Source organism: Corynebacterium sp. HS2168-gen11, from assembly GCF_024834075.1.
Taxonomy (GTDB): domain Bacteria; phylum Actinomycetota; class Actinomycetes; order Mycobacteriales; family Mycobacteriaceae; genus Corynebacterium.
The window spans coordinates 57,672-115,342 of sequence record NZ_JANUXR010000005.1 but is presented as its reverse complement, the minus strand read 5'-3'; the positions used below and the strand labels follow the sequence as shown (position 1 = coordinate 115,342).

Here is a 57,671-nt window from a genome sequence, read left to right as displayed (position 1 = left end):
CACCCATGTAATTTCCCATGTAATGTAAAACCCCTCAGGGGTTCGTTCAGTTCGTGAACACCTGAGGGGCGAATGCGCTTGCAACTATTACAAATAGTGCGTATGACATGCAGATATGTAATTGTAATACTTACTTACGCGAAATTGCTGGCAATCGTAGTGCTGCAATCTGCGCTTAGAAACGGAAATTACCCAGCTTGAATGCCGTACCAACGTTGTTGCGCATCAGTCCTACCAACGCTGCCACGATCGCAGCAAGCACGGTCAATACAGACACAACACTTGTAATGATGGTGGTCTGTGAAGAACCTGGCTGTGGAGCAGTGCTGCTGGTAGTTGGGACCGGCTGCTGCTTCGTTGGCTGAGAGGTGGTTGGCTTTGGTGCCGGTTTTTGTGTGGCAGTCGAGGTTGCTGGAGCAGGTTCTTTGCGCGGTGTGGTGGTAGGTTTTGCGCTGCTCGTTTGAGGTGCAGTGGTTTTGCGTGGCGTCGTTTTAGGCGCGGTAGTTTTGCTGCTTGTCTTAGGGGCAGTTGTCTTGCGTGGTGTGGTGGTAGGAGCAGGTTCTTTGCGCGGTGTGGTGGTAGGTTTTGCGCTGCTCGTTTGAGGTGCGGTAGTTTTGCGTGGCGTCGTCTTAGGAGCAGTGGTCTTGCTGCTGGTTGTAGGAGCAACGGTTTGCTTCGCGTTCACCTGGAATCGAACCTCAACGCGCGTCGTCGAACCATCGGCATAGGTGATCAACACAATTCCGGAAGTGCTACCTGCCTGTGACAAATCTGGCTGAGTCTGCCAGCTAAACGTTGCTGTGGTAGGCAACTCGTCGGCATTTGCAATACCAGTGCGAGCTGCTGGAACCTGAGCACCAACAGTGACCGTAGGACTTGCAGCTACTGGATTGTGACGAGTATTTTCCTTTTTCTTATGAGCTTCAGTGAGGAACTCGACAGTGACAGTTTCCTCAGAATTATCCGGATAGTGCACCACTATCACACCAGTGGTGGTTCGATCAGCGCGTGGATCCGGTTGCGTTTGCCAACGGAACGTAGTGCCAGCAGGCAAATCTCTTACATTTTCAATGACTGTATGTGCTGCTGGAATTGGTTCATCGACTACGAGGAAATAATCATTCGCCGGCTTTGGAGTATAGGTGCTGGCTTGGGTCGGGATAGACGCGCGATCAAGTCCAGATCCAAAGGTCTGTGGTGCAACGAAAGTTTCTTCAAGACTATTATCAAAACGTTGCGTCGACACTGCTTGCTGTGGCGGAATCTCGCCGAGCTTGATGGTATCAACTTTTACATTTTGTGCATTATAGAGTGAGATTTGAGTCGTGCTTTGGTGATACGCCAGTTGTGCAAGCACCAAGAATGACACTCCATGCTGCTGCACGGTTGCACCTGAGTTATTTTTTGGACGATCAGGATCGACCGGATCATTTCCGAGCTGGTAATACGCGCGCTGACCAGCGGCAACCGTAGCCGTGTGCTGGAAACTTTCCGAACCACCGCTGATTTCCCAACCATCGGAATCTTCAAGTTTTACTGTCCAGCCATCCAAATCGATAGTGTGATTGGTGGTGTTGAAAACTTCAAGATAGCGCACGTTTACAGGGCTACCAGGGCCAAAACCCGTGCTTGCTTCAGTGATCTGAATTTCAGGTAACGCATCAGTGGCAACTGCCTGGTTCGCACCGACGAGCAATGACGACACTGTTGCAAAAGACAATAGTGTCAACAAACGATTTCGTGACATAATTAGCTTTCTGTTCTTCACTCAACAGGTGTGTTTCAGTATTAAGAAAACACAACAATGACGATGATATATAAGTCGAAATATCACTAGCGAAAATCATTTTAGAACATTTCCGTCTCATACCGCAGCCTGAAGTTTCACGCAGCGATCTCCGAGTAGACTGGCTAGTATGAGCCGGATCAAACAGACTTTCCGCAGCACTAGCTTCTGGATACAACTAATGATTCAAGTTGTTGTTGTACTTGCTTTTGTGACTGCGAGTGAACCAGGCATTTTTTATGAAGACTTCAAAATGCTGCACATGGCTGAATGGCTCAAACCAGTGCACATTGGATTTGCGTGGACTGGCCTTGCAGTAGTGTTTGTGGGCTTAATACTGCAACGCTTTTATCCTTATCAGGGGGTGAGCGTTGTTGCAGGTGGACTGCTTTTGCTCGCATTATCCCCGTGGATGGTTTTGCCACTTGCCTGGATCATTGTTTGTTTTGAAACTTGGTACATTGCCGCGAACTTCTTTAAACATCGCCGCCAGTGGCTTTTGACACTGCTCATCGGCAGTGAGGTCGGCATGATTCTATCCGTCACTTACCCATTCTTCTTCTATGACAGTCAGCGATATGTGCAACTGAAGGAACTCGGAGGTGCCGGATTAATTGTCGGACTGTTTTCCACGGCGTTGACATGGGGATCAATCGCAGTGTTTTGGAAAACTGGCAGCACCACCTTTGAGCAGCGCTATCAAGTCAAAATCCTAGAAGAACGTGCTGCACTCTCAGCTGTGCTGGAACGCAACCGCATTGCACGTGAAATGCATGACATTATCGCCCATTCGCTCACGGTGATTATTGCGCAATCAGATGGCGGTAGGTTTGCAGGTAAAAAAGATCCAGCAAAAGCCCTGGAAGCCTTATCCGTCATTGGCGAAACCGGGCGAAGTGCACTGGCAGAAATGCGTTCGCTGTTAAGTGTGCTGGCAGAACCTGACAAACATGAACGCGACCTAGAAATCAACTCAGGGATCAGTGCTATTGAAGACCTCGTCAAGCAGGTGCGACGCACCGGTGTGAATATCGACTATCGGGTGCTAGGAACTCCTGCGCAGGTGAGCGAAAAGACTGGGCTCAGTGTGTTTCGCATTGTGCAAGAATCGCTGACCAACGCAATGAAACATGCCGCAGGGGCGTCGATAAGCGCAGAAATTGACTGGCGCACCACCGGCGAACTGTCTGTCACCATTAGTAACGCACTCGGCGCGGGAATGGCGAATACGGCGGGAAGCGGGCGCGGTGTGGTCGGGATTCGAGAACGGGCGGAAATTTTGCGTGGGCATGCTGAGATTGGTGCCGACGATATGGGACGATGGAAGGTACATGTGACGCTGCCGCTGGAGGGGAAATGAAAATAGGGCTCGCTGACGATCAGGCGCTGGTACGCGCCGGGTTTGCAATGGTTTTGGACTCGCAAGACGATTTAGAGGTGGTATGGCAAGCCGACGACGGCGAACAGGCCCTGGCGCTTGCGACGCGAGAGCCTGTCGACGTGGTCCTGATGGATATTCAGATGCCACGGATGAATGGAATCGAAGCCACAAAAGCCATTGTCCAGCAGAAACTGCAAACCCCTGAGGGGCAGCCTATTCGGGTGATTGTGCTGACCACTTTCGACACGGATAACTACGTTGTCGCTTCGGTGGAAGCCGGCGCATCAGGGTTTTTGCTGAAAGATAGTTCGCCAGAAGCACTCATCGAATCTGTACGGACCGTTGGAGAAAGTTCAGCGGTCATTAGTCCAAGTGCGACGATGAAACTGTTTCGTCATTTGCGGCAGTCGAAAGCAGAGATGACGCCGGTGAGCGAAGAAGAAGTGCGCGTGGATAAGCAGCAATTGGCAGTGCTGAATCAGGGGTTGTTGGATAATCTCACCGAACGAGAAGCAGAAGTGCTGGCCTGCATGAGCTTTGGATGGTCGAATCAAGAAATTGCGCAGCGGCTGTTTATTTCGCTGCCGACGGTGAAAACGCATGTCGGGCGGATTTTGTCCAAAACTGGTTCTAGGGATCGAGTGCATGCGGCGTTGTTTGCGATACGGGTTGGATTAGTGGATCCGTCTTCCTCAGGGGGTTGAGAAAAGAGATGGTCATACTTGAGGATGATTGTGTGAATCTCCTCCTGTAGAAGGATCAAGTTGGCTGCGAGCATGAACATAATGAAAATCATGATCACAGTTAAGAATTTGAGTAAGCGGTACGGTCAGGCACCGGCAATTACGAATCTTTCATTTGTTGTGCCGGACGGAACTGTTACCGGATTCCTCGGGCCAAATGGCTCAGGTAAATCCACCACCATGCGCTGCATGCTCGGGCTGGATAGCCCAACAACCGGGGAAGTCATCTTTCAGGGGGCCGGCTATTCCGGGACGTTTGCATCACTGAGCAACAAAATGCAGGTGGCAGGTGCACTGCTGGATGCCAACTGGTTCGATCCAAGCATTACCGGCCGGAATCACCTGCGTGCCATCGCCGCAGGAGCTGGTATTTCTACCACTCGCGTTGATGAATGCCTTGAGCTGGTAGGACTTACATCTGCGGCGAATAAGCGAGCAGGAAACTACTCACTCGGTATGAAACAGCGCCTCGGATTAGCTGCAGCACTGCTCGGTGATCCGCAACATCTGATTATGGATGAACCAGTCAATGGTTTGGATCCAGAAGGCGTGATGTGGATGCGCAAGGTTATTCAAGACTTCGCGCAGCAAGGGCGCGCTGTGTTAGTGTCCTCGCACCTGCTGACCGAAATGGAACTGATCGCAGACCGAGTAGTGGTCATTGGTAAAGGTGAGCTCATTGGAGAATACGAGCTCGATGAGTTTTTGAATGATCAAGTGGTGGTGGAAGTCGAAACCGCGCAAGCAGCGCTGTTGCACACTCTTCTTCAGGGGGTAGAAGTGGTTCGCGACGAGGACATGTTGCGGATAGAAGTGCCACGTGAGCTTAGCGACCATGAGATGCGAGTAAAGATCGCCACACTTGCGCAAGAGCATCAGATATTGATTACGAAGATGGCGTCGCAAAGAAAGCATTTGGAACAAAGGTTTATGGAAGCCACCGCTGCAGCGCAGGAATACACCGCGGGAACGAAATAGGAGACAACGATGAGTATTTTCAATGCGACACGAAGCGAAACCATCAAACTGCTGACCGCGCGCGCGACAATTGTGTATGCGATATTGCTGACCGGCAGTATCTATGGGCCAATCACGCTGATCGGAATGTTTCGGGAGAATCCAGATGTGACGCTGACATGGGAGGAAATTGGGTTCGGATTTCCAATTTTTACCATGATTGCGCTGGCATTTATGGGTGCGACGATCACCGGCATGCTTGGTAATCATCTGCACGCGCATGCATATCTGACTCAAGCGAACCGCTGGAGCTGGCTGCTGGGCAGGATCATCGTCAACTACGTGTTCCTGGCAGTGAATATTGTTGTCGGCATTCTCCTGGCGCTGGGAATAGCCATGGGATTCGGAATAAAGTTTGACGACGTTGAACGCGGCGTGGTGTGGCACGTACTGCTCACGATACTGGTGTTTGGCGTGATCACCGCAGGTATTGCAATGCTGACGAAGTCGAGAATTGCGGCCGTGGCGCTGCCAGTAGTGTGGATCGCCCTCATCGAGCAGTTTATTACGCTCGCGGCTTCGCAAGTTTCGGCGCTGGTGCCGCTGTGGTTGATGGCGCCGGGGGCGAGGATTTACCAGCTCACGCAACCTTCTCCTCAGGGGGTAGGTTGGGAGTTTATGACACTGCAACCAACGGCTTTTAACGTGGGCATGATCATTGGGTGGATCGTGGTGTTCGGGGTGGCGGCGTTTGTGATGAATAGTCGCAGAGACGTGCGCTCATAACATCAGGGGGTTGTGGCGCGGGGCGGCGTGGTCTGAGCGCTGAGTGGCGCGGCGGGCTGGGCGTCGTGGGTGCAGGTGAGGGGTAAGAATGATGTGGTATTTCACACAAACCCTGCGCACGAAAAAATCGGTGCTATTTTAAGTAAATGGGACTCCTGAGTGAGTGTCGCCAAATTTGTACAGTTCCACTACGGATCGTTCGGCACGTACCTGCCGATGGAAGGAAATATCATGGCAAAGGTTGTTTACGATCAAGCCAGCCTGACATACCCAGGCGCTAAAGCACCAACTGTGAAAAACGTTGATCTGGAAATCGCTGACGGCGAGTTCTTGGTACTGGTTGGTCCATCTGGTTCCGGTAAATCCACAGTTTTGCGTATGCTTGCAGGCTTGGAAGATGTCACCGGTGGTCGCATTCTTATTGGCGATCGTGATGTCACCACCGCTCCACCAAAAGAGCGCGATATTGCCATGGTTTTCCAGAACTATGCACTGTACCCACACATGTCAGTTCGCGAGAACATGGGTTTCGCGCTCAAGATCGCGGGCATGGACAAGGCTGAAATTGATCGCCGTGTGAATGAAGCAGCAGAAACGCTCGACTTGGTTCCATACTTGGATCGTAAGCCAAAGGCATTGTCTGGTGGTCAGCGTCAGCGTGTGGCAATGGGTCGCGCAATCGTGCGTAATCCACAAGTGTTCTTGATGGACGAGCCACTGTCGAACCTCGACGCTAAACTGCGTGTGCAAACGCGTACTCAAATTGCAGCATTGCAGCGTAAGCTCGGCGTAACCACCGTGTACGTGACCCACGACCAGACCGAAGCACTGACCATGGGTGATCGTATCGCTGTGCTGAACTTCGGTGTTCTGCAGCAGGTTGGCAGCCCACGCGAACTTTATGAAAACCCAGCAAACGTGTTTGTGGCCGGATTCATTGGATCGCCTGCTATGAACATTATGACCTTTGAGCTTGAAGGCAGCGTCGCAAAGCTTGGTAATGCACGTGTGCCAATTAGCGAGGAAACGTTGGCGGCCGTTACGCCAGGCGATGAAGGCAAGATCACCATTGGTTTCCGTCCAGAGGCGTTGGAAATTGTGGATGAATCTGGTGAGAGCATTCCATTCATTTTGGATTTCGTGGAGGAATTGGGCTCCGACTCGTACCTGTATGGACGTTTGGTTGGGGCGGAAAAAGACCAGATCGTTGTGCGTGCGCAGCCAAATGTGGCTCCAGCGCCAGGTTCAACGATGCACGTTCGTATTCGTCCAGAAAGCCAGCACAACTTCTCCGCTGGTACCGGCGTACGCCTGCCATAATATAGCCAATTGACAACCCGTCTCTCCTGCGGTTGTGGGAGGGGCGGGTTGTTGCCGTGAACAGAAACAATTGCCATGACCGACACCATGAATATCAGCGCCAGTGCCTATGCGCCGGCGCTACTGACTCTACCGTGGAATACTCCGCTGGAAGATTGGGACGACAACACCGTGGTCAAGCTGCCAAAAGGCATCTCGCGGCACACCGTTCGATTCGTCCAGCTCAACACCGAGTATGGCAGCACCAACGCCACCAGAATCACCAATGGCAGTACCACAGCCATAATCGCCGCTGTGAAAGAAATCGGACGCCATACCGCTCACCACGAATACGCCATGCTGCGAGAACTCAAACGCATCGGGGCGCCAGCAGTTACCCCGATCGCGGTGATTACCGGACGTCGCGACACCAGCGACGATATTCTCACCGCGGCATTGGTCACCGAGCATCTTCGATTCTCACTGCCATATCGCGAGATTTTTACGCGAGACCTGCCGGAAGAAACGCCGGAAAAGCTCATTAAGGCACTGGCCATCCTGCTGGTAAAACTGCACCTCAACAATTTCTACTGGGGAGACGTTTCACTTTCCAACACGCTGTTTCGGCGCGACGCGGACACCTTCAGTGCCTATCTCGTTGACGCGGAAACTGGTGAATTTCAACCGCAGCTCTCGCAGCAGCGGCGTGAATATGATGTGGAGATTGCGCGGATCAACATCATTGGCGAGCTGATGGACCTCTCCTCAGGGGGTAAGCTGAGCCCGAACATCGACCCGATCAGCCTCGGCAATCTCATTCAGAGCACCTACGAGGACCTCTGGCATGAGCTCACTGCCGAAGAAATGATCAAGATGGATGAGAACTGGAAGCTGCAAAACAGGCTGGATAAGCTGGCGGAGATGGGGTTTGACGTGGGAGAACTCTCCCTCTCCTCAGGGGGTGAAAATACCGTGACCGTACGGCCAGTGATTGTGGATCCAGGGCATCATCACAAGCAAGTATTTAACCTGCTCGGGCTAGACGTGGAAGAACAACAAGCGCGTCGAATTCTCAACGAGATCCAGCAATATGAGCAGCAGCACCCTGACCACACCACCGAACAAGCCGCACGGATGTGGTTTAACGAGGAATACCTTCCAACTATTTCAGCAATACCGGCGGAACTGACTGAAAAACTCGAGCCAGCGCAGATTTTTCATGAGATTCTGGATCACCGCTACTATCTCAGTCAGGAACGCGCATCGTACATTCCGATGGAAGAAGCAGCGCAATCTTATTTCCACAAAGTGTTGCCAGAACATCGCGATGAAGCGATCATCCTCCTCAAAGACGAAAAAACAACACCAACCGTTGAAGGACAGTCGTGACACAACAGTACCCAACATATTCAGGACCACTAGGCATCAACTTCCATCAGGGGGTAGCGACGTTTCGAATCTGGGCGCCAACCGCAAAACAAGTGGTGTTGGTGCTGGGCGGAATAGACAAATCCATGACAAAATCTCCTCAGGGGGTATGGGAAACCCCTGAGGTAGCAGATGCTGAGGGACAAGAATACGTCTATCGCATTGAGCATGAAAACGGTGAGATTGTGACTACCGTTGATCCTTATGCGCGGGCAGTGACTGCGAATGGGGAAAAAGGTGTAGTGGTGGACGTCGAAAAGCTGCTTGGAGAAGCGCGGCGGATGCCAAGTTTTGGGGACGCCACGCAAGCGATCATCTACGAGGCTCATGTCAGGGACTTGACCATTCGGCCGGATAATGGGATCAAGCACAAAGGTAAGTTTTTGGGGTTGACGGAGTCGGGGACGCGGACTGCGAAGGGGAATCTTTCGGGGCTCGACTATCTGAAGCATCAGGGGTTTACGCATCTGCAGCTGCTGCCGGTTTATGATTTTGGCAGCGTGGATGAGACCGGTGATTTGAGCTACAACGCTCAGTACAACTGGGGCTATGATCCGGTGCACTATAACGTTCCGGAAGGGTCGTATGCGACAAATCCGCATGATCCGCTGTGTCGATTGGTTGAGTTTAAGCAGCTTGTCGACACTCTGCATGACAACGGGATTCGGGTGATCATGGACGTTGTTTACAACCACGTCTATGAAACAGACACTAATCCGCTGCAAAAAACGGTGCCAGGCTACTACTTCAGGATGACTAAGTCTGGCAAGTTCCACAACGCCACAGGATGTGGCAATGAAACCGCCAGTGAAAAGCCGATGATGCGCAAATTCATTGTTGATTCGGTGGTGTACTGGGCGAAGACATTTGGGCTGGATGGGTTCCGATTCGACCTCATGGGTATTCACGACGTTGACACCATGAACGCGGTGCGCAAGGCGTTGGATGAGATTGATCCGGGGATTATTGTGATTGGCGAAGGATGGGATCTGGGCAATCACCCTCAGGGGGTAAAAAGTGCGCACCAAGGGCATGCGCAGCATATGCCGCGGATCGGAATGTTCAATGACACCTATCGCGATCTTGTAAAAGGCAATAACTTTGAAATTCAAGATCGTGGATTCGTATCAGGGCTTGAAGGAGACACCGCAAGGCGTCTGTTTGACGCGCTGCACCCGCTGGATCCAAGCAGCTCAGTAGTGTACAACGAGGCGCATGATAACTGGACGATGTTCGACAAGCTGCGTGGTACAGCTGGGTTGGAACATGAAAGTGAAAACGGACTTGCGCGTCGACAAGCGCTGGGGACAGCGACGCAATACTTGGCGAAGGGAATTCTGTTTTTGCATGCGGGGCAGGAATTCATGCGCACCAAAAACGGCGACGAGAATTCGTACAAGAGCGCTGATGAGGTCAATGCGTTCGACTACGACAGGGCGGCACGATTCGCGAAAGAAAGCGGGATGGTGCGGCATCTGAATAAGTTCCGGAAGGAACATGAATGGACCCACTCAGGGGTTTATGTGCCGGAGATTTGGGCGGCGGAGGGGCATCACCTCAGCTACCGGGTTTATGATGCGTTCGGGGAGAAACGGGACGCAATTGTGATGGTGAATGCGGGTGAACACTATTGGGTGCACGGACTCCCATCAGGGGTTTATAAAGTGCATATCAATGATGGAACGGTGTTCCAGAATCCGCAGCCGATCACGCTGAAGAGTGAATTTGGTGTTGGACCGCTGAGTGTATCAGTACTTGAGCGAGTCGAATAGCAGCATCGACAATTAGGGGCAACACGATTGTGTTGCCCCTTAAGAATTTTAACAAGCAAGGTTGGGCTGCGTGCAGCGTGCGCTTCCGCAGGTAGTCGGCATGCGATAGGCAGCATGGAGTCACCGTTCTGGCGAACGGTTATGCGCAAAACAGGGTGGAAGTCTTATTCAAGCTCGTGTCTGTAATAGGTATAAGCCCAGTAAGCGGCGCTTTTGATGTGAACGCGGAATTTCAAGGCATCACCATCAGGGGTACGTCTGCCTGGAATACCGGTTTTCGGATCTTTTTCGATTCTTCCTTTTGAAGTTAACCCCTGAGGGAAGTCGTCGTTGCGGCGGTTGTGATATTTACACAGCGGGACTAGGTTGTCATAGCTGGTTGGGCCGCCTGAGGCCCAAGGTTTGAGATGGTGTCCTTCGCAGGATTGTGCAGAAATATCGCACTGATCATGCACGCAGGTCAGATGTTCGATTGCTGCTAAGTATTTTTGCCAAGGAGAAAAGAATCGATCTGGATCCTTATTTGGAAGCAACTCGGTGCGTTGGATGCGAGCAGCGGCAACAGGAGTTGGGTGGCCTTGCTCGTTGAGTCCCCAAGCGATGGCGTAGCCGAAGTGGCTGATGGATTGGTTTAGCAAGTCGTGGATGTTGAGTAAATCGCCATCAGAGGTCACTACTTTGCCATCAGCGAAATAGGTGGTGTCAGCGTCGAGAGGCAACAAGAAGCAAGGCTCATGAGTTGGCTCGTGCAAGGATTGGGAAAGTAGGCGGGTGATGGCGGCCTGGCCGAGAGCGTCGAGAAGCGAAAGGCTTTCGTTTGCAGCGCGAAGTGAGCGGGCATCGGCTTGAAGGCGATTGCGCAGCATATGGGCATGATCTTCGGGCATCCAGCCGCTGAAATGGACGCGGCCATGTGCATCAGGGGTGCGGCCCAGGTTAAAGCGGGCGGCAGGCATCGGGCGCGCGGCGGTATTGTTGATCTCCTGGACGCGACGCGTCATATAAGCGCGAAGATCGCGCAATAGCATAGTGGCAGCCTGCTCGATGAATTCGCGGCGCAAGGCGTCGAGATCATACGGAGTGGAAATTTGTTTGACGAATTTGTTAATAACATCTAGTTGATCCACAGAAAGCTCAAACGACGTTGCATGGCGCAATAGCGCTGGAACATACTGGCGCGATAGCCACACCAAGTGACGCGCGCGAGAAAAATCCATTTTCGCGGCAGATTCAAGCTCCTCGGCGCTGCGCTTATGCAAGGCCAAGTCGAGAAGCATGGCGGCACCGGAATGTTGGGCCGAGGTCCACTGGGAAAATGACATAGCGTGACTGTAAAAGACTATCAGGGGGTAGCGCCAGTGGAAGAGAGCAATTTTTGTAAATCTGTGGATAACTACGCCATTTCAGGAAGGGTGAAAAAAGTTATCCACAGATTTCATGTGATTTTGAGAAACCCAGTCGCTTTTCAGGGGTTGATCTGCTAGTGCAAGATAACTCCACTGAAACTTGGGAGGGTTATGTTTTCAGCAACCGAGGCTTCAAAACTGAACAGTGCCGATTTACCTCCTGAAGAAAGAGTCAATTCGTGCTGGCTCAAGTTGAGATAAATTTCGCAGTCACCGCGGCGGTAATGCATCAAACGTGGGTGCTCAGGGTGGGAGATGACTTCCAAGGCTGCAACCCCCTGAAGATCAGGGGTTTGATGGCGTAGGGCAATCAGAGACTTGACGTAGTTGAGCAAGGAATCAGCGCAATTGCGTTGAGAGACGACGTCGGTGTCGGAGAAGGCGGGCAGGTAGGGGCTGGTGGACGTCGTAAAGCCGCAGTTTGGCAGAGATGCGTCCCACTGCATCGGGGTGCGTGAACCTGTGCGGGTGTAGCCGCCTTCATGGGTTGGGAGATCATGCCAGGTCATGCCGATTTCGTCGCCGTAATAGAGGAATGGCGCGCCGGGCATGGTCAGCATGAACAGGAAGTAGAGGCGGCGTTCGCGGTCGGTGAGGTGATAGGCGAGGCGGTCGTTGTCGTGGCTGCCGGAGATGAAGCAGAAGAGGCCGTCATCGCGGGTGCGGTGATATTGAGGCAGGTAGTCGTCAAAGAATTCAGCGACAGGGGTGTCGGAATCGGCGTGGAATACCCCCTGAGGGGAGCGGATCAGTTTGTTGTAGCCGTTGCCAGGCCAATCGAGGTAAAAGTCCATGTCGAAGCCGGCGGCGAAGGATTGCCAAGGGTGGCCCCATTCGGAGACGAAAACGGCATCGGGGAATTCGGGCTTGACGGAGGAAAAGATTTCGCGCCAGGTTTCGATGGTGGCGGTCTTCTCAGGGGTGTCGAATTTTACGAGAGAATCGGCCATGTCGACGCGGAAACCGTCGACGCCTTGTGACAGCCAAAAGCGCAGGATATTTGCGATTTCGTCACGATTTTTCGCTGGGCCTACCCCCTGAAGGGAATCTTGCCATGGTTCAGTTGGATTCGCGAAGCCGAAATTCAAGGCAGGTTGGCTGTGGAAGAAGTTCAGGACGTAGCAGCCGTTGCGTGGGGCAACGCCGGCGACAAACGGGAGGCCGGAGGCGTTGCCGAACCAGGAGTTGGTCCAGATGTAGCGGTCATCATCAGGGGTTTGGGTGGTGGTGCGGGAGTTTTGGAACCAGGGGTGTTGGTCGCTGGTGTGGCCTGGGACGAGATCGAGAAGGATTTTGATGTTGAGGTTGTGGGCTGCGTCGACAAGCGTATGGAGGTCGGATAGCGCGCCGTAGCGAGGGGCGATGGTGTAGTAATCGCGGATGTCGTAGCCGGCGTCGAGGAATGGGGAGTCGAAGATTGGGTTGATCCAGATGGCGTTAATGCCCAGCTCAGCGAGGTATGGGAGTTTGGCGGTGATGCCGGGGAGGTCGCCAATGCCGTCGTGGTTGGTGTCGTTGAAGGATTGCGGATACAGCTGGTAGAAGACGGCGTCGTGAAGCCAAGTGTGAGAGGTCATGAGGATAGTGTAGATCTGGAGGTCATTAAGACTGGAACGCAGGGTGGTTATAAATTTTGAATACATGGTTATAACCCCTTTTAGGAGGGGGTATAGGTGTGATGTTTTTCATGTATTAGTGGTGGTTGCGGACTGTTTCCTGCGTGAATGAAGCAAAATATGCATTTTGTCACATTGTTTTTATTTTGTATGGTTACACACTGTGGTTAGATATTATTCGTGGATGAAAAGTAGAACGTTACATCTGGTATTAAAAACTTTGTGTCAATAGTATGCAGAGAACGTTTTCTTAATATCTTTCGATCGAAAAACTTTCGAGCTCCCATCTGCATGTTGGGAGAATTCCCTTTAATGAAGAAAGTGGTGTGTTTATCTTGATGATTAAGCGCAAGGCTTTTGCCGCTGTTATGGCTACCGTTCTTGGTTCTGCAACCTTGGTAGCATGCTCCTCTGGTTCTGAAGAAGCTGCTGCTCCAGCAGGCGGTGCAGAATCTGGCGACGTTACCTTGACCGTTTGGGCTTCCCAGGAAGACCAGACCGATGACAGCGCTTGGCTGCAAACCATGGAGAAGAAGTTCGAAGAAGCTAACCCTGATTTGAACATCACCTGGAAGAACGATGTTGTATCCGCAGGCGATGCGGGTGACACCGTAAAGCAGGACCCATCAGCTGCAGCAGACGTTTATCTGTTCGCAAATGACCAGCTTGGTTCACTGCATGCAGCTCAGGCTATTGGCCAGCTTTCTGACGACGGTGCTGCTCAGCTGAAGATGCAGACCGAGAAGTCCTTGATGGACTCCGTTGCAGGTCCAGATGGTGAAGCTTATGGTCTGCCATACGAGCCAAATACCTGGTTCATGTACTACAACAAGTCCAAGCTCTCTGCTGACGACGTGAAGTCCTTCGATACCATGCTCGAGAAGGCAAAGGTTTCCTTCCCATTGTCCAACGCATGGTACATCGCAGGTTTCTATGCAGGTGCTGGCACCACCTTCTTCGGTGCAGACGGCCTTGATGAGTCTGCTGGTATTCAGCCAGGCGACAAGGCTGCAGCTGTCACCAAGTACCTCGCAGGTGTTGCAAAGAACCCTAACTTCGTGAACGATGCTGACGGTGCAGGTCTTGGTGGCCTCAAGGATGGCGCTGTTGATGTTGTCTTCTCCGGTGCATGGGACGCTAAGAACGTTCAAGAAGCACTTGGCGACAACTACGCAGTTGCTTCTCTGCCAACCTTCAAGCTCGACGGCACTGACGTTCAGATCAAGGCATTCTCCGGCTCCAAGGCAGTTGCATACAACCCTAACTCTAAGAACCAGGTTGTAGCTGCAAAGTTTGCTGAGTTCTTGGCATCTGCTGAGTCTCAGAAGGTTCACTACGAGAAGAATGGTGTTATCCCATCCGATAAGACCTTGGCCGCTGACTCCGAGATCGCTGCTGATCCAGTTGCTGTTGCACTGTTCGAGACTGTTGCAAAGGCTTCTATCCTCCAGCCAACTGTTGAGCCAATGAGCAACTACTGGGAGGCTGCTGAGAACTTCGGTAAGGCACTGGTCAACGGTGAAGTAACCGAAGGCAACGCTGCTGAAAAGACCGAAGCTTGGTTCGGTAGCTACAAGAAGTAAGTCACTGGCACTCAACGTGCTCTATAGCTAAATATTTAGCGACTCCAGACACAACACGAAAGGCCCTGAAGCGCTGCCTGTAGGCTTCAGGGCTTTTGTTGAATGGAAATCACGATAAGTGTTGTGCAATTTAAAGGCTCGATTGATAAGGAGTAAAGCCATGAAGCACCGTGGCCAAGAATCCGAATTTGGATTCCTGCCAGCGTGGCGCGACGGCGACATTCTTACGAAGTTGTCGTTGTTCGTCTTTGGCTTGGGAAACTTCGCGCACAAGCAGTACGTCAAAGGCTGCATGCTTATCAGCGTTGAAATTCTCGGTTTAGTTTTATTCTTTAGTAAGGGTCTGAGCAAAATCACCGCACTGCCAGGACTTGGTGGTGAAGGTGGTCAAACACGTGTCAAAGTCAATGGATTTTGGACCTACGTGAACTCTGATCCTTCAGTAGTTGTTCTGCTCCACGGCATTGCAGCTATCTTCTTAACGCTTATTTTCCTGTGGTTTGCCACTGTTGCATTGCGCAGTGCGTTCAAAGCTCAGGTACAAATTGAAAATCACGGAAAAGCGCGCAGCTTTGGTGAAGACCTCAAAGCACTGACCAATACTGATGCACCAATTCTGCTGATGACCTTGCCAACTCTTGGCATCTTGATGTTTACCATCTTGCCATTGATCTTCATGATCACCATGGCATTCACCAGCTTCGACTCCGATAACCCAACCAACTTCACATGGGTTGGACTGGAGAACTTCGGTAAAGTCTTCAGTAATGAAGGCGGCTCGGTGAACCTCAACCTCTTCCTGGGAGTGTTGGGCTGGACCTTGGTCTGGGCATTCTTTGCAACCTTCTTGAACTACTTCCTCGGCATGTTCTTGGCGATGCTGATCAATCGCCGCAGCACCTGGGGTAAGTCGTTCTGGCGTGCAATTTTCTCACTCTCGGTGGCTGTCCCACAGTTCGTGTCCTTGCTGGTACTGCGTTCCATGCTGCAACCAGAAGGTGCATTCAACCGTCTGCTGCAATCAAGTGGCCTGACAGATCACGCGTTGCCATTCTTCACTGATCCAACCTGGGCACGTGTAACAGTGATTATTATCAACCTGTGGATTGGTATTCCATACACTGTTATGCAGGTCACCGGTATTTTGCAAAATATTCCAGGTGAACTGTACGAGGCTGCGCGTCTCGACGGCGCCAGCTGGTGGCAAACCTATCGCAGCGTCACCATGCCATACATGCTCTTCGTGATGACGCCGTATCTGATCACGACGTTTACTGCGAATGTCAATAACTTCAACGTGATTTACCTGCTCTCTGGTGGTGACCCAACTCCAGTTGGTGATTCCGCAGGTAAGACTGACTTGCTGATTACCTGGCTGTACAAGCTCACTGTCGATAGGGGCGACTACAACATTGGTGCTGTGATCGGTATCTTGACCTTCATCGTTTTGTCGACCGTCGCGTTGATCACCTACCGCCGTTCCGGCTCTTACCGCAATGAGGAGGGATTCCAGTGAGCAAGCACCTTGACCACACGGATTCCAAGATGCATAACCAACGCACCGCGAATCGCATCGCAGATATTGCAACCCATACGTTTTTGACATTGCTGGCCATCATTTGGGTGTTGCCGATCATTTGGATCGTGGCAGCGTCGTTTAACAAAAACACCGCGCCATTTTCCTCGACCTTCTTCCCAACTGAGTACACCTTCGATAACTACATTGCGCTGTTTACCGAGCGGACCGTGCTGGACTTCCCACGTATGTTCCTCAACACGCTCGTCGTAGCTATCTTTACCTGTATCATTTCCGTATTCTTCGTGCTGATCGTATCGTTTAGCCTCTCGCGCATGCGGTTCCGTTTCCGCCGCGTATATATGAATATGGCTTTGATTTTGGGTATGTTCCCAGGCATTATGGCCGTGGTTGCAATTTACTTCATTTTGAAGGCCATGGGCTTAACCAGTGGCGCTACCACGAACCTAGCACTGATTATTGTGTACTCGGCAGGTTCTGGCATGGGCTTCTATATTATGAAGGGCTTTATGGATACTATCCCTTCATCCTTGGACGAAGCTGCCTACCTGGATGGTTGTACTCGTTGGCAAGTATTCCGCCTGATTATTCTGCCAATTTCCAAGCCAATGATTGTGTATCAAGCAATTATCGGCTTCCTCACCCCATGGCTCGACTTCGTGTTGGCCAAAGCCATCGCGCGTACGCAAGAAAATTACACCGTTGCGCTGGGTCTGTGGAAGATGTTGGAAAAAGAATATATCCATGACTGGTTTGCTCGTTTCGCAGCAGGCGCAGTATGCGTTTCCATTCCGATCGTAATTCTGTTCATTGTGATGCAGCGTTACTATCAAGAATCCATGGCTGGCTCTGTGAAGGGCTAAGACCACCAACGTTTCAAGGGGCATGACCGCGCAAGTGGACATGCCCCTTGACGCATGTAATAGAATCGAGTGATTATGACAACTCAGCGCACTCCCGCAACTGGCCGAGGTTTTCAGATCTATCAACTGCTGATCATCGCAGCGTTGTTTTTGACATTGCAGCTGGTCAGTCTTGGTATTCAGATTATGGTTGGCGGGGCCTTGCCGCAACACTTTGGGTTGCTCACTACTGCTGTATTACTGGAAGTCGGCAGCTGGGCAGCATTTCCAATTCTGAGTTTTGTGTTCGTGCTTGCTTTACGACGCACCGAGGATCTCAAGCCATATCTCCCACACTTCCTCCTGTTTTCAGTTGTGATGGAACTTACGCACGATCTGGCTTTCAGCGGCAAAGTTTTCGATTTTGCCAGCATGAGTTTCATCTGGGCCTTTTGGTTGTGTCTGGTGATCTGGAGCGTCGATAAGCATGTGGCGAACCATAAGTGGCTCTATGTGGTTGCGTGTGTATTCGCTTCAGTTGCGTGGATCTTTATTGGTGGCATTGGTCACTCAATGGCAGGTCTGCGCACCGGTGTGCTGATTGTGGGCTTCTTCTTAACGTTTCACTATTTATGGCATCGTGAAAACACCATGATGATGACAAGTGCACTGCTCGGCGCTAGTTTTTTCCTCACACCAAGTATCGGCGTGATCTTTTTGCACTACCGCGCGCCTCTGCTTGCAGAGGCAGGGAAGTTACCACGCATGTGGGTGGGATATGCCTATGCTGCGGTATTGGCGCTGGTTGGTTGCCTGCATTTTCTTGGATAGCTTGATATAAGAACTTGACGTAACGGCGATATATGCGTAGAGTTGTCCCATAGTCCCACATGTTTGTGTTGGGAAGCCTCGAGTTTTGCCTAGTTATTAGGAAGTAAGGCAGGCAGCGATTGCTGTCAGTTTTCAAAACTTTCAGGCACACGGAAGCGGCCCCGGTAAAGAGCCCCTATTTTTGCTTGTGTAGGGGTTTTTGGACGTTTTCGTGTACTAGGTACAAACTGAATGCAAATGTTCTTCCTCCACGGTTACGTGGGTGAAGAAAACTAAAAAATAGAAAGACGGTTCATGCCAACTATTCAGCAGCTGGTCCGTAAGGGCCGCCACGATAAGACTGCAAAGGTGAAGACTGCAGCTCTGAAGGGTTCCCCTCAGCGTCGTGGCGTGTGCACCCGTGTGTACACCACCACTCCTAAGAAGCCTAACTCCGCTCTGCGTAAGGTTGCTCGTGTGCGCCTTACCTCCGGTATTGAGGTTTCCGCTTATATTCCAGGTGAAGGCCACAACCTCCAGGAGCACTCCATGGTGCTCGTTCGTGGTGGTCGTGTGAAGGACCTTCCTGGTGTTCGTTATAAGATCATCCGCGGCGCACTCGATACCCAGGGTGTGAAAGACCGCAAGCAGGCTCGTTCCCGCTACGGCGCAAAGAAGGAGAAGTAATCTAAATGCGTAAGAATGCAGCTCCAAAGCGCCCAGTCGTAAAAGATCCTGTATACGGATCTGAGGTTGTTACCCAGCTCGTGAACAAGGTTCTGCTCGACGGCAAGAAGTCCGTTGCAGAGCGTATCGTTTACGGTGCACTTGAGAAGTGCCACGAGAAGACCGGCACCGATCCAGTTCTGACCCTCGAGAAGGCTCTGGGCAATATCAAGCCTGAGTTCGAGGTTCGTTCCCGCCGTGTTGGTGGCGCAACCTACCAGGTGCCAGTTGAGGTTCGTGCAGCTCGTGCGAACACCTTGGCACTGCGTTGGTTGGTGACGTTCACTCGTCAGCGCCGCGAGAACACCATGATCGAGCGTCTGGCAAACGAGATCCTCGACGCAGCAAATGGTCTTGGTGCTTCCGTGAAGCGTCGTGAAGACACTCACAAGATGGCAGAGGCAAACCGCGCCTTCGCTCACTACCGCTGGTAATCACTGTTGCGACCGTCTAACTGTTCATGACCTAGCCTGTGCATCAACCCGCTCCCTGACTTCTGTGCTCCACATTCCGAGACAGCCATCAGGCACTTGGGACTTGAGGAGCAGGCTAGGTCATCGTGCTATCAGGCTTGACGACGCACCCAACAGCACCTCATGGGCGAGTACGCTCTGCCTATGAACCCCAGATTGCGTCAGTTTCTGGCACAATCTCATACAACACTATTAATTACAACGACTACATCATCGATGTGTCGTTGCAAGAGTAAGGAACACTGTGGCACCTCAAGAAGTGCTTAAGGATCTGAACAAGGTCCGCAATATCGGCATCATGGCGCACATCGATGCTGGTAAGACCACTACCACCGAGCGCATCCTCTTCTACACCGGTATTAACCGCAAGGTTGGCGAGACCCACGATGGTGCTTCGACCACCGACTGGATGGAGCAGGAAAAAGAGCGCGGTATTACCATTACCTCCGCTGCTGTGACTTGTTTCTGGAACGGCAACCAGGTCAACATCATCGACACCCCAGGTCACGTTGACTTCACCGTTGAGGTGGAGCGCTCCCTGCGCGTGCTCGACGGTGCAGTTGCTGTCTTCGACGGTAAAGAAGGCGTTGAGCCTCAGTCCGAGCAGGTGTGGCGTCAGGCTGCGAAGTACGACGTTCCACGTATCTGCTTCGTGAACAAGATGGACAAGCTCGGTGCTGACTTCTACTACACCGTGCAGACCATTATCGACCGCTTGGGTGCAAAGCCATTGGTGATGCAGCTCCCAATCGGTGCTGAAGATGACTTCGACGGCGTTGTTGACTTGCTCAACATGCACGCTATTACCTGGCGTGGCAAGGTTGAGACCGGTGCTGAGCCAGTTATCGAAGAGATCCCAGCTGACCTCGTCGAAAAGGCTCAAGAATACCGCGAGAAGCTGCTCGAGACTGTTGCTGAGTCTTCTGAAGAACTCATGGACAAGTACTTCGGCGGCGAGGAGCTTTCGATCGACGAGATCAAGGCTGCTATCCGCAAGATGACCGTGAACTCTGAAGTTTACCCAGTGCTCTGCGGTACTGCATACCGTAACAAGGGCGTTCAGCCATTGCTCGACGCTGTCATTGACTACCTGCCAAACCCACTGGACATCGGTGAAGTTGTTGGCCATGCAGTCAACGACGAGGAGACCAAGGTTGTCCGTCAGCCTTCCCTCGATGAGCCATTCGCAGCACTTGCATTCAAGATTGCAGTTCACCCATTCTTCGGTAAGCTCACCTTCGTTCGCGTGTACTCCGGTCGCGTTGAGCCAGGTACCCAGGTTGCAAACTCCACCAAGGGTAAGAAAGAGCGCATTGGTAAGCTGTTCCAGATGCACGCTAACAAGGAAAACCCTGTTGACGAAGCACTCGCTGGTAACATCTACGCCTTTATTGGCTTGAAGGACACCACCACCGGTGATACCCTCTGCGATCCAAACAACCAAATTATCCTGGAGTCCATGGACTTCCCAGATCCTGTGATCAAGGTTTCCATCGAGCCAAAGACCAAGTCTGACCAGGAGAAGCTGTCGGTTGCTATTCAGAAGCTTGCTGAAGAAGACCCAACCTTCACCGTTGAGCTCGACGAAGAGTCCGGCCAGACCGTTATCGGCGGTATGGGCGAGCTCCACCTCGACATCTTGGTTGACCGCATGAAGCGCGAATTCAAGGTTGAGGCTAACGTTGGTAACCCACAGGTTGCATACCGTGAGACCATCCGCAAGACCGTTGAGAAGATCGAATACACCCACAAGAAGCAGACTGGTGGTTCCGGTCAGTTCGCTAAGGTTATCATCTCTCTCGAGCCTTATGCGCCTGAGTTGGAGACCCTCGAAGAGGGCCAGTCCGCAATCTACGCATTCGAGAACGCTGTTACCGGTGGTCGTGTTCCTAAGGAATACATCCCATCCGTTGACGCTGGTATCCAGGATGCAATGCAGTACGGTTACCTCGCTGGTTACCCATTGGTAAACATCAAGGCAACGCTGCTCGACGGTGCGTACCACGACGTTGACTCCTCTGAAATGGCCTTCAAGCTCGCAGGTGCACAGGCTCTCAAGGAAGGCGTTGCGAAGGCAAAGCCAGTTCTGCTTGAGCCAGTGATGGCCCTTGAGGTTATTACTCCAGAAGAGTACATGGGTGACGTTATCGGCGATATCAACTCTCGCCGTGGTCAGATGAACGCTATGGAAGACCGTGCAGGCGCTAAGGTCGTTAAGGCTAAGGTTCCACTGTCTGAAATGTTCGGTTACATCGGTGACCTGCGTTCCAAGACCCAGGGTCGTGCAAACTACACCATGATCTTCGATTCCTACGCAGAGGTTCCAACCAACGTGGCAACCGAGATCATTGCTGAGCGCAACGGCGGCGTCGCTTAAGTTTTCAGCACCCTTTTAGCTGGGTAATTTCTCCTTATTCTTTGGGAAACAGTTACGTGAAATTACCCAGCGTACTGGGGTAGCGGCTTCTTGATGACATGAGTTTTGTCGTGTTATGAAGTGGCCGTTACTCCAGGAGAATGCGAAAGTGTTAGATGCAGCTTGAAAAAAATGCATTTGGCACTTAGTATTACGTAACTGGCATATATGTAATAGCTGATCTGCCAGGCTGCCGAATTAGTGGCCAGAATGTTCAGCAACAATCAACTCTGTGGCTGCGAGGTTCGTAGTCACCACGAAGTCCAGGAGGACACACTGTGGCAAAGGCCAAGTTCGAGCGCACCAAGCCTCACGTAAACATCGGCACCATCGGTCACGTTGACCATGGTAAGACCACCACCACCGCAGCTATCACCAAGGTTTTGGCTGATGCTTACCCAGATTTGAACCAGGCTTTCGCTTTCGACGCTATTGACAAGGCGCCGGAAGAGAAGGAGCGCGGTATTACCATTAACATCTCCCACGTGGAGTACCAGACCGAGAAGCGCCACTACGCACACGTTGACGCTCCAGGTCACGCTGACTACATCAAGAACATGATCACCGGTGCTGCACAGATGGACGGCGCAATCCTCGTCGTTGCAGCAACTGACGGCCCAATGCCTCAGACCCGTGAGCACGTTCTGTTGGCTCGCCAGGTTGGCGTTCCTTACATCCTCGTTGCACTGAACAAGTGTGACTCCCCAGACGTTGACGAAGAGATCATCGAGCTCGTTGAGCTCGAGCTCCGTGAGCTGCTTGCTGAGCAGGACTACGATGAGGACGCTCCAATCGTTCACATCTCCGCTCTGAAGGCACTCGAAGGCGACGAGAAGTGGACCGGCTCCATCCTCGAGCTCATGCAGGCTTGCGATGATTCCATCCCAGACCCAATCCGTGAGACCGAGAAGCCATTCCTCATGCCTATCGAGGACATCTTCACCATCACCGGTCGTGGCACCGTTGTGACCGGTCGTGTTGAGCGCGGTCAGCTCAAGGTTAACGAAGACGTTGAGATCATCGGTATCAAGGAGAAGGCACAGTCCACCACCGTTACCGGTATCGAGATGTTCCGTAAGCTTCTTGACTACACCGAGGCTGGCGACAACTGTGGTCTCCTCCTCCGTGGTATCAAGCGCGAAGACGTCGAGCGCGGTCAGGTTGTTGTGAAGCCAGGCGCTTACACCCCTCACACCGAGTTCGAAGGCTCCGTCTACGTTCTTTCCAAGGACGAAGGTGGCCGCCACACCCCATTCTTCGACAACTACCGTCCACAGTTCTACTTCCGCACCACCGACGTTACCGGTGTTGTGAAGCTTCCTGAGGGCACCGAGATGGTTATGCCTGGCGACAACGTCGACATGTCCGTCACCCTGATCCAGCCAGTTGCTATGGACGAGGGCCTGCGCTTCGCTATCCGCGAAGGCTCCCGTACCGTTGGTGCTGGTCGTGTTACCAAGATCATCAAGTAATCACTACTTGAATCTGCAACACGTAGCGTAACGTAGCTTCAAAAGCCGCTGTTTTCCCATTCGGAAAGCAGCGGCTTTTGCTATCGGGCGCCTTCTTGTGGGCGTACCAGATGTTTCTACTGCCGCCACATACTGACACGAAATCTTTGAACGGCGAATGTCCGTGCAGCGTCCAGGCTCAAGAACTTGGCGTCGACAAGCTATGCTTACACACTATGGAACGCATTTTTCCCAATGATATGCAGCACTGCCTCGATGCCCTCAAAGAGTGCTGGCAAGGCCAACCGGATCTAAGTTTTATGGCACTTATCCAAAGCCTGGAGGCGCATGGCATGCAATGGGATTCGCCGCCGGCTGAGATCGCGGCATTGGCGTATCATTTGGCTGGCGAGCATCCGGCAAGTGTGCCGTTGCAAACCCCTGATGTGTTTGAGGTTCGCTGCATGGATCCGGTGGCTACCGTTACGATCCAACAGGGCATCGTTGTGTATCGGCAACGTCACAATGACACCTGGTTATCGCCAACGGTGCTGCAGCCTACGGATGCGCAGTGCACAATAGGGGAGCGGTTGCGTCTGGAGAATGTGTACCACGGTGAGGTTGTCAGTATTCGGAAGCTATACGCACACCCTGCATCGATCTATCTTGGTGTTTTTGATGATGATTCCTTAATGGAGATGGGGCCGCAGCAAACGATTGCCTACCGCATCTTGCGTCGCGAAATTACGCGCAGCATCCTACCTGCAATTCCTCGCCCGCTCGAGCTAGAAATCGGTCAACCGCTGGAAGGCTTCGGCACTGCTTGCCTCACCCACGTGCTCTTGCTCGGTGATGCACGCTAATCTGACAGTTCGTCAGCTGCAAGCGCTAAGATAAAACCGTGAACCAACTTTCCGAATTCCTGCTCACTCAATTAACCATCGAACCGTGGCGCATACCGGTGGTGGTGATCAGCGGCGTTGGTATTTACCTCTCATTTATTTTGTTGGTGCGAATTTTTGGCTCGCGCGTATTAGCGAAAATGACAACCTTTGACGCAGTGGTCATTGTCATGTTTGGCGCAGTGGCGGGTCGTGTGATTATCGGCCATCCTCCGACACTTGCTGCAGGCATTATTGGCCTGATTACGCTCATGTGTTGTGAAGCCCTCTTCGGCATGGCGCGCAATGTGCGAGGCATTAAACGTGCGATCGACGGCCATCCGCGTGTATTGGTTGCACATGGCGAAATTATCGAGGCGCAGCTGCGACGAACCCATTTGCATGCAGCCGATGTGAAACATGCCGTGCGCAGGGCCGGCGTGGCATCACTGCGCGATATTCAACTGATGATCCTTGAGCCAACCGGCGAAATGTCTATTTTCAAAACCGGGCCGTATGTGGACCTTGAGCTGCTCACCGGGGTTGCGGGCGTGCACTTTTATACCAAAGCATTACCGCGAACCGTGCTCGACGAACGCGATGAACCTGATGATCCCGACCAAGCTACGAGCCATCTTGCTCGTGTGAGTGCTCGGCTAAGGCCGGTCACGCGCTCGATGACAAAGCGGGTGAAAAAGCAGGTTTCTGGACCTTGGGCAAAGCTGAAAACGCAGGTACGCAAACCCCTGAAGTAGATGCTTGACGACGCCCACCCCGCGCACAAACCTCGCAACCACCCCTTGCAGCCTTATGGGGGCTGGTCGCAATTAAAAAAGGTGGTAAGGATAGCAACTATCCTTACCACCTTTTAGCTTTGTTGCTGTTTCAATACAACAACGCAGCTTTTAGGCTTCTGATACAAGAATCAGATTATTTTGCCCAACCGATGTCTTCGCGTGGAACCACTGCGAAGGAGTATGCACCGACGTTTGCCAGGCCCTTCTTGGAGCTGACAATCTGTGGGCCGTTGTACATTGGGATCAGACCGAAGAGCCCGAATGCTTCCTTTTCAAGCTTGTTTGCTTCCTTGATCTGCTCTTCAGCAGTTGGCAGCTTTTGCAGCTTTTCAATCTTGGCATCGAACTCTGGGGTACCGGTGCCAGAACGGTTCAGCTGGGAGTCAGACTTCCAGGTTTGACCGAAGTATGCAGCACCGAATGGGTCAGAGGAGCTGAAGCCCATGAAGAACAGGTCGAAGTCGCGCTTGCTGGTCACAGCGGAGAAGTCAGACGATGGGCGCTCTTCGATCACCAGCTCGATTCCGATGTCCTTCATCATCTTCTGGATTGCAGAAGCGAATGCCTTGGACAGTGGGGAATCGCCCAGGAGGGTGTAGCGGATGCTGAGTTTCTCGCCATCCTTTTCGCGGATTCCATCAGCGCCTGGAGCCCAGCCGGCCTCGTCGAGAAGCTGCTTAGCCTTTTCTGGGTTGTATTCACCAACTGTAGCGAAGTTGTCTTCGTATGCAGGCTGGTTAGGATAGAAGGTCAAGGAACCTGGCAGCGCTTCGCTGTAATCCATGCCATTGAAGCGAATATCAGCGATTTGCGAGCGATCCAAGCCGCGGACGATTGCTTCACGAACCTTGATGTCCTTCAAGTTTGGTGCCTGAGAGTTCAAGGTGATCAAGGAGCTAGCTGGCAGCAGGGCGGCACGAATGTCGACCTTGTCGCCAAGTGCGCGTGCCTTTGCAAGGTTGTCCTTGTTGCCAACGCCAGCAATGTCGATTTCACCAGCTTGGAATGCGTTGATGGTTGCTTGGTCTTCCATCTGACGGAAGGTGACCTTTTCCAGCTTCGCGGTATCGCCCCACCACTTCTCGTTGCGGACGTATACAACTTCACCGGTTTGTGCGTCGAAACGATCAACCTTGAATGGGCCAGCGCCAAGTTCTGGGCGCAGCTTGTTGATGTAGGAGGTGTTGAACTCGTTTGCATCGGTCAAGGATGGGTGCACAATGATGTTGAACAGGCCCTGCCACCATGGGTAGGTGCTGTTGAAGGTGATCACAACTTGCTTGTCGTTCTCGCCCTTGACAACGGATTCGATCTGCTCGTAACCGTCGGTGCTGGATGGGATGATCTCTGGGTTTTCGCCGTTAGAAACCTTCCAGGTAGCCTCAAAGGCAGTCCAGTCAATAGGAGTACCATCGTTGAAGGTTGCATCTGGGTGAATATCCCAGGTCAGAACGGTCTTGCCGTCGACAACTTCATCCTTGGCGTTGACGATGTAGTCTTCGTTTGCGTGCCAGGTGCCGTCACCGTCGAAAAGCGCGATCTGTGGGTTGTACCAAATCCACAGAGAACGGGTATAAGCGTTGGAATCACCGTGGAACTGGTTGTTCTGCTCTGGGAACTCAGTCAGCGGAAGCTTCAGCTCGCCGCCGTCTTTAATCTGGTCACGATCGAGCGGATTGTAGTTACCAGCTGGGTGAATCTCGAGTGCGGAAGCTGCACTGGAATCCGAAGCTGCGTCGGTGCTGCCCTGAGAGCCGGAGTCTGCGCTGGAGCAAGCACCGAGGGACAAGGCCATTACCGAAAGAGCAGCCATTGTTGCAATGCGGAAGTTCTTCTTCATGCGAATGGTCTCCTAGTGAGGTCTATTTACGAAAATGGGTGGATGGACAAAGATTCCCAAGAAAGAACTTTGACGCTTGGTGTAGAGATTTTCATATCCGTGCAGATAAGGAAGATCTCTCCAAAACTCTGCAACGATGATGCTGCAAAATTTTGGAGAAACCTTCCACAGACTCGGTAAGAGTGTGGAAGGAAAACTCGTGCTATTTAGAATAAACGGTGTAGACAAAGGAACAAAAATTATTATGCCGATATATGCATAAAATTCTACCCCTGATACCTACCCCTATCTGAGCCAAGCTTAGCGACGCGCAACCGTTGGATCAGGGATCGGAATGGCGGCAAGCAAGGTCTTGGTGTATTCGTGTTGTGGATTGTCGAAAATGTCGTTGACATCCCCTTCTTCACAGAACGTACCTTTGTACATAACTGCCACGCGATCAGAGAGCTGGCGGACCACGGCAAGGTCGTGTGCAACGAAGAGATAGGACAATCCCAGCTTGCGTTTGAGATCCTCAAGCAAATTAATAACACCTGCTTGAATGGAAACGTCCAGTGCCGAAACTGGCTCGTCGAGCACAATCACACTTGGGTTGGTTGCCAATGCGCGTGCCAAACCGATGCGCTGGCGCTGACCACCCGAGAAGTGGCCAGGGAAGCGGTCGATTTGGGAAGGATCTAAGCCTACTAAGTCCATGAGCTCATGCACGCGTGCGTCGATATCGCCGTCATAGCCTAATGAGAGCAATGGTTCGGCAATAACTTCGCGCACGGTCAGACGTGGATTCAGCGAGCTCATTGGGTCTTGGAACACAATCTGGATATCCTTGCGGGCATCCCGGCGTTCTTTGGCAGTCATGGTCGATGCATCTTTACCATTGAGCACCACAACACCATCTTGTGGATCAAGATCCATGATTTCAAGCAAGGTAGTGGTCTTACCACAGCCTGATTCACCCACAATTGCCATGCATTCGCCTTGACGAATATCAAAGGAAATGCCATCGACAGCCTTGACCGTACCAATGCGGCGCTTAAATAATGCACCCTTGGTCAGTGGGAAGTGCTTCTTTAAATTCTCCACTTTCAAGGTGACCTTGCGTTCGTCGCGAGGGACATCAGCAAGCATATCTGGGCTTAATGGCGGAACCTTGTACATTTTCTCGCCTTGGATCTCGCCATCGTGAATCTCAGCGAAACGCAAGCAAGCTGATTGCTGATCCTTGGTATCTGGCACTGGCAGCAGTGTTGGTTCAGCACCTCGGCAGGCATCTTGGACAACTGGGCAACGCGGTGCGAATTGGCACTGTGGCTGCAAATTCACCAAAATTGGTGGGTTGCCATTAATCGGGGTCAGTGGCTCGCTATTGTCCATATCAGGACGTGGGGTAGAGCCAAGCAAACCGATGGTATATGGCATACGTGGCTGTGCGAAGACATCAAATACGTTGCCTTTTTCTACTGGACGTCCGGCGTACATCACCATCACATCATCAGCGGTTTGGGCAACCACACCCATGTCGTGGGTAATCATGATGGTCGCGGCACCAGTTTCCCTCTGCGCCAACTTAATTACATCAAGAATCTGCGCCTGAATAGTCACATCCAGTGCGGTAGTTGGTTCATCAGCAATCAACACGCGCGGATTATTGGCAATAGCCAACGCAATGACGACGCGCTGACGCATACCGCCAGAGAATTCGTGCGGGAAGGACCGCACGCGCCGTTGTGGCTCTTTAATACCGACCAAGTCGAGCAATTCGACCGCTTGCTTGAGCGCATCAGCTTTGGAGACCTTTTGGTGAATCTGGATCGCTTCGACAAGCTGCGTACCAATATCAAAAACCGGTGTCAGTGCCGATAATGGATCCTGGAAGATCATGCCAATGCCATTACCGCGAATCTTCGACATTTCGAGATCGGTTTTCCCAAGCAGTTCTTCGCCTTGGAACTGCACCGAACCTGCAACCTTGGCATATTCTGGCAGCAGGCCCATCACGGCCATAGAGGTCACGGATTTACCTGAACCGGATTCACCAACAATACCTAAGGTGCGTCCAGGGTAGAGATCAAACGATACGCCGCGCACTGCGCTCACGGAACCAGCTTCGGATGGGAAAGAAACTGTGAGGTCCTTGACAGAAAGGACTGGATCTTGCGAATGGGTCATGAGAAGTCTAGGCCTTTCCGCCGGATTGAGAGTTCGGGTCAATAGCGTCACGCAAGCCATCGGCGATTAATGCCATGGAAATTGTCAGCAGGGTCAACACACCTGCTGGGAAGTAGAACTGCCATGGTGCAGTAATAATGGTTGCGGTACCGCTGGAAAGTAAGGTGCCTAAGGAAACATCTGGAAGTTTCACGCCCAGGCCAAGGAAGGAAAGACCAGTTTCAGCCATCACGGTACCAACCGTGCCCAGCACGAACTGGATAACCAGCAATGATGCGATAGATGGCAGCATGTGACGGAAGATCGTCTTGGTGCGAGATACGCCCATATAGCGGGCTGCGCGAACGAAATCATTTTCGCGAACAGACAGCGAGAGCGACCAGATCACACGAGAGGAGCTCATCCAGCCAAAAGCGATCATCACGACGATCAGCATCTTCCAGTCACCGCCGGAGTCGGAGACTAACATTGCCAGAATCAAAAATGATGGCACTGCGAGAAGGAAGTGAATTACCGACAAGGTGGACTTTTCCACCCAGCCGCCTAACAGCGCTGCACCTGCACCAATAAATGCGGATAATAAGGTGGTAGCAAAGGCAACCGAGACACCGATAATTAAGGAACGGCCCAAACCGTGCGCGATCTGTGCAAACAGATCGTGGCCGGCATCGGTGGTGCCGAACCAGTGTTCGTTCGATGGTGGGGTGGAGAGGTTTAAGAAGTCTGGGTCGAAGAATGCCCAAGGCGTGAGGTATTCACCAATCAGCGCAAAGCCCACTAAGAATACAAAAATGACGCTACCAATGGCCGCACCGCGATTGCGGAAAAAGCGGCGCACATAAAGTTTGAAGCGGCTGGTACCGCGCACGATCTCGACATCGGTTGAGTCTTGAGATTCAATCACAGCATTTGTTTGAGAATTCGACATTCGTTAGCTCACCCGCACTCGTGGATCAAGGGCAACCACGGCAATATCAGCCAGGATTGCAGATACGCCGGTTAATGCAGCACCGAAGGCTGCCACGGCAACTGCGCCGTGTACATCATTTTTGGCAATGGTATCGATAAAGTACACACCCATGCCATTCCATGCGAAAATCTTTTCTGTCATCACAGCACCGGTGAAAATGCCTGGAATTGCGAAGGCAACCGAGGTGGCAACTGGAATGATCGAGGTGCGCAGTGCGTGGCGTCGAATAGCTTGGCTCTTTGTCAAACCCTTCGCGCGAGCGGTGCGGACGTAGTCGGCGTTAATATTATCGAGCAATAAGGTGCGCTGCGTGAAGTGATAGCCGGCATAGCCGATCAGTACCAGCGAAGCGGTTGGCAATACCAAGTGCTGGGCGTAGTCGATCAGCTTTGGGAAGAAGCCCACGACGTCTGGGTTGGAAGCACCTGTGACGTAGAGGATGCGTTTGCCGGCGAAATCGTTGAGTTTAATGGCACCAGCAACGGCAATGATCGAGGCCACAATCACGTGGATGTTCATCGTGATAATCGAAATGCCTTGGAAAATGCGGTCACCGCGCTTGTACTGGCGCGATGCGGTGTAGACACCGATCGAGACACCTACCAAGATGGTCAAGATGGTTGAGGCGAACAGCAGTTGGGCGGAAACCCAAATACGGAAACCGATTTCCTCATTCACTGCACCGCCGGTTGGAGAATGACCCCAATCCCAATGCAATAAAATATTCGTCAACCAGGTCCACCAGCGCTCGACAAGTGGCACCTCAGGGCTGAGATTGTTTGTCGCTAACAACTGGTTGATTTGGTCTGGAGTCAGCGGCGGACGACGACCAATAAAATTCGAACGCGGATCTAAGAATTGACTCGCGAGCAGATATGTAAGGTTCGTCGCCAAAAAGACGATGAGCGTCCAACTCAGAGCTTTTCTGGCTAGGTACTTCAACATAGGCGCTCTCCCTGTGTGGGCGTTAGGAACAGAAAAAGACAGATATAAGATCACGGTTGGGGCGACAATAAAATTCGATCCCCAGCGAAAGTGGATGCTTAGTATCAATAAAACTACCGCGCAACAGGTTTAGGTTCATAATTGTCGAACAGCGAATTGCGTCCCATGAACCTCAAATAACCAAAAAATTGGCCAACATAATTTCCCAGATTATGTGGTTATCGTGCGCGTGACGTGCCTAAATGGAAACGGTATTCCAATAATAGTGATTATTGAAACTTCTGAAATTTTAGCCGCATAAAATTTCACACATGACAAAATTTCTACCGAAAACGTTCAAAAATGTGAACTAGATAACTTGCTTGGCGACGCGTATCGCAATCATGGAATTTCTTTTGGGGTTTGAGATTTGCGGGTTCGGGTAAGCGTCGCTACGCAAGTGCTGGGAGATTGTGGGTGGATAGAATGCTCAATACTTGTGCTGAACTTTGGGAATGGGGTTGCGCTTGAAAAGTATTCATGGTTTAATGATGAGGTTGCTCTGACAGGCGATTGTTTTTGCTACCGTTTTGGTGGTGAAAACCATGAGGCTGGCATTGCAAACATGACACCTTCACATTGGTGTTGGAAATATAAAGGAAACGGATCTGTTTTATCTTTGAATAGACAGGTCAACGGGCTTTTATAGGACCATATCCAGGAGGTACCTTCAAGGAGAATGAGCATGGAGCCCGTTCATCTTGAGGGCCAGGAATGTGAATTTGGTTGCATGGCAAATAAACAGCGGCAGTATACGAAAGAGATTTTCCACACGCTTATCGCGAGTAGATGATCCCTTCCACCTTGACACTATTGGGTCTTGTACCCCAGTTGCCTTGGAATTGCCACCGGTTTGTGAGCCGTGTGAGCAGTAAATAATTCCTGGCGAAGTCACTAGACAAGTCAAGTACAGAACTGGCGTTGTGCCCAGGCTCCCAAAAGATCCCCTGGACAACGTTATAGAGATAGATGAAGCGATTCCCACCAATCCATTTGGAAGTGGGACAAGCGAGGAAGAGGATAAGCGTGGCGGGACAAAAGATCCGCATTCGGCTGAAGGCCTACGACCATGAGGCAATCGATGCGTCTGCACGTAAGATTGTTGAAACTGTTACCCGTACGGGTGCACGTGTTGTTGGACCTGTGCCATTGCCAACCGAAAAGAACGTATACGCCGTTATTCGTTCTCCACATAAGTACAAGGATTCTCGCGAGCACTTCGAGATGCGCACTCACAAGCGCCTGATCGACATCCTCGACCCGACGCCGAAGACGGTTGACGCTTTGATGCGTATCGACCTTCCGGCCAGCGTCGATGTGAATATTGCGTAATCGACGAAATTCTTGGCATCCGGAGAATAAATAATGAGTGAAACAGAGATCAAGGGCATTCTGGGCACCAAGCTCGGCATGACTCAGATCTTCGATGAGGATAACCGCGTAGTACCGGTTACCGTCGTTGAAGCTGGGCCATGTGTAGTTACCCAGATTCGTACCGAAGAAATCGATGGCTACAGCGCCATCCAGATCGCCTATGGCGATATCGACCCACGCAAGGTTAACAAGCCAGGCACCGGTCATTTCAATAAAGCAGGCGTTACCCCTCGTCGCCACGTAGCAGAACTTCGCATGGACGATACTTCTGCTTACGAGGTGGGCCAGGAAGTTACCGCAGCGATCTTCGAAGGTGTGACCTTCGTTGACGTAACCGGTACCTCCAAGGGTAAGGGCTACGCAGGTGCTATGAAGCGCCACGGCTTTTCCGGCCAAGGTGCGGCACACGGTAACCAGGCAGCTCACCGCCGCGTAGGTGGTATTGGTGCTTGCGCTACCCCAGGTCGTATCTTCAAGGGCAAGCGCATGGCTGGCCGTATGGGTTCCGATCGTGTCACGACTCAGAATCTGAAGATTCAGAAGATTGACGCAGAATCGAACCTTATCCTGATTAAGGGTGCTATCCCGGGCAACCGTGGCGGCATTGTTACCGTTAAGACCGCAGTGAAGGGCGGTGCACACGCATGACCAATCTGAAGTTGGACGTCCACACCGCTGAGGGCACAACCAACGGTACCGTTGAGTTGCCAGCAGAGATCTTCGACCGCGAAGTCTCTATTGCTCTCATGCACCAGGTAGTCAACGCTCAGCTTGCAGCTAAGCGCTCTGGCACCCACTCCACCAAAACTCGCGGTGAAGTTCGTGGCGGTGGCCGTAAGCCATTCCGCCAGAAGGGAACTGGTCGCGCTCGTCAGGGCTCGATCCGTGCTCCACACTTCACTGGTGGCGGCATCTCGCATGGTCCAAAGCCACGCGATTATGCTCAGCGTACCCCTAAGAAGATGATCAAGGCTGCTCTTTACGGCGCACTTTCGGATCGTGCACGCAATGCACGTATTCACGTTGTGTCTGAATTGGTACCTGGTCAAACTCCTTCTACCAAGTCCGCACGCGCTTTCATCGAGCGTCTGACCACCCGTCGCAACGTATTGTTCGTCGTTGGTCGTGAGGACATCACCGCTCAGAAGAGTGCTCGCAACCTGCCAAGCGTACAGATCCTGTTCGCTGACCAGTTGAATACCTATGACGTTTTGAAGTCTGATGACGTCGTATTCTCTGTTGAGGCTCTCGACGCCTTCATCACCCGCGCTACTGGTGCGGCTAAGGAGGAGAAGTAATGTCTAAGTACACTGATCCACGCGACATCATCCTCGCCCCGGTTGTATCTGAAAAGTCTTATGGCCTGATGGAAGAAAACACCTACGTTTTCTTCGTATCCAAGACCGCTAACAAGACCGAAATCAAGATCGCCGTCGAGCAGATCTTCGGTGTGAAGGTCGCCTCCGTGAACACCCTGAACCGCGATGGCAAGCGCAAGCGCACTCGCTCCGGTTACGGTACCCGCAAGGCAACCAAGCGCGCCTATGTGACGCTTCGTGAGGGCAGCGACGCTATCGACATCTTCGGCGGCTCCGCCGCTTAAGGGAAGTCGAGGTAAGGAAAAACTATGGCTATTCGTAAGTACAAGCCGACAACCCCGGGTCGCCGCCAGAGCTCCGTTTCCATGTTCGAGGAGATTACTCGCTCGACTCCGGAAAAGTCCCTGGTTCGCCCACTCCCTAAGAAAGGTGGCCGTAACGTACACGGTCACATTACCGTTCGTCATAAGGGTGGTGGCCACAAGCGCCAGTACCGTCTTATTGACTTCCGTCGTAACGACAAAGACGGTATTCCAGCAAAGGTCGCTCATATCGAGTACGACCCTAACCGTACCGCTAACATCGCTCTTCTGCACTACGTAGATGGCGAGAAGCGCTATATCATCGCTCCAAAGGGCCTGCAGCAAGGTCAAATGTTGGAGTCCGGTGCATCCGCTGACATCAAGGTTGGCAACAACCTGCCATTGCGTAACATCCCAGCTGGTACTGTGATCCACTGCGTGGAGCTCAAGCCAGGTGCAGGTGCAAAACTTGCTCGTTCCGCAGGCGCTTCCATTCAGCTGCTTGGTAAGGCTGGCAACTACGCAGTTCTGCGTATGCCATCTTCCGAAATCCGTCGCGTAGACATCCGCTGCCGCGCAACCGTTGGTGAGGTCGGCAACGCTGACCAGATCAACATCCGTTGGGGTAAAGCAGGTCGTATGCGTTGGAAGGGTATCCGCCCAACCGTCCGTGGTGTCGTTATGAACCCGGTCGACCACCCACATGGTGGTGGTGAAGGTAAGACTTCCGGTGGTCGTCACCCTGTATCCCCATGGGGTAAGAAGGAAGGCCGTACCCGTAACCCTAACCGTTACAGCAACAACATGATCGTGCAGCGTCGCCGCACGAAGAACAGCAAGAAGCGCTAAGAGGAGGTAACGAAAGATGCCACGTAGCCTTAAGAAGGGCCCGTTCGTCGATGAGCACCTCCTCGCAAAGGTTGATGCTCAAAATGAGAAGGGAACCAAGCAGGTTATTAAGACCTGGTCCCGCCGCTCCACCATTCTCCCGGACTTCATTGGCCACACGTTTGCCGTCCATGATGGACGCAAGCATGTACCAGTGTTCGTGGACGACTCTATGGTCGGCCACAAGCTCGGTGAGTTTGCACCTACCAAGACCTTCAAGGGTCATATCAAGGACGATAAGAAGAAGGGACGTCGATAAGCGATGAGCGAAATCAACTCCGCACGCGCGACTGCCCGTTTCGTCCGCGTAACCCCAATGAAGGCACGCCGCGTAATCGACTTGGTTCGTGGTAAGTCCGTAGAGGAAGCATTGGCTATCTTGAAGTACGCTCCACAAGCTGCTTCTGAGCCAGTTGCCAAGGTTGTTGCGTCTGCAGCTGCAAACGCTGAAAACAACTTCGGCCTTGACCGTCGCACCTTGGTCATCTCTGAAGCATTCGCTGATGAGGGCCCAACCATGCGTCGTTTCCAGCCACGTGCTCAGGGTCGTGCTTTCCAGATCCGTAAGCGTACCAGCCACATCACTGTGGTTGTCGAGAGCCAGAAGGCAGGTGCATAACCGTGGGACAGAAGATTCACCCACACGGCCTCCGATTGGGCATTACTTCCGAATGGAAGTCCCACTGGTTCGCCGATAAGAACTACGCAGAGTACCTCGCGGAAGACATCAAAGTCCGCGCGTACCTCGTAAAGACCCTCGACCGTGCAGGTATCGCTGATGTTGTCATCGAGCGTACCCGTGACCGCGTTCGCGTCGATATCCACACTGCTCGTCCGGGCATTGTGATTGGCCGTCGTGGTTCCGAAGCTGACCGTTTGCGTGGCGAGCTGGAAAAGCTCACCGGCAAGCAGGTTGCTTTGAACATCCTCGAGGTTAAGAACATCGATGCAAACGCACAGTTGGTTGCTCAGTCTGTGGCTGAACAGCTCACCAACCGTGTTGCATTCCGTCGCGCTATGCGTAAGGCTATCCAAGGCGCTATGCGTCAGCCACACGTCAAGGGTATTAAGGTTCAGTGCTCGGGTCGTCTCGGCGGTGCCGAAATGTCTCGTACCGAGCGTTACCATGAAGGTCGCGTTCCACTGCACACCCTTCGCGCAGAAATTGATTACGGCACCTATGAAGCTCACACCACCTTCGGCCGCATTGGCGTAAAGGTATGGATCTACAAGGGTGACGTCGTCGGTGGCCGTCGCGAAAGCGAAATCAACGCACCAGCAGAGCGCCGTGGCCGCGGTGACCGCAACGCACGTCCGCGTCGTGGTGGCCAGCGTCGTCAGCGCGCTGAACAGAAGCAGGAGGGCTAATACCTATGCTTATTCCAAAGCGCGTGAAATACCGTCGCCAGCACCGTCCACACCGTGATGGTGTTTCCAAGGGCGGTAACCGCATCAACTTCGGTGACTACGCTATCCAGGCACTTGAGCCTGCATACATCACCAACCGTCAGATCGAGTCTGCACGTATTGCAATCAACCGCCACGTCAAGCGTGGTGGTAAGGTATGGATCAACATCTTCCCAGACCGTCCTTTGACCCAGAAGCCACTCGGCGTTCGTATGGGTTCCGGTAAGGGTCCTGTTGAGAAGTGGATCGCAAACGTCAAGCCGGGTCGCATCCTTTTTGAGATGAGCTACCCGAACGAGGCTATGGCTCTCGAGGCTCTGCGTCGCGCAGGCCAGAAGCTGCCTTGCAAGGTTCGTATCGTTAAGAAGGAGGACCAGTTCTAATGGCTAACGGTACCCCCGCACACGAGCTTCGTGAGCTCAACGCTGAGGAGCTTGCAACCCGTCTGGCAGAAGCAAAGGAAGAGCTTTTCAACTTGCGCTTCCAAGCTGCTACTGGCCAGCTGACCAATAACCGTCGCCTGCGCACGGTCAAGCACGACATCGCCCGCATTCTCACAGTAATCCGCGAGCGCGAGCTGGGCCTGTCTGTTGTTCCGGGAGCTGAGGCTTAATTATGAGTGAGGCAAACGTGAACAAGCAAGAAAAGGGCGCACGTAAAGTACGCACCGGATACGTTGTTTCTGACAAGATGCAGAAGACAATCGTTGTCGAGCTGGAAGACCGTCGTCAGCACGGCCTGTACGGCAAGACCATCCGTAGCAACTCCAAGGTAAAGGCTCACGACGAGAACGAGATCGCCGGCGTTGGCGACCTCGTCAAGATCGAGGAGACCCGCCCATTGTCAAAGGACAAGCACTTCCGTCTCGTTGAGATCATCGAGAAGGCACGCTAATTCTTTGCCATAAGTGGTAAAAACCTGAACTCAAAAACCTGCAGCAACCTCACTCCGAGGGGCTGCAGGTTTTTGCTATGCCAGCAAGCGGGCATGGGTGTAGCGCAGTGAAAGCTTTTCGACGCCATCTGCGTCCACCAACTTCAGTTGGGATGCAACATACTTTCGGCAAAGTCGGTGTTGCTGAAGAATGACAGTGCTATATTGAAAAACCTATTGGGAAGAACTTGGCAAAGTGATCGACGAGGAAAACTTGCACCGTGAAAATACTTTTGACTACATGGTGGCAGGATTTCGCGACGGGCAGTTACGTGTCACAGGAACACGTATTGGGAAAGTTCTGCCAAAGGTTTCACGTTTTGCCTCAAATGGTGGACACCGAATCGAAAAGAAGACACAGACAATTTAAAAGCTCACAAAAATTTTAAGCGATTCAAGGGACTGTGCGTGGGGAGTTCACTGCAGAAACTCTATTGAGTGGCTATATTCACCAGTTTTCGGCTCTACGAAAGACGCAGAATTGTACGCTGCCTGAACTGTCTTAACTTGGCTGAGGCAGTGTTTCATGCATCATGAAAACTGTGCCACATCAACAATAGACTTCGCCACTTCGCAACTTTGCACATTGCATAGCTAGAACGATTCATGCGGATCCTTGCCTCGTAGCTGCGAATGCTAGTGTGCTGGTGGTAGTTGGGAAACAACCATGGCGAGTTGATCAAGCACAACTTCACGCCACCAGGCCATATCATGCCCACCATCGGTGACGTGGAGTCGGTGGTCCCAATGTTTGTGGTGCGCTGCCAGCGAAAACCCCTGACAGTGCATAGCGAGCAAGCCTTCTCGTAGCCCGATATTGAGATATAGCATGGGCCACGATTCAGCATTATCAGCAGCCAGTAACAGATCGGTGATCCACGGGGTCGCGATATGTTGCAAATCGGCAGGGTAGGCATGCTCTCCTGGATGCCACCAAAACGAAGGCGAACTGGCAATAATGGTGCTCACAGCGTTACGACGCATCAATGCAATTCGCAAGGCCGCTAATGCTCCTAAACTCTGGCCGATCAGAATTGGAGGAATATCGGCCAAACTTCCACCTTGTTTGGAAAGTAAGGTTGCTGCTTGGTGAGTCAATGCTGCTAAATCATGGATTAATCGTTCAGTATCGGCCGTGAAGTATTCTTTGCGTGCCCGTGGTGTGGAAAATCCAATCCCGAGAATGCAACACGGCGGTATCGCACCGGTTGCAATTGCGTGGTCGAGCACGGCGTCGAGATGCAGGCGGGTAAACCAGATGTCGGCGTCGTAAAGCACAATGAGAGGCAAATTTTGAAATGGTTGTGCTGGCGCATACCAAAAGAGAGGATATTCGCCTTCGTGAAGTGTTTGGTGGCGCTGCTGCGAAAGATTTAACGACCAGAGTGGATGCGGCTGCTCGGCTTGGCCATAGAGCAACGATAGTCCGTGGTGCGCGCCAGCTGCGATAAACGTGCCACTGCGAGCATGCGGATCACGGTAGTGTGGATAGGTATTATGCCCTGGTGGACGATGTTGTCCTGCATTGACACGGAAACAGTAGGAACTCCGTAAGTTTGGTGGTACTGATACTGTGCGCACCCACCAGCTGGTGGCGCTGACTTGCTGCATCACCCCAGTTGCATGCAGATGTTTATCGGTGAGCCGATTAATCCACAGGTGCACTTCAGTAATTGGCTGCTTGCTTTGACAGTATTCGTCGGTATGCGCAGCATCAAAGAGGAATGTCATCTGCGAAGAAGCCGGATCACACAGCGGCAGGCCATGCTCGGCGACAGTGCGCAGATACGCGGCTGGATCGTGAGCACTTGCTGCATTGGCAAGGATTTTAGTATCAGTGAGAAACATCGCTGCTGGTTACGCCTTCGGAACAGTGCAATATTCTTGCCAGTGGTCACCACTAGTCAGCGCAAATAAATCGTGCAATTCACCACTGAAGCTCTCGGTCCGACGCGTTTCGCCCGGCACGATCATCCGCAAGGAATCTAAGCTAGCATCGACAAGATTCGTCTCACCGGTGAAAGCAGCAGGCTCGCACTCTAACGTGGCAGCAAAATTGTGGATCATTGTTTCAATACTCAAATATGACATATCAGTTCTTTCAGACAATCGAAGCAGCAACTCTTGAGCGCTTGACGACGCATCCAACGCTTCTAAGTGAGGATAAAAATTTGTGTTGTGGCATCCAGGTATTCGTGGATCAATACGCGTACATACTTTGACAAATATTCCCAAGTCACTTCTTCGTTGCTGGCATCTAGTCGTCAGGTGTGTCGTAGCTGTAATCGTTGATGAGGCAGGGGTAGACATGTCTGCACACGCCTCCCTGTAAGTGCTTGGCACTATCTCAGCTCTGTCCCAGCAAGTGAATGTGGTGTCAGAGGCACTGAAATATTCCCCGCAAGCGGCATCGATACCATCGCCTGTATCGGTAATGAACAGAGATGGGAATTGAGCTAAGGAAGAATTACCTCTGTGCATCGATGGTTTTTCAAACGTTGATACTTGCATAAATATTAAATTGTATTGCGTAAAATAAAAACGAACTGAATATTTGTATGGTTCTAAAACTATCCGAAAGACGTACTTTCTTCAAGCATGAACCTTGAAGAAAGTGTAATAATCGCTGCCAAGGATATGTACTAATCTGCACAATAGTGTGAATATGTCGTGCGTCCTCATTGTTTGTTGAGCATGGTGTATGGCAATTTTCGTTATAAACTATCGTGGTTCTTGTATGTGCCAGCATTGTTGTGGTGAGACATCGTGTGTGGGTGATGGAATTTTTCTGAAGCGTTTACACTGTTGCTGAACTTTCCTTAGTTTGTCAGTGTGAGGATATGTCTGCGCGAATCAACTACTCCGCGCATCAAAGTTTTCCGTACAGTTCCATGCGCCTGTGTGTATGTTGGGTTGAATGAACGTCGCTGCATGGGTGAACGTGTGGTAAGCGGCGTCGTCAAGCAGGTGCTGTTATGCAGCGTATATAGCAGGGGATACTGCTGTCGGGGAAAGGGGTCGAATGTAGGCTCGTAGCTTTTGGCAGCGTTGTGTGGATATATGTGCGAACGGCTTGTGACGCTGCCAGAGATGGCACTTGGTTTGAGCTCTTTGCACTTTTGTGCCGCTGCTCGTGCGGGCTTCATTTGAAGGGCACTATTGTCGTTGCAACCATCCGAGCAATCAGCGCATAGTTTGACCACTGTAAATATAACGGGGGTAACAGTGGTAAACATCAGTTTCCATTCTAGTGGTGCACAATTTAAATAATGTCGAAATATTTTTCAGATATATTCCAACGCAAAAGTACGCCAACACCTTATTGAATAGATTGTCGTAAAATCATCCGAAAGTTTGATTCTGATATCTGTGGTGCTGGTAGAAAGCTTTTAGTGTGGGGGTATGAAACTAAGGGTACCCTTTCTTTATGGCAAAGTTTTGCCTAGCATTTAGCCTCAGCGCGCACCTGAAAATTTACATTGGAGTGCAGCGTAATTCTCGATCACACACTTACCGGATTCAGCCATGCGGTGGCAGAATTCACTTTTCATTTCGTATATGAGGGTCTGGGTAGCCCTGATATACGACGTACGTTCATATTTTACAAAAGGAAGATAGTCGTAGAATGAACAATCGTCTGAAGTCGCAAGCAGTGCAGCGCGCCATTGCAGGTTTTATGGCAATTTCTCTTGCCACATCTGGCGCTGTTGTTGCCGCACCGCTTGCACATGCACAAGCGGAAACAACACAAACATGTGCTGATAATAAACCACGCGCCAAGAAAAACACGCTCAAAGGTGACATTGAAATTGTTGGAGCAAGCACCACAAACTTCAAAGCTGGCGGCAAGCTGACTATTCGCGCAACTGGCCTTGAAGCACGTCCTGACGGCTATCTGGTTGTCAAGATTAATGCTAATAAGAACCAGTGGAATGAAGCTGCCCAGGCAGCAGGTTCTGGATTGAAGATTCAAAACGCTACTGAGCTTGAAGTTCCAGCGGCATTATTCCCAGCTGGCGAGTTTGAAGTTACGGTTGTGTTGCCACAAGAGCTGACAGACGGACAACACGTGATTTCCGTTCTTGGTGGTAATGACGGCAATGGTCCAGGTTTCTACCACCTGCCATTTAAGGTTGATAATACTGGTGCAAACGATGGTCACTGCGGCACCATTGCTGCCAATGCGGGAGGCAATGGTGGTACTGAAACTCCTGCACCGGCTGAGAAATCAGATGCAGAAGTCAAAAGCGTCAAAGGCTATGCAGCACAGGATCGTCGCGGTTATACCCCAGGTCAGATTGCGGTAAGCGTAGAAGTGCCAGGCTTTACAGCGGGTGCTACTCCAACTGCCACCATCGATGGAACTGCTGTTGATCTTAACGATGCATTCCATAAGAAGGTTAATAAGGCTGAGTCCGTTGTCGTTGGTAAGAACGGTACGTTCAAGGCCATCGTCGTCTTGCCAAAGAACAGCGCAATTGCAGGTGCTCACACCTTGCAAATTACTGCTGATGGCGTGACAAAAGACATCAAAGTTGTCACCGATGTCTATGCACATATCAGTGAAAATGCTGCACAAGGTGCATCAACAACGGTAACAGTGGTGAACCTGCCAGAAGGCGCAAAGGTCTTAACTGCTGGTATTGAAGGTACCAACTGGTTTAACGGTGCTGTCGTAGCTGACAATCACGTTGTTTCCTTGCCAAATGTCAAGGTTCCAGCAGATGCGCCATTTGGTGCACCAGTGTTGGTGACCTATGAGCACCTCGGCAAGACCTTTACTGTTGAAACTGGCACAAAGGTCAACGCACCACAAAACGCGGTTGCCTTGGAAGAATATTCCAGCCTGAATGGCGAACTGCCAACCGGTTTGTACCAATCAGCAGTCAATGATGCAACTGGTGAAGTCTTTGTTACCGGTGCCAACCGTACCGCTAACTCTGCAATTTACAAGCTCGATGCAAAGACCTTAGAAGTTAAGCAAACCCTTGATATCACCGCCAAAGATGCCAGTGGCAAGGGCGTGCTGGCTGCTTATGGTATTGGCCTGGATAACAAGCGTGGATTGATCTGGGTGACCAATACTCGCCACAACACCGTTGCGGTATACAAGCAGTCTGACTTAAGCCTGGTCAAGCAATTCGCCGAAGGCACCACTCCACACCCACGCGACGTTGTCGTTGATGAAGCAACTGGTAAGGCATATGTTTCTGCCTCGAATCCACGCAAGACCGAGCAGGGCGATGTTCACGGCATTGATGTCTACGACATCTCCAAAGACGCCGTTGAAACGACCATCGTCTTGCCAGGTTTCGAACGCGTGATGTCGCTTGAGCTCGATCCTGTCAATGGCCTGCTGTTTACCACCGCACGTGAAGTTCCAAAGGCAGCCAAGGTCGAGCTGCACGCAAACAACAACGTTACCGTTTGGGATCTGCCAGCTGACAAGGTCGATGGTGCCTCAGGTGTTGCCTATGATCCAGAGCGCAAGAAGCTGTATATCGCTTCCCAAAACTCTGGCAACACTGTTGTGCTGAATGCAGAAACTGGCGCAGTGACGACCGCTATTCCAACTGGTGCAAATGCGCTGAATGCTCACTACAACCCAGCTGATAAGCGCGTGTATATCACCAACCGTGGTGCTGGCACTGTGACCGTTATTGATCCTGCAACTGATGCAGTAGTTGCAAATTTGCCAGCCGGTAAGAACGCGAACCACGTGTCGGTTGGTCAAGATGGCACCATTTTCGTGGTGAATAAGTCCGCGACCGCGAAGGGTGATACCAAGGTCGATCAGGTTTATGCGTATAAATACATGGGCAACAAGCCTGGTAACAACCACGGTAGCTCCTGGTCCAGCTTGAGCACCTGGCAGCATATTGCACTGATTCTCACCGGTGTCATTGGTGCCCTTGGCGCTTTGGCTGCAGGTATTTTCAATGCAATCAAGACCGGCAAAATTCCAGGTTTTCGCCTTCCATTCTAAAAAAGATTGTGCGAAATCTTTTGCCATATAGATAACTCACCCAAGTGCGTCGATACGCAAGCAAATGCTTATCGACGCACTTGGCATTCCCATTTTCCTACAGTTTCGCCAGCAACTGGCGTATGTGGAGAGAAACGAGAGAAGATATGACACGTCCAACACGACTTACTCGTCGCGATGTTCTGAAACTTTTCGCGCTCGCGTGTGCCGGAACTGGATTACAAGCATGTAGTGGTCGATCCACTGCTCCAGCGGCATCTGCTCAGACTCGGGTGGTGACCGATATTGAAGATCGCCCAATTACGGTGCCGGAACATCCAACGCGAGTAGTTGCGCTTTCAGAACCAACCTTGGACAATCTCTTGGCTCTTGGAATTACGCCAATTGGTACGGTAGCAGGTCGCGGCCAGATGACTGCCCCGAATTATTTGGCGGATCGGGTTCGTGACGTGCCATTATTAGGCAATATTGGGCAACCCAATTTTGAAGCCATCGGCGCCCAACAACCAGATCTTATTTTTGTTGACGGCACGAGTGTTAATAATAATCCGCCAGTGGTCGCAGCCTTGGAACAAATTGCGCCAGTGGTATACACCGGTTGGGCAGGTGGCGATTGGCGAGTAAATTTGCGCATCACCGCAGCAGCTTTAAATATGCAGGATGAAGGCGAAGCTGTGATTGAAGACTACGAGGCGCATGTTGCGAAGGTGCAAGCGCAGCTGCAGGATTACCGCGATGCCACCTTTAGTGTGGTGCGCTGGCAGGGCAGTAGTGCTTCATTGATTCTCAAAGAACTGCCAGCTGGCAGGGCTTTAACCGATTTGGGATTGCGCCGGCCACCAGTGCAGGACCGTGAAGGACGCGGACATTCCGATCCGGTTTCCTTGGAAAATCTTCGTGATATCGATGCCGACTATATTTTCTTTGGCACCTTGGGCGGCTCGGCTGTTACAAACCCACAAGCAGGGGGAAGTGCAGGTGTGGAAGACGCCAAGCAGGCTATTTTACAAGCTCGGGATTTGCCTGGATTCCAGCAGCTGCAGGCATTTCAACAGAATCACATTATTCCAGTTGATGGTTCGGTTTGGACCAGTGCTGGTGGACCGCTGTTAATGAATCGCATCGTTTCCGACGTTGCAGAATTTTTAGTGTAGGACTTCTCATGCGCAATCGTAGTTTGCACCACACACATGCCACATATCCACGCGGACATCGCAAGATTGTTGCAACCGGAGCCGTGGCCAGCGTGATCAGTATGGTGACATTTATGGGCTTCCCAGTTGGTACCGCTGCCGAAACACAGCAATCACCAACGCTTGACTCACCAAGCTTATCGACGACTGCTGAGCATCTGGCACAACATCAATCTACCCAACTGTTGGATACCCCAGCGGAAAACAATGCTGCAGAAACTACCAGCACCGATGAATCTGCAGCACCGGAGTTGGTAGGTGCAAGTGTGACTAATGAACCAATTGTGGTGGAAAAAGATGGCGCCACAATTACGATTGAGCGCAATGCAACTTCAGGTGGTTTGCTGAAACTCAGTGGTACTGGCTGGAAGAATGCTGATGGTATGGGTTCTACACTCACGATTAAATTGAATTACTACCAGGGCGATAAGCTTTCGCAGTATCGACGTGGTACCGCTGCAACCGGGCATGTGAATGATGACAATGATGTCATTGTGCACCCTGGCAATGGAATCAAAGACGCTACGATCTTTTGGCAGTTCCAAGCCGCAGCCGATGGTAGTTTTGAAACTGAACAACGCCTGCCATTTGGGCTTGTAGCTGGCCAAATGCTGAAATTACATATTGCTTCAGGTTTGGTTGCTGGTGATACACAGCGTAGTTTTACCACGCCATCATTAGTTGTTGATGGTGTGGAATATCAAGAAGTGCAGGAATCAAAAGGCCAGTGTTCACCATCAGTATCACCGCCACAAGCCCGGGTTGCGCCACGACCAAACCCAGATAATACCTTGCGTATTGAAGGTTTTGGTTTTTGTAATGCACGTGGTGGCGGCGGCAAGCTTGCCATTAAAATTGATGATGGTCGCGTTGAACGCCTTGATTCTTCGGTGCATGATAACCGTACCGTTTGGGCAGTTGTAGATGCTGATGCTGAACATGGCGATTTTGCAATTGATCTACCGCTGCCAAATGGCACAACCACTGGCAAATACGGCACGGTACAGCCATTTCAACCAGGTGAACATGGCATTCGTATCTTGTCAGGCTCGTTGCAAGAAGGCGATATTACCTTGAGTTTGCCTCGCCCGAAAGAGAAATTGAGCTTTGTGGTTGGTGAATATGCACCAACTGGTGCGCCGGATCCAATTCTGATCCAAGATGAAGTTCGCGATGCAACTCGCAATGGCGTTGAAGTGCAGCGGGTGAAGGATTCCTTAGTTGTTAAAGTCGGGCAAGGAAAGCCTGGTGATTGGGTATATGTGAGTACCTATATTGCCGATGGTTCGCGCAGGTTACCGTGGGGTGCAACCTGGTATCAGCTGGATGACAAATTACAGGTACATCTTCTGGTGACAACAACCATTCCTAAAGGTCCTTTAACTTTTGTTGTGCAAAATGGAAATCAGGGACAGCGTGGTGAATTCTTGGGTTGGGCACCGCTAACTGTGGCAGATGCCGCGAGTACCAGTACGCCAACTACCACCAATGCGCCAGTTTCTGATGTAGCAGCGCTGCGTCAAGGCATTGCAACCTTGAATACGGGCCTTGAGAAACTTTTGGATTTTTGGCAATCCACCACCCCAAGTTTGCCGGTTGCAACACACGTAGATACAACTCCTGTGGTGACGCGCAAAGTGATCGTGCGTCGTAAAGCAACGCAGCAACCGCGGATCAGTGTTTCGCCAGCTAGAGTGCAGGCAGCTCATGTCATAGATGCCCAACCGCAGCCAAATGATGTGCCGAAAGCACCAATTACGCACCGTGATCAGTTGCGTGCCGATAATGCCGGTGAGATTCAACCACAATTGGTTGGCGAAGATCTCGCCTTGGGTCTGAAACTAGAAACACTTGGCCATTGGGTGTATCTGCACATTTTTGGTCAAGATGGCACACCGACAGATATCGGTTGGGCGCAATTGGATGCAACTTCCACAGTGCATGTGGATACTTCGGCGTTACCAGATGGTGATTACAGCATTAGTGTCAGTAACCCGCGTGGAGACTTGCTTGGTTGGGTTGATCTGGCACTTGGAGTGGCACCGCAACCAGCAACGCCACCACTGATTGTTGCTCCAACGCCTTCGGATGACACGCCAGTAATTGTGACTGTACAAGCACCGTTGCTTGGAGTACTTGATTTCTGGTTGCTCGGAAGTGCTGTTGTGATCCCATTGCTTGCGTTGGCAAGTATTCGCCAGTTTATTCGCAAATCTTCTACGCACGTATAGCGTGTGTGCACATATTACAAGGAGTTTTGAAGAAAATGTCTGATCTTCGTCTTATCGTACGACGCTTCTGTGTCAGCCTCGGAGTGCTCACGCTCGCATATATGGCGACTCCAAGTGCACACGCAATTCCACCAGGAGGAGCAGGAGCCGATACACCGGGAACCTCTTCGACAGTATCCCCGAAAATAGTGGAACAGTGCGGTACCTTATCTTATGAGGTGCACGGGTATCCTGCTGGCGAAATTGTGCACATCAAAATTGATAATGGTATTGGTTTTGCAGGTGATTCAAGCGTGCAAGGCCAAGGCGTGATTGCGACTTCCCGCATTGATGCTTCTGGTACTGCCACTGGTTCGCTGGAAATCCCATGTTCACTGCCACCGGGTGAGCACTTTTTACGCTATCTGGCTACTGAAGGAACCAGAAATCTTGGCTACACCAACTCAGGTGATTCCACCTTTACTGTTGTTGCAAAGCCGCAAAGTGCAGGAGCAGCGGAATCTACTCCGCAGGCCAGCACGGAAGTGATTGTGGATACCCAAGGCCGAGGCGCGATTAGTCGGGTTACGAATAATCGCGGACAACAACCTGCCCAAGCAGCTCCAGTCGTGACAGAGGAAGTGGTGTATGTTGACGAGCCTGCAACTTCCCAAGGTGCACAATCCGCCAACGCTGCTGTGGCTGCTGCGAAGCCAAGTACAACGTTACAAGCTCAAGCGGCCAAAGCTTCGGTTGCTGCACCAACGACGAGCAGTGCGCCAATCGTACAAGCAGCAAGTGGCAATACTGGAATTTTTGATAAAAAAGAACACAAGCCACAGGTAATAGCGGCAAGTAATAATGCACCTTATATTGGGGCATTTGTTGGTGTTGCAATTCTTCTAGTTGGTATGACTGCCATTAATGTGTGGTTGTTTGTGGCACGTTCTCGTAAATAATAAGGAACTGTTCGCAAGAGCTTGCAGCACCGCTGCCACGGTATCGTCACGCTGGTAGCACCAGTAGCGCATACCACTGCACAGTGTTTCTGTATTCCATATATATACAGTGCGACCACGCCACAATTGGCCCGAACAGGGATATGTCTGTGTGATACAGGCGAGGCCAGGAAGCGTCGTCAAGCATGTTGTATACCCAAAATTTTTCACGTTGAAACGTTATTGCCATGATCAATCTTGCTTCTCAACGTCCTGCACCATCTGCAACGCGAACAGGTGCAGGATCGCAGCATCAGTCCATTCAAGGTGCGCCGACACAGATGCGCATGCTTGCTGTTATTGGCCTTGGGGTATTGGGGACTGCAGCGATTGCGGCGTCGTTATTATTGGGTTCGAATACTATTGCCGCAGCTGATGTGTGGGCTTCGCTTGCAGGACGCGGTGAGCAAAGTGTGAATATCGTGGTCCTTGACCAGCGATTACCGCGAACGGTGGTGGTGATTTGCGTCGGTGCCGCGTTAGGAGTGGCAGGAGCCCTGATGCAAGCGCTCACGCGTAATCCGCTGGCTGATCCGGGAATTTTGGGCATTAACGCTGGAAGTTCGCTTGCAGTAGTCCTTGCGGTGGTCATTGGTGGGGCAATGGGAATTGTCACATATATTTGGTGGGCGTTTCTTGGCGCAATTTTTGCCAGTATTGGCGTGTATATATTAGGCGGGGTGGGCCGGCAATATGTCACACCCGCGCGATTGACGCTGGCAGGTGTGGTTTTTTCCATGGCGATTTCGGCATTTGTGCAAACCGTATTGCTGAGCAACCAACAGGCCTTTAATGAATTCCGCTATTGGGCAACTGGTTCGGTGGAAGGTCGTGGTTGGGATGTTGCCGCCACGATTAGCGGATTTATCTTAGTTGGTATTATGTTGGCGTTTCTTGCCGCACCTGCCTTAAACGCGCTGGCCTTGGGCGATGATACGGGTTTGGCACTTGGGGTAAAAATTGCCAGAACTCGCACAATTGTGATGGTCGCGGTGACACTCTTATGCGGTGCCGCAACTGCTGCAGTTGGCCCAATTATGTTTGTTGGTTTGGCTGTGCCGTATCTCGCGCGCGCCATCGGCGGCGTTGACCAGCGCAAAGTAATCCCGTTATGTCTGCTTGCCGCGCCTACCTTTTTATTATGTGCAGACGTACTCGCACGCATTGTTGTTGCACCGCTGGAAATTCAAACTGGCATTATGTCGGCCTTAGTGGGCGCCCCAATTTTTATTGCCGTTGTTCGTTCCTATAACTTAGAAACTTCTTCATAATGCATCAGCTTTTCGACGCTTCCCACAACACCAGTTCCAGCACACAACCTGCTCAATCGCGCTGGTTGTTCATTGCTGGTATTCGGGTAGAAATCCGCACCGCCATTCTTGGGCTGCTGCTTGTGGTCGTGATGCTGGTTGCCGGCATTACTGGCCTGTTACTTGGCGATTATCCCATGACCACCACCGAAGCTTTAGGCTATTTGATTGGTGTGGGCAATGATCCATTAGGTGTGTTTTTTGTCCAACACCAACGCTTACCGCGAGTACTAGCAGCAGCGGCAATCGGTGCCAGTTTGGGCATCGCCGGCACAATTTTTCAGCAGCTTTCTCGAAATGCTTTAGGTAGCCCGGATCTTATTGGTTTTACTACTGGTGCAGCAACGGGTGCAGTAGCGGCAATTATTCTCGGCAACGCCGGACCATTCCAAACTGCCATCGGCGCGATCATTGGTGGGGCAGTAACGGCAGTGATCGTGTATGCACTGGCGTTGCAGAATCATAAGCTTTCAGCACTGCGCTTAATTTTGGTCGGTATTGGTGTTGCGGCATTTTTGCAAGCAGTTAATGGTCTTTTAATTGTGAAGGCATCACTATCAGCTGCGCAAACTGCAGCACTGTGGTTAGCAGGATCCTTTAATGCCATGACATGGTCCAAATTATTGGTGGCATTGCTGCTGCAAGCAATGTTGGTGCCAATTGCACTCGCACTTGCCAGGCCTTTATCGCTGCTGACCTTAGGCGATGATCTTGCCACTGGTTTAGGGCTTCGAGTGGAACGTCGTCGCGCACAATTGATTGCAGTGGGCGTGGCTTTAACTGCATTAGCGGTTGCTGTTGCAGGTCCGATTGCGTTTGTGGCCTTGGCTGCACCGCAATTAGCCAGAAAATTGAGCATGACTAGTGGAGTTGGCATGGCTACTGCAGCGCTTATGGGCTCGGTATTAGTGCTGGTCAGCGATATTATAGCCCAGCGAATGTTTGCGCCAGTGCAATTACCGGTTGGAGTGGTAACCGGCTTATTGGGTGGTATGTACTTGTTAGGATTGCTGGCCTTCCAATGGCGCAGATAATTATATTGTGTGCAATTTTTTACTTGGCATCTTGGAAGACAGACGAAGAAAGAATATTGAAGAACAATGATGGTGGACAAGCAAGCAGCGTCGCAAAGCAGAGCAGTAGCCTTACGTGCACAAGATCTTGAGGTGGGGTACAACGATGCTCCGATTATTCGCGAGCTGGATCTGGAAATTCCAGCTGGTGAATTTACCATTATTGTGGGCCCAAATGCGTGTGGAAAATCCACCCTGCTGCGCGCGCTCGCCAGAGTGTTGCCGGCGAAAGGCACTATTACCATTGCGGGCAAACAGTTGGCAGAATTTCGGAATAAAGAACTTGCGCAGGTCATGGGCCTGTTGCCCCAGTCGCCGCTGGCACCAGATGGCATTCGGGTCTATGATCTGATCGCGCGGGGACGGTATCCGCACCAAGATATCTTTGGCAGGTGGCAGGAGAAGGATCATCAAGCGGTCGCGGCCGCGATGGAAAAAACGCGGGTCACCGACTTAGCCGATAAACGCCTTGACGAGCTTTCGGGTGGGCAGCGCCAGCGCGTGTGGCTGGCAATGATCCTGGCGCAAGAAACCCAGATTGTATTATTCGACGAACCCACGACCTATCTCGACATTACGCACCAGGTTGAGGTGCTCAATGTGGCGCGCGAATTACAACAGGCAGGCGTAACCGTGGTTATGGTCTTGCACGAGCTCACGCTGGCATTTCGTTATGCCACCTACCTGGTAGTGATGGCGCAAGGTGCAATTGCAGCACGCGGAAGTGTGAATGAGATCGTGACAGAATCGCTTTTACGTGAGGTATATAATCTCGACTGCCGATTGCTCGAGGATCCTGAAACCGGCCGGCCGATTGTCATTCCGCGCGCAACGACGCTGCCGGCTTCGCGTGCACAGTAATAGAAATGGCCGACGACTCTATTAAGGCATTGAGCTTTTCGACGTGGGTATCGGTGCAGCCATATACAACTCCAGAGTCTGTATATGGAAAAGAAGCATGAGACGATAACACCGTGATGTAGGTTGATCTCAAACGCTGCAAATGGTTCGTAAACTGTGGAACGTTAGCTGAAGCGTAGTTGGCACCGGCAGGGGTATTGTGGGATTAAACACTACTTCAGAAAATATTGGCTTGTGAGTTATAGATTATTGGTAATTATCTGCTACGTTGATGCCTTGAGAAGGGGTTTGCTGCCTTCTCAATATTGTGAAGAATGGAGTGTTTCGTCATCATGCCAAAATTTCTAATCAAAGCAGCTGTCACACTCGTTGCGACTGTGGCGCTGGTATTTATGGGCATTTTTGCATTATCAAAAGCTGGCTTGTTTGATGGTCCGGTTGAAACTATTACCTCCAGCACAATTGGCGGCTCCTTTGAGCAAATCTCAGAGCTCTCGGTTGAAGAGTACAACTTCACCAACGTGGGTCGGTTTGAAAACGAAGGACATAAACTCTACGGTCTTACTGTGCCACTGACTGGTAAGCACTTTTTAATTTCGTATGACGGTGTGGTGAAAGCCGGTATTCGTGATTTCACCGCTATTGATGTAGAGATGAACGATGCAGCACAAAAAATTGTGGTGACTGCCCCGAAAGTGGAAATCACGAACTCGACGATCGAGCCAGCAAGCGTTGTTGTCTACGATCAGTCGATGAATCCGCTGAATCAAATTAATGTGCGCGACTTGACTAAGTTCCTCTCTGATGAGGAAAAGAATGCAGAAGAAAAAGCCATAAAATTAGGATTGATCGATCGTGCTACCACGCGCGCCGAAACTTTAATTAAATCCCATGTGGAAGCGCTTCTGGATGGAACCGATAAGAATACGTATTCAGTAGAAGTTCACTGGCGCTAACCACATACTCTTCAGGCCTCTCCTTTGTGAGAGGCCATTTTGTATTGGGGGTGACGCTGAAAACCGATCTGCCGAGGTGTGAAACGTTGAGCTATCCATTGCTGGGTGAGGATACTTAATACTCCACGCACTGGTCCTATGTAGATGGTGCTGGAGTGTTTACCGCTGCTCGGCGCTGGAGCACAGGCAGCAAAAACTAGTTTGGAAATGGGTAGAGGTAGTGACGTCGACAAGCACATCGTCATGCTGGCGACGTATCTTGCGTAGTGGAATAGAGATGTGGTTTAATTGCGGAGTTGCCTTTCATAGGTCGCGTTTTCATGCCATTGTTTCCGGAGTGGTGAAAATGCGAAACCCCTCGACCGTTATGGTTCGTTGTTTAACCAATACTGGGTTAAATGTGAAAAGCTGCATGTACATAGACCGCGTGTGTTAGTTCGGAAATCTGCCACACATAAAATATAGGTCAAGGAGACCCAAGTGATTCAGCAAGAATCGCGTCTGAAGGTCGCTGACAACACTGGTGCACGTGAAATTCTGTGCATCCGCGTTCTCGGTGGATCTACTCGACGTTTCGCTGGCATTGGTGACGTTATCGTCGCTACTGTCAAAGACGCAACCCCAGGCGGCACTGTAAAGGCCGGCGAAGTTGTGAAGGCTGTTATCGTTCGTGCGAAGAAGGAAACTCGTCGTCCAGACGGTTCTTATATTCGTTTCGACGAGAACGCTGCAGTTATTATCAAGAACGATTCTGAGCCAAAGGGTACTCGTATCTTCGGCCCAGTTGCTCGTGAACTCCGTGACAAGAAGTTCATGAAGATCGTTTCTCTTGCACCGGAGGTGATTTAATCTTATGAAGATTCATAAGGGCGACATGGTTGTCGTAATCTCCGGCCCAGATAAGGGCGCACAGGGCAAGGTTATTCAGGCTTTCCCATCCACCAACAAGGTTCTTGTTGAGGGCGTAAACCGCATCAAGAAGCATGTTGCTAACTCCGCACCAGAGCGTGGCGCAGAGTCCGGCGGCATCGTAACCCAGGAAGCTCCAATCCACGTTTCCAACGTGATGGTTTTGGACTCCGACGGCAAGCCAACCCGCGTTGGTTACCGCTTCGACGAGAACGGCAAGAAAGTCCGTATCTCCCGTCGTAATGGGAAGGACATCTAATCATGAGCTACACTCCACGTTTGAAGGCTCGCTACCGCGAGGAAATCCGTACCAAGCTGAACGAAGAGTTCTCTTACGATAACGTCATGCAGATTCCTGGCGTTGTCAAGGTTGTTGTCAACATGGGTGTTGGCGACGCTGCTCGTGACTCTAAGCTCATCAACGGCGCTTTGGAAGATCTGACCGCTATCACCGGTCAGAAGCCAGAGTTGCGTCGTGCAAAGAAGTCCATTGCTAACTTCAAACTGCGTGAGGGCATGCCAATTGGTGCCCGCGTCACCCTGCGTGGCGACCGCATGTGGGAGTTCTTGGATCGTCTGCTGACTGTCGCACTGCCACGTATTCGTGACTTCCGCGGCCTTTCCGATCAGCAGTTCGACGGACATGGCAACTACACCTTCGGCTTGACCGAGCAGACCATGTTCTACGAAATCGACGTTGATAAGATCGACCGCCCACGCGGTATGGACATCACCGTTGTGACCTCCGCAACCAACAATGAGGAAGGTCGCGTCTTGCTCCGCGAGCTCGGCTTCCCATTCAAGAAGGACAACCAGTAATATCGGTTGAACTTCGGTTCGAACATGCACCCCGCTACCTTTTCAGGCAGCGGGGTTTTGCTATGCGCAAGATAACTCCTTAAGTTCAAGTGATCGTGCTATACGCCTGCTACAAAGGCTGCTCGCGGAGTGTTCGTACCAGCACAATCCTTCTATGCTGGCACAAGACTATGGCGCAGAGGTGGTGAGCGCAGCAGCAAACACCAAGCTAAGAATGCGCGCTGCTACTGCTGATATGGCTGAAGCGCTCGTATCGGGTAGCGCTGATCAACAATAAATTCTTGTAAGACGACAAGCGTATCATCGTGGAGTTCGAGTGCACCATAGAAATTTCGATATGCATCCGAATTCCAAAATTGCTCATGCTCGACTCGCCACTGTGCTGCAGTTGTATAGCCTTCACCTTCTGCAATGGCATGAGCATCATCGACGTCTGCAAGCCGGCAGATCCGAATGTCGGTGGTACGAATGACACACACTATGGCGTCTGAAGAATCCACTACAGTTTCATAGCCACCGATCTGTTCAGTTGGATCATCATCAGATGGATATTCAGATAGCAGGCATGAGGTGATTGTTTTTGTGCCATTGAGTATCGCAGAGACTAAGGCATCACGAAGTGGGCCAGGAAACGCAAATTCACAGCGAGGGATATCTGCAATATCTGGGGAGATGGTGGTCATTCATGGGCATAGTGTAACCCACAGGGCATGTGGCAGATGCTTCCTGACCGCGAAGTTTATGATGATGTGACAGAACGTGGTGCTGAAAGGCGTCGTCAAGCAAAATTGGGCGGTACGATACATCCATAACCCTGGCAACTCAGCGTGCAGATGCGAGCATGATTTCGTGCAAAAATACACCTGAGGTATGACGACTGAACGGAGAAACGTCCGTATTGTTGGAAAGTAGTGGGATTCTGCTGGGCATAAGTAGACTGACATCAGGGTTTTCCCTGACCCCGTTATCGCTGCTCAAGGTTGCTTAGTATGTTGTGAGCGGTAGAATGTCGATAATTAATAATATTTTCCAAAATAATGAAGATTAGAGGTTATAAATCGTGGCCAGTGCAAGTAAAACTAAAAAACCTGCGGTAATTGGTGGATCTATACTTTTAGCAGTCGCACTCCTTGGCGGTGGTAGTTTCGCCTATCATTCGCTACAGAAGCCGACGCTGGTGGCGAGCGATCTTACAACTGTTCAAATCCGTGATAACGCAGAACGCGTGTCGACGACGGGTACGCTCAACGCTGCGAAAAGTGTTGCGATTACCACAAACTTGACAGTTCCGGTTGGGCACGTGAATGTCAAAGTGGGCGATCGCGTCGTTCCAGAGCAGCTTCTGGCAACGCTGAATGTGGAGACTTTAGAGCGTGAGCTCGGTACCATACAAGTTCAACAAGAAGGAACCACTGGTGCAGCGCTTTCTCAAGTAGAAGGTGCACAGCGTGCCTATGACCAGTACAAACGTATTGTGGATGAAGGTTTAAGTCCAGAGCTTAATGGTGCACAAGCAACACTTCGGCAAGCAGAAGCTCGCTATGAACAGCTCAACCGCGAGTATGAATTGCAGCGTGCACAATATGCAAAAGGCAATACTCCGGAATTAGTTGCGCAAGATGCAGCGTTATTACAAGCCCGTACTGCTATGCTAACTGCAGCTTTAGAGGCAGTCCGTGCTGGTGTTGGTGTGGTTGGCACCGCTACCAATCAAGCAGGAGATCAGGCTGCACTTGATGCTGCGAAGCAAGAACGCGATGTACTCGAAGCGCAACTTGCTGCTACAACAGACCCAGCTGCACAGACGGACTTAGAACGCAGACTTGAAGCTGCTAACAAATTGGTCGAAGCAAAAGAAGCTGCACTGAAACACTACCTTGGAAATTATGCACAAGGTGGTGTGAACGGTGTTGGTGCTGCGGTAGGTGTTGGAACCGCGGCACAGTCGTTACAGGTTGCACAGCGTACCTTGGAAAGTACGTTAGGACAGGTGGATAGCCGTCTGGTCACCGCGCAAAAAGAAGTGGCGCTTGCTTTCGATGCGAAACAAGATGCAGCGACCGCCTATGCGGCAGCACAATTGAAAGTGGAACAACAGCTGACTAACCAGCGCGCTGCTATTGATGATGCAGTTCGTTCCGCTCAAGCGGCACAACGCAATGCAGGTGCAAATACGCAACGCTTGCAACTTGATATCGCGTCTGCTGAAGTCAAGGCGCCATTTGCTGGATTGGTAACACATGTCAATGCCAAAGAAGGATTGCCATCTACCGGCCCTTTGCTGAACATTGCTGATGATTCTCGCTTGCTGATTCATGCTTCCTTAAAAGAAATTGACGTCGCGCGGGTGCAAGATGGTCAAGAGGTAGAATTCACCACACCAGCAACTGGTGCGAAAAAGTATAAGGGCAAAGTCAGCTTCATTTCTCCAGTGGCCAGCGAAGACGTTGCTACTAGTTTGCCTGTCAAGGTAACGGGTGCAACTCCGAAAGCGAAAACTACCTTCCCAGTCGAAATTGAAGTTGTGGGCGATAAAGCCGGCTTGCGTTTAGGCAGCACTGTGAAAGCTCGTATCGTGGTGAAACCAGCTGCGAAACATCCAGTGGTGAAGAAAGAAGCCCTTTCAAAGGAAACCGATGGCAAGCAGTTTGCGCTGGTCATTGCACAAGAAGGTGAACAAAGCGTCGTCGTCAAGCGTGAAGTGAAGGTTGAGAAGTTGTCCGATCTTGATTTCGCGTTAACCGGGGGTGAGGTGAAAAAGGGCGACAAGCTGCTGACTAACTATGAGGCGAATGAGCACTTGATTGGCAAGAGTGTGAATATTCCTGATACCCCAGCTGAGGAATCGTCGGCTCCAAAGGGTGAGACTGGCACAGACGCCAAGGTTGAGAAAGCAGACGGGAAATAAATGACGCTGCAACAACGCGAGTCTGGAATGATTATCCAGATGCACGGGATTACCAAAACCTTCAATGCCGGCAGCGACAATGAATTAACGGTGCTCAAAAACTGCGAGTTCGATGTTGCCCCTGGCGAATTCGTGTCGGTGGTGGGATCTTCGGGTTCTGGTAAGTCTACCTTGATGAATATTATTGGTCTGTTGGATCGTCCGACTACAGGTGCTTATGAACTCGGCGGTGCGGATGTGCTTGCGCTTCACGATGACGAGGCGTCCACGTACCGCAGTAAACATATTGGCTTTGTGTTCCAAAATTTCAATCTTATTGGACGCATTAGTGCCGCTAAGAACGTCGAAATGTCGATGATGTATGCGGGCATGGGGCGCAAAGAGCGAGCCGAACGAGCGATGGAATTGTTGGAATTAGTTGGGATGGCTGAACGTGCCGGGCACTCGCCGGCTGAGCTTTCCGGTGGTCAAAAACAACGTGTTGCAATTGCGCGCGCGTTGGCCAACGATCCAGACCTGATCTTAGCTGATGAGCCAACTGGTGCATTGGATTCGCACACTGGCCGAGTAGTGATGGATCTGTTCCATACGTTGAACCAAGAGCATCACGCAACGATTGTGTTTATTACTCACAATCCTGAACTTGCAGAAGAAACCAGCCGTGTGGTCACCATGAAAGATGGTGTGTTGGCAGGTCCGCGTGCGCCGCGAGGGCACAATCAGTTGAGAGGTGAGTACGCATGAGTCTTGTTGAATCATTAAGGCTTGCTCTGGGAAATATTCGCGGCAATAAACTGCGTTCCTTTTTAACGCTGATCGGTGTTGTGATTGGTATCGCCTCTGTGATTGCCATCTTGACACTTGGCCAAGCGTTGCGAAGCTCAACCTCAAATAGCTTGGCATCATTTGGCGGTGCGGATTTTACTGTGCGTGTGCAAGAGATTCCGACTGAGGAGGATCTACAGGCTGTTGGTGGCAATAAAAATTATTATTACGCACCACCTACAGATAAATCGGCAAATATTACGGCCCAAATGATTGAAGAACTACGCGCGAATTTCGGTCCGGATATCGCGAATATTGCCATTGGCGATAATAATACCTACGGTGCAACGGTAAGTTCTGACCTAGTTCAAGACACTCAAAATACTGAGCTGCAATTCGTGAATGCTGACTTCTTTAAGATGCGCGATGTTCGAATTGAACATGGGCGTAGTTTCACCGAGGAAGAAATTGCCGCGAATGCTCCGGTAGTAGTGGTAAGCCCTGTTATCGTCGATACGCTCTTTCATGGAAATCCAAGTGAAGCATTAGGCTCCCAACTCAATTTTGAGACCGATAATGGATTCGGTTCCTTTACGATTATCGGTGTTGAAAAAAGTGGCGGCGGCGGCGGACTGCTCGCTGGTTTGATCGGCCCGCAAACGAAGGTGTATGTGCCATATACCCTTGAGATCCAAGTTAATGATGATGCTGCCGGTTCTTGGGAATTGATTGCAGTTCGTAAGGCGATTGATGTAGACACTGAAGAATTTGAAACGGCACTTAAAGATCATTTCAACCTGTATTACG

General features: G+C 51.4%; 52 protein-coding genes and 1 pseudogene (1 of these 53 only partly in view). 43 read left to right on the top strand and 10 right to left on the bottom strand.

The annotated features are described in order from the left end of the window. Positions 1 to 175: 175 nt before the first annotated feature. On the bottom strand, positions 176 to 1,747 hold the full coding sequence (locus NXS99_RS05105) for a Rib/alpha-like domain-containing protein (RefSeq protein ID WP_259287582.1): 1,572 nt from the start codon (positions 1,745 to 1,747) through the stop codon (positions 176 to 178). A gap of 169 nt (positions 1,748 to 1,916) precedes the next feature. Here NXS99_RS05105 and NXS99_RS05100 point away from each other — a divergent pair, with 169 nt between their 5' ends. From NXS99_RS05100 to pulA, 7 genes are all read left to right on the top strand, one after another. Next, complete coding sequence (locus tag NXS99_RS05100) at positions 1,917 to 3,146, top strand: sensor histidine kinase (RefSeq protein ID WP_259287581.1); 1,230 nt, start codon at positions 1,917 to 1,919, stop codon at positions 3,144 to 3,146. Continuing rightward, positions 3,143 to 3,871 (top strand): response regulator transcription factor, encoded by a 729-nt coding sequence (locus NXS99_RS05095; protein WP_259287580.1) that lies wholly within the window; start codon positions 3,143 to 3,145, stop codon positions 3,869 to 3,871. The genes NXS99_RS05100 and NXS99_RS05095 overlap by 4 nt, the downstream gene beginning before the upstream one ends. A 90-nt stretch (positions 3,872 to 3,961) precedes the next feature. Further along, positions 3,962 to 4,888, top strand: a complete 927-nt coding sequence (locus NXS99_RS05090; RefSeq protein WP_396124818.1) for an ABC transporter ATP-binding protein — start codon at positions 3,962 to 3,964, stop codon at positions 4,886 to 4,888. A 9-nt stretch (positions 4,889 to 4,897) separates the two neighbouring features. Continuing rightward, a complete protein-coding gene (locus NXS99_RS05085; protein WP_259287578.1) occupies positions 4,898 to 5,653 on the top strand; it encodes an ABC transporter permease subunit in 756 nt (251 codons plus the stop codon). A 231-nt stretch (positions 5,654 to 5,884) separates the two neighbouring features. After that, complete coding sequence (locus tag NXS99_RS05080; RefSeq protein ID WP_259287577.1) at positions 5,885 to 6,973, top strand: ABC transporter ATP-binding protein; 1,089 nt, start codon at positions 5,885 to 5,887, stop codon at positions 6,971 to 6,973. Positions 6,974 to 7,048: 75 nt separating this feature from the next. Then, positions 7,049 to 8,341: a DUF4032 domain-containing protein gene (locus tag NXS99_RS05075; RefSeq protein WP_259287576.1), complete on the top strand. Its 1,293-nt coding sequence runs from the start codon at positions 7,049 to 7,051 to the stop codon at positions 8,339 to 8,341. Next, a complete protein-coding gene (gene pulA / locus NXS99_RS05070; RefSeq protein WP_259287575.1) occupies positions 8,338 to 10,152 on the top strand; it encodes a type I pullulanase in 1,815 nt (604 codons plus the stop codon). The genes NXS99_RS05075 and pulA overlap by 4 nt, the downstream gene beginning before the upstream one ends. Positions 10,153 to 10,316: 164 nt before the next feature. Here the strand turns inward: pulA and NXS99_RS05065 are convergent, their stop codons facing one another. Continuing rightward, positions 10,317 to 11,474 (bottom strand): HNH endonuclease signature motif containing protein, encoded by a 1,158-nt coding sequence (locus NXS99_RS05065; protein WP_259287574.1) that lies wholly within the window; start codon positions 11,472 to 11,474, stop codon positions 10,317 to 10,319. Between the two features lie 158 nt (positions 11,475 to 11,632). After that, positions 11,633 to 13,201, bottom strand: a complete 1,569-nt coding sequence (locus NXS99_RS05060) for an alpha-amylase family glycosyl hydrolase (protein WP_259287573.1) — start codon at positions 13,199 to 13,201, stop codon at positions 11,633 to 11,635. Positions 13,202 to 13,515: 314 nt separating this feature from the next. Between NXS99_RS05060 and NXS99_RS05055 the strand changes: the two genes are divergently transcribed. The 10 genes and pseudogenes from NXS99_RS05055 to NXS99_RS05010 form a co-directional block, all read left to right on the top strand. Further along, entirely contained in the window at positions 13,516 to 14,757 is a 1,242-nt protein-coding gene (locus NXS99_RS05055) for an extracellular solute-binding protein (RefSeq protein ID WP_396124822.1), read from the top strand. A gap of 160 nt (positions 14,758 to 14,917) precedes the next feature. Then, positions 14,918 to 16,273 carry a carbohydrate ABC transporter permease gene (locus NXS99_RS05050; RefSeq protein WP_259287571.1) on the top strand — a complete coding sequence of 452 codons (1,356 nt, stop codon included), beginning with the start codon at positions 14,918 to 14,920 and terminating at the stop codon, positions 16,271 to 16,273. A gap of 29 nt (positions 16,274 to 16,302) precedes the next feature. Next, positions 16,303 to 17,157 (top strand): sugar ABC transporter permease, encoded by an 855-nt coding sequence (locus NXS99_RS05045; RefSeq protein ID WP_259287635.1) that lies wholly within the window; start codon positions 16,303 to 16,305, stop codon positions 17,155 to 17,157. Positions 17,158 to 17,232: 75 nt separating this feature from the next. Then, the gene (locus NXS99_RS05040) at positions 17,233 to 17,967 is read left to right on the top strand and encodes a hypothetical protein (protein WP_259287570.1); all 735 of its coding nucleotides are present in this window, start codon (positions 17,233 to 17,235) and stop codon (positions 17,965 to 17,967) included. 294 nt (positions 17,968 to 18,261) lie between these two features. Further along, on the top strand, positions 18,262 to 18,633 hold the full coding sequence (rpsL, locus tag NXS99_RS05035; protein WP_025251882.1) for a 30S ribosomal protein S12: 372 nt from the start codon (positions 18,262 to 18,264) through the stop codon (positions 18,631 to 18,633). Between the two features lie 5 nt (positions 18,634 to 18,638). Continuing rightward, positions 18,639 to 19,106: a 30S ribosomal protein S7 gene (gene rpsG, locus NXS99_RS05030; protein WP_259287569.1), complete on the top strand. Its 468-nt coding sequence runs from the start codon at positions 18,639 to 18,641 to the stop codon at positions 19,104 to 19,106. Positions 19,107 to 19,389: 283 nt separating this feature from the next. Further along, on the top strand, positions 19,390 to 21,522 hold the full coding sequence (fusA, locus tag NXS99_RS05025; RefSeq protein ID WP_310593304.1) for an elongation factor G: 2,133 nt from the start codon (positions 19,390 to 19,392) through the stop codon (positions 21,520 to 21,522). 317 nt (positions 21,523 to 21,839) lie between these two features. After that, positions 21,840 to 23,033, top strand: a complete 1,194-nt coding sequence (tuf, locus tag NXS99_RS05020; protein ID WP_259287568.1) for an elongation factor Tu — start codon at positions 21,840 to 21,842, stop codon at positions 23,031 to 23,033. Positions 23,034 to 23,248: 215 nt separating this feature from the next. Next, a complete protein-coding gene (locus NXS99_RS05015; RefSeq protein WP_259287567.1) occupies positions 23,249 to 23,875 on the top strand; it encodes a hypothetical protein in 627 nt (208 codons plus the stop codon). A gap of 38 nt (positions 23,876 to 23,913) precedes the next feature. Beyond that, positions 23,914 to 24,453: pseudogene (locus NXS99_RS05010) on the top strand (DUF421 domain-containing protein); the annotation flags it as partial. A 370-nt stretch (positions 24,454 to 24,823) separates the two neighbouring features. Here NXS99_RS05010 and NXS99_RS05005 read toward each other — a convergent pair. From NXS99_RS05005 to NXS99_RS04990, 4 genes are all read right to left on the bottom strand, one after another. Then, on the bottom strand, positions 24,824 to 26,530 hold the full coding sequence (locus NXS99_RS05005) for an ABC transporter family substrate-binding protein (RefSeq protein WP_259287566.1): 1,707 nt from the start codon (positions 26,528 to 26,530) through the stop codon (positions 24,824 to 24,826). Positions 26,531 to 26,830: 300 nt separating this feature from the next. Continuing rightward, positions 26,831 to 28,699, bottom strand: a complete 1,869-nt coding sequence (locus NXS99_RS05000; RefSeq protein WP_259287565.1) for an ABC transporter ATP-binding protein — start codon at positions 28,697 to 28,699, stop codon at positions 26,831 to 26,833. Positions 28,700 to 28,706: 7 nt separating this feature from the next. Beyond that, positions 28,707 to 29,627, bottom strand: a complete 921-nt coding sequence (locus NXS99_RS04995; RefSeq protein ID WP_259287564.1) for an ABC transporter permease — start codon at positions 29,625 to 29,627, stop codon at positions 28,707 to 28,709. 3 nt (positions 29,628 to 29,630) lie between these two features. Then, positions 29,631 to 30,614: an ABC transporter permease gene (locus NXS99_RS04990; protein ID WP_259287563.1), complete on the bottom strand. Its 984-nt coding sequence runs from the start codon at positions 30,612 to 30,614 to the stop codon at positions 29,631 to 29,633. Positions 30,615 to 31,679: 1,065 nt separating this feature from the next. Here NXS99_RS04990 and rpsJ point away from each other — a divergent pair. From rpsJ to NXS99_RS04930, 12 genes are all read left to right on the top strand, one after another. Continuing rightward, the gene (gene rpsJ, locus NXS99_RS04985) at positions 31,680 to 31,985 is read left to right on the top strand and encodes a 30S ribosomal protein S10 (protein ID WP_259287562.1); all 306 of its coding nucleotides are present in this window, start codon (positions 31,680 to 31,682) and stop codon (positions 31,983 to 31,985) included. 33 nt (positions 31,986 to 32,018) lie between these two features. Next, a complete protein-coding gene (rplC, locus tag NXS99_RS04980) occupies positions 32,019 to 32,675 on the top strand; it encodes a 50S ribosomal protein L3 (RefSeq protein ID WP_259287561.1) in 657 nt (218 codons plus the stop codon). Next, entirely contained in the window at positions 32,672 to 33,325 is a 654-nt protein-coding gene (rplD, locus tag NXS99_RS04975; protein ID WP_259287560.1) for a 50S ribosomal protein L4, read from the top strand. Before rplC ends, rplD begins: the two co-directional genes overlap by 4 nt. After that, entirely contained in the window at positions 33,325 to 33,630 is a 306-nt protein-coding gene (gene rplW, locus NXS99_RS04970) for a 50S ribosomal protein L23 (RefSeq protein WP_259287559.1), read from the top strand. Before rplD ends, rplW begins: the two co-directional genes overlap by 1 nt. A 24-nt stretch (positions 33,631 to 33,654) precedes the next feature. Then, positions 33,655 to 34,497, top strand: coding sequence for a 50S ribosomal protein L2 (gene rplB / locus NXS99_RS04965; RefSeq protein WP_259287558.1), 843 nt, complete (start codon positions 33,655 to 33,657; stop codon positions 34,495 to 34,497). Between the two features lie 16 nt (positions 34,498 to 34,513). Beyond that, positions 34,514 to 34,795, top strand: a complete 282-nt coding sequence (rpsS, locus tag NXS99_RS04960; RefSeq protein WP_207118735.1) for a 30S ribosomal protein S19 — start codon at positions 34,514 to 34,516, stop codon at positions 34,793 to 34,795. A gap of 3 nt (positions 34,796 to 34,798) precedes the next feature. Continuing rightward, positions 34,799 to 35,155 (top strand): 50S ribosomal protein L22, encoded by a 357-nt coding sequence (gene rplV / locus NXS99_RS04955; RefSeq protein ID WP_259287557.1) that lies wholly within the window; start codon positions 34,799 to 34,801, stop codon positions 35,153 to 35,155. Positions 35,156 to 35,157: 2 nt separating this feature from the next. Continuing rightward, positions 35,158 to 35,904 carry a 30S ribosomal protein S3 gene (gene rpsC / locus NXS99_RS04950; RefSeq protein ID WP_259287556.1) on the top strand — a complete coding sequence of 249 codons (747 nt, stop codon included), beginning with the start codon at positions 35,158 to 35,160 and terminating at the stop codon, positions 35,902 to 35,904. A gap of 5 nt (positions 35,905 to 35,909) precedes the next feature. Beyond that, a complete protein-coding gene (rplP, locus tag NXS99_RS04945) occupies positions 35,910 to 36,326 on the top strand; it encodes a 50S ribosomal protein L16 (RefSeq protein ID WP_259287555.1) in 417 nt (138 codons plus the stop codon). After that, positions 36,326 to 36,556 (top strand): 50S ribosomal protein L29, encoded by a 231-nt coding sequence (gene rpmC / locus NXS99_RS04940; protein ID WP_259287554.1) that lies wholly within the window; start codon positions 36,326 to 36,328, stop codon positions 36,554 to 36,556. The genes rplP and rpmC overlap by 1 nt, the downstream gene beginning before the upstream one ends. Positions 36,557 to 36,558: 2 nt before the next feature. Next, positions 36,559 to 36,837, top strand: coding sequence for a 30S ribosomal protein S17 (gene rpsQ, locus NXS99_RS04935; RefSeq protein ID WP_259287553.1), 279 nt, complete (start codon positions 36,559 to 36,561; stop codon positions 36,835 to 36,837). A gap of 235 nt (positions 36,838 to 37,072) precedes the next feature. Then, positions 37,073 to 37,246 carry a hypothetical protein gene (locus NXS99_RS04930; RefSeq protein ID WP_259287552.1) on the top strand — a complete coding sequence of 58 codons (174 nt, stop codon included), beginning with the start codon at positions 37,073 to 37,075 and terminating at the stop codon, positions 37,244 to 37,246. 266 nt (positions 37,247 to 37,512) lie between these two features. Here the strand turns inward: NXS99_RS04930 and NXS99_RS04925 are convergent, their stop codons facing one another. Together NXS99_RS04925 and NXS99_RS04920 are read right to left on the bottom strand one after the other, a co-directional pair. After that, on the bottom strand, positions 37,513 to 38,724 hold the full coding sequence (locus NXS99_RS04925; protein ID WP_259287551.1) for an esterase family protein: 1,212 nt from the start codon (positions 38,722 to 38,724) through the stop codon (positions 37,513 to 37,515). Between the two features lie 9 nt (positions 38,725 to 38,733). Then, positions 38,734 to 38,967, bottom strand: a complete 234-nt coding sequence (locus NXS99_RS04920) for a hypothetical protein (RefSeq protein WP_259287550.1) — start codon at positions 38,965 to 38,967, stop codon at positions 38,734 to 38,736. Positions 38,968 to 40,501: 1,534 nt separating this feature from the next. Between NXS99_RS04920 and NXS99_RS04915 the strand changes: the two genes are divergently transcribed. The 11 genes from NXS99_RS04915 (at position 40,502) to rplE (ending at position 53,191) form a co-directional block, all read left to right on the top strand. Next, the gene (locus NXS99_RS04915; RefSeq protein WP_259287549.1) at positions 40,502 to 42,862 is read left to right on the top strand and encodes a YncE family protein; all 2,361 of its coding nucleotides are present in this window, start codon (positions 40,502 to 40,504) and stop codon (positions 42,860 to 42,862) included. A gap of 146 nt (positions 42,863 to 43,008) precedes the next feature. After that, entirely contained in the window at positions 43,009 to 44,016 is a 1,008-nt protein-coding gene (locus NXS99_RS04910; RefSeq protein ID WP_259287548.1) for an ABC transporter substrate-binding protein, read from the top strand. An 8-nt stretch (positions 44,017 to 44,024) separates the two neighbouring features. After that, on the top strand, positions 44,025 to 46,286 hold the full coding sequence (locus tag NXS99_RS04905) for a hypothetical protein (protein ID WP_259287547.1): 2,262 nt from the start codon (positions 44,025 to 44,027) through the stop codon (positions 46,284 to 46,286). A 35-nt stretch (positions 46,287 to 46,321) separates the two neighbouring features. Further along, positions 46,322 to 47,224 (top strand): hypothetical protein, encoded by a 903-nt coding sequence (locus tag NXS99_RS04900; protein WP_259287546.1) that lies wholly within the window; start codon positions 46,322 to 46,324, stop codon positions 47,222 to 47,224. A 227-nt stretch (positions 47,225 to 47,451) separates the two neighbouring features. Continuing rightward, complete coding sequence (locus NXS99_RS04895) at positions 47,452 to 48,534, top strand: iron ABC transporter permease (protein WP_259287545.1); 1,083 nt, start codon at positions 47,452 to 47,454, stop codon at positions 48,532 to 48,534. Then, positions 48,534 to 49,607, top strand: a complete 1,074-nt coding sequence (locus tag NXS99_RS04890; RefSeq protein WP_259287544.1) for an iron chelate uptake ABC transporter family permease subunit — start codon at positions 48,534 to 48,536, stop codon at positions 49,605 to 49,607. The genes NXS99_RS04895 and NXS99_RS04890 overlap by 1 nt, the downstream gene beginning before the upstream one ends. 66 nt (positions 49,608 to 49,673) lie before the next feature. Then, the gene (locus NXS99_RS04885) at positions 49,674 to 50,507 is read left to right on the top strand and encodes an ABC transporter ATP-binding protein (RefSeq protein WP_259287543.1); all 834 of its coding nucleotides are present in this window, start codon (positions 49,674 to 49,676) and stop codon (positions 50,505 to 50,507) included. Between the two features lie 332 nt (positions 50,508 to 50,839). Next, a complete protein-coding gene (locus NXS99_RS04880; RefSeq protein ID WP_259287542.1) occupies positions 50,840 to 51,463 on the top strand; it encodes a DUF4230 domain-containing protein in 624 nt (207 codons plus the stop codon). Between the two features lie 480 nt (positions 51,464 to 51,943). After that, positions 51,944 to 52,312 (top strand): 50S ribosomal protein L14, encoded by a 369-nt coding sequence (rplN, locus tag NXS99_RS04875; RefSeq protein ID WP_259287541.1) that lies wholly within the window; start codon positions 51,944 to 51,946, stop codon positions 52,310 to 52,312. A gap of 4 nt (positions 52,313 to 52,316) precedes the next feature. Continuing rightward, positions 52,317 to 52,631, top strand: coding sequence for a 50S ribosomal protein L24 (gene rplX / locus NXS99_RS04870; protein ID WP_259287540.1), 315 nt, complete (start codon positions 52,317 to 52,319; stop codon positions 52,629 to 52,631). A 2-nt stretch (positions 52,632 to 52,633) separates the two neighbouring features. After that, positions 52,634 to 53,191: a 50S ribosomal protein L5 gene (gene rplE, locus NXS99_RS04865; protein WP_259287539.1), complete on the top strand. Its 558-nt coding sequence runs from the start codon at positions 52,634 to 52,636 to the stop codon at positions 53,189 to 53,191. Between the two features lie 224 nt (positions 53,192 to 53,415). Here rplE and NXS99_RS04860 read toward each other — a convergent pair whose 3' ends face one another. Beyond that, positions 53,416 to 53,874 (bottom strand): ASCH domain-containing protein, encoded by a 459-nt coding sequence (locus NXS99_RS04860; protein ID WP_259287538.1) that lies wholly within the window; start codon positions 53,872 to 53,874, stop codon positions 53,416 to 53,418. A 377-nt stretch (positions 53,875 to 54,251) separates the two neighbouring features. Here NXS99_RS04860 and NXS99_RS04855 point away from each other — a divergent pair, with 377 nt between their 5' ends. The 3 genes in view from NXS99_RS04855 to NXS99_RS04845 are tightly spaced (each overlapping or abutting the next) and all read left to right on the top strand, a layout consistent with a single transcriptional unit that may run on beyond the window. Continuing rightward, positions 54,252 to 56,099, top strand: coding sequence for an HlyD family efflux transporter periplasmic adaptor subunit (locus NXS99_RS04855; RefSeq protein WP_259287537.1), 1,848 nt, complete (start codon positions 54,252 to 54,254; stop codon positions 56,097 to 56,099). Continuing rightward, positions 56,100 to 56,843, top strand: coding sequence for an ABC transporter ATP-binding protein (locus tag NXS99_RS04850; RefSeq protein ID WP_259287536.1), 744 nt, complete (start codon positions 56,100 to 56,102; stop codon positions 56,841 to 56,843). Continuing rightward, on the top strand, positions 56,840 to 57,671 hold the 5' portion of the coding sequence (locus NXS99_RS04845; RefSeq protein ID WP_259287535.1) for an ABC transporter permease. 461 nt of this gene lie beyond the right edge of the window; only the first 832 of its 1,293 coding nucleotides appear in the window; its start codon is at positions 56,840 to 56,842; the stop codon falls past the right edge of the window. The genes NXS99_RS04850 and NXS99_RS04845 overlap by 4 nt, the downstream gene beginning before the upstream one ends.

Excerpts from the sequence above, each read along its gene's own strand:
- NXS99_RS05105 (WP_259287582.1), bottom strand. The coding sequence starts at position 1,747 with ATGTCACGAAATCGTTTGTTGACACTATTGTCTTTTGCAACAGTGTCG.
- NXS99_RS05100 (WP_259287581.1), top strand. The coding sequence starts at position 1,917 with ATGAGCCGGATCAAACAGACTTTCCGCAGCACTAGCTTCTGGATACAA.
- NXS99_RS05095 (WP_259287580.1), top strand. The coding sequence starts at position 3,143 with ATGAAAATAGGGCTCGCTGACGATCAGGCGCTGGTACGCGCCGGGTTT.
- NXS99_RS05090 (WP_396124818.1), top strand. The coding sequence starts at position 3,962 with ATGATCACAGTTAAGAATTTGAGTAAGCGGTACGGTCAGGCACCGGCA.
- NXS99_RS05085 (WP_259287578.1), top strand. The coding sequence starts at position 4,898 with ATGAGTATTTTCAATGCGACACGAAGCGAAACCATCAAACTGCTGACC.
- NXS99_RS05080 (WP_259287577.1), top strand. The coding sequence starts at position 5,885 with ATGGCAAAGGTTGTTTACGATCAAGCCAGCCTGACATACCCAGGCGCT.
- NXS99_RS05075 (WP_259287576.1), top strand. The coding sequence starts at position 7,049 with ATGACCGACACCATGAATATCAGCGCCAGTGCCTATGCGCCGGCGCTA.
- NXS99_RS05065 (WP_259287574.1), bottom strand. The coding sequence starts at position 11,474 with ATGTCATTTTCCCAGTGGACCTCGGCCCAACATTCCGGTGCCGCCATG.
- NXS99_RS05060 (WP_259287573.1), bottom strand. The coding sequence starts at position 13,201 with ATGTATTCAAAATTTATAACCACCCTGCGTTCCAGTCTTAATGACCTC.
- NXS99_RS05050 (WP_259287571.1), top strand. The coding sequence starts at position 14,918 with ATGAAGCACCGTGGCCAAGAATCCGAATTTGGATTCCTGCCAGCGTGG.
- NXS99_RS05045 (WP_259287635.1), top strand. The coding sequence starts at position 16,303 with ATGCATAACCAACGCACCGCGAATCGCATCGCAGATATTGCAACCCAT.
- NXS99_RS05040 (WP_259287570.1), top strand. The coding sequence starts at position 17,233 with ATGACAACTCAGCGCACTCCCGCAACTGGCCGAGGTTTTCAGATCTAT.
- rpsL (WP_025251882.1), top strand. The coding sequence starts at position 18,262 with ATGCCAACTATTCAGCAGCTGGTCCGTAAGGGCCGCCACGATAAGACT.
- rpsG (WP_259287569.1), top strand. The coding sequence starts at position 18,639 with ATGCGTAAGAATGCAGCTCCAAAGCGCCCAGTCGTAAAAGATCCTGTA.
- NXS99_RS05015 (WP_259287567.1), top strand. The coding sequence starts at position 23,249 with ATGGAACGCATTTTTCCCAATGATATGCAGCACTGCCTCGATGCCCTC.
- NXS99_RS05005 (WP_259287566.1), bottom strand. The coding sequence starts at position 26,530 with ATGAAGAAGAACTTCCGCATTGCAACAATGGCTGCTCTTTCGGTAATG.
- NXS99_RS05000 (WP_259287565.1), bottom strand. The coding sequence starts at position 28,699 with ATGACCCATTCGCAAGATCCAGTCCTTTCTGTCAAGGACCTCACAGTT.
- NXS99_RS04995 (WP_259287564.1), bottom strand. The coding sequence starts at position 29,627 with ATGTCGAATTCTCAAACAAATGCTGTGATTGAATCTCAAGACTCAACC.
- NXS99_RS04990 (WP_259287563.1), bottom strand. The coding sequence starts at position 30,614 with ATGTTGAAGTACCTAGCCAGAAAAGCTCTGAGTTGGACGCTCATCGTC.
- rplC (WP_259287561.1), top strand. The coding sequence starts at position 32,019 with ATGAGTGAAACAGAGATCAAGGGCATTCTGGGCACCAAGCTCGGCATG.
- rplD (WP_259287560.1), top strand. The coding sequence starts at position 32,672 with ATGACCAATCTGAAGTTGGACGTCCACACCGCTGAGGGCACAACCAAC.
- rplW (WP_259287559.1), top strand. The coding sequence starts at position 33,325 with ATGTCTAAGTACACTGATCCACGCGACATCATCCTCGCCCCGGTTGTA.
- rplB (WP_259287558.1), top strand. The coding sequence starts at position 33,655 with ATGGCTATTCGTAAGTACAAGCCGACAACCCCGGGTCGCCGCCAGAGC.
- rpsS (WP_207118735.1), top strand. The coding sequence starts at position 34,514 with ATGCCACGTAGCCTTAAGAAGGGCCCGTTCGTCGATGAGCACCTCCTC.
- rplV (WP_259287557.1), top strand. The coding sequence starts at position 34,799 with ATGAGCGAAATCAACTCCGCACGCGCGACTGCCCGTTTCGTCCGCGTA.
- rplP (WP_259287555.1), top strand. The coding sequence starts at position 35,910 with ATGCTTATTCCAAAGCGCGTGAAATACCGTCGCCAGCACCGTCCACAC.
- rpmC (WP_259287554.1), top strand. The coding sequence starts at position 36,326 with ATGGCTAACGGTACCCCCGCACACGAGCTTCGTGAGCTCAACGCTGAG.
- rpsQ (WP_259287553.1), top strand. The coding sequence starts at position 36,559 with ATGAGTGAGGCAAACGTGAACAAGCAAGAAAAGGGCGCACGTAAAGTA.
- NXS99_RS04925 (WP_259287551.1), bottom strand. The coding sequence starts at position 38,724 with ATGTTTCTCACTGATACTAAAATCCTTGCCAATGCAGCAAGTGCTCAC.
- NXS99_RS04920 (WP_259287550.1), bottom strand. The coding sequence starts at position 38,967 with ATGTCATATTTGAGTATTGAAACAATGATCCACAATTTTGCTGCCACG.
- NXS99_RS04915 (WP_259287549.1), top strand. The coding sequence starts at position 40,502 with ATGAACAATCGTCTGAAGTCGCAAGCAGTGCAGCGCGCCATTGCAGGT.
- NXS99_RS04910 (WP_259287548.1), top strand. The coding sequence starts at position 43,009 with ATGACACGTCCAACACGACTTACTCGTCGCGATGTTCTGAAACTTTTC.
- NXS99_RS04905 (WP_259287547.1), top strand. The coding sequence starts at position 44,025 with ATGCGCAATCGTAGTTTGCACCACACACATGCCACATATCCACGCGGA.
- NXS99_RS04900 (WP_259287546.1), top strand. The coding sequence starts at position 46,322 with ATGTCTGATCTTCGTCTTATCGTACGACGCTTCTGTGTCAGCCTCGGA.
- NXS99_RS04895 (WP_259287545.1), top strand. The coding sequence starts at position 47,452 with ATGATCAATCTTGCTTCTCAACGTCCTGCACCATCTGCAACGCGAACA.
- NXS99_RS04890 (WP_259287544.1), top strand. The coding sequence starts at position 48,534 with ATGCATCAGCTTTTCGACGCTTCCCACAACACCAGTTCCAGCACACAA.
- NXS99_RS04885 (WP_259287543.1), top strand. The coding sequence starts at position 49,674 with ATGATGGTGGACAAGCAAGCAGCGTCGCAAAGCAGAGCAGTAGCCTTA.
- NXS99_RS04880 (WP_259287542.1), top strand. The coding sequence starts at position 50,840 with ATGCCAAAATTTCTAATCAAAGCAGCTGTCACACTCGTTGCGACTGTG.
- rplX (WP_259287540.1), top strand. The coding sequence starts at position 52,317 with ATGAAGATTCATAAGGGCGACATGGTTGTCGTAATCTCCGGCCCAGAT.
- rplE (WP_259287539.1), top strand. The coding sequence starts at position 52,634 with ATGAGCTACACTCCACGTTTGAAGGCTCGCTACCGCGAGGAAATCCGT.
- NXS99_RS04860 (WP_259287538.1), bottom strand. The coding sequence starts at position 53,874 with ATGACCACCATCTCCCCAGATATTGCAGATATCCCTCGCTGTGAATTT.
- NXS99_RS04850 (WP_259287536.1), top strand. The coding sequence starts at position 56,100 with ATGACGCTGCAACAACGCGAGTCTGGAATGATTATCCAGATGCACGGG.